A 57,671-nucleotide genomic window follows, 5' to 3' on the forward strand; every position below is an offset into this window, starting at 1 on the left:
AAAACCTCACCGACACTACCTTCACGATCAAAAATGTTGGCTATGGCCTTACCATAACGGGAAGTGTTATTGCGTTCGACAATCACAAGGCAGCTACGCCGGTTGCGTTCAACCTGGCAATTGGCGCTAATCCCTATGCCGATATTCCTGATGGGGCCTTCGAACAACGACTGATCGATCTGCGCTACGATGATGTGAAAGACGGAAAAATACTCCTGAGTAATGCTCAGAAAATAACCAGCCTGACGGTGGCCAGTCAGGGCATCAGCAATTTACAGGGTATTGATGCGTTTGTAAACCTAACCTATCTGGACTGTTCCAGCAACCAGCTTACCAGTCTGGATGTCAGCAAGAATACGGCATTGACTGAACTAAACTGCTCTACGAATAAGCTAACCAGTCTGGATATTACGAAGAATTCTGCCCTGGCTATTCTTACTTGTTCGAATAACAGCCTGAAGGGCCTGGACGTTGGTCAGACAATGAACCTGACCCAACTCAATTGTTCCAATAATCAGACACTAACCAGCCTGGATTTAACCAAAAATACGGGCTTAACCAGGCTGAGTTGTGGCAGTACGGGCCTAACGAGTCTGGATCTGAGCCAAAACAGGCTACTCACGTATCTGGATTATTCGTTTACCAAACTCATGGACCTGGATCTCAGCCGCAACTCCGCCTTAACTGAGCTAAACTGTTCGGCGGTTGGGCTGAAGAATCTGGACGTTTCGAAAAATACGGTGCTGTCTAAACTCCTGTGCTCGTACAATCAGCTTTCCAGTCTGAATCTAAGTCAAAACTCGGCCCTGGTCAGTCTGGATTGCGAAAGTAATCAGCTTAGCAGTCTGGACCTTGCGCAGAACACCGCCCTTACGACGCTGAATTGCCCGTATAACAAACTAGCTACGTTAGCCCTGAGTACCAACACGCTACTTTCCGAACTGACCTGTTTTAGCAATCAACTAACGAGCCTGGACATTTCGAAGAATACCGCTCTCAGTAATCTGGCTTGTTATGATAATCAGTTGACGAGCCTGAATTTGCGTAACAACACCGCCTTGAGCTATTTACGGTGCGATGGCAACAACATCAATACCATCTGTGTAGCCAGTCTGTCGCAGGTGAAACCGTTCTGGCAAAAAGATGCGTCGGCAACGTATCAGGTCTGCAACTAAACGACAACGACAGCTTTCCATATAAAGCAAGAGGTGTCGCTTACTCATAAGCGACACCTCTTGCCTTTTAAAGGCTCAACTCAGCTACCAGTTTCTTAAAAACCGCAAAAGCTGGTTTCGGCGAATAATCGTCGCGGAGCAGGCCGAATTGATAAAAAATATCGTTCTGCGAACTATCGGCATCACGTAGGTTGAAAAGTTCGTAGCGATGGATATTGACAACTTCCCGATATTCATGGACCGCCTGGATGATGGTTTCTATTGCCCCTGCCTGCCGCGTATACGAGCGTGTCGGACTTGTCGGCCAACCGTTTTCGCCAATATGAATCGGTACCGTTGCCGGAATACCAGCCTGTGGCATACTCACCTGCCGGAACTGCTGCAAAACGCCATGAACCGCTTCCCGGAGTATCAGGTGGGGCGGTAAGGGTCTGAATACATCGGGAAAAAAGTCGAGGGCGACGTAATCAAGTGCATTGATAAACAATTGCCCACCACGTTGACCAATGTCCGTCCAGAAATCGTTGGCCGGATCGAAGTTAATCGTTGCACTTCCTGGATAAATACCAAATGAGAACATGATGTTGTCGACTGATTCGACCGCGAAAGTAGTCGTCTGTATCTGCTCTATGACCACGCCAAACGGATTCCTAAGCCCGCGAAACGGATTAAATGCAGAAGCCCCGACCAGCATGGGTCGGGGCTTCTGTATAAACTCTGAAAACGTTCGCTACCTTACATTCCCTGCGTGCCGAACTGGACTTTGTCGAGGGCAAACAGGGCCTTCTGACCCGCTTCGGGATTGACAAATACCAGATAGAGTGTATGCATCCCCTGCACGGGCTGGCGGACAGGCAAATTTACGGGGCCAGCCGTTCCGGGCTTCACCTCTACCTCGCCCAACAGGGGGCCCGTTGGAGAGTTGATCCGCGCTTCGAGTTTACCACCTACAGTTTGCGTCGTCGAGGCAAATACCGTTGGTGAAATACTCTCAATACCCGTCATATCAATGTCCTTAAAAGCGACGTAACTTCCCGATTTGGTACCAACAGCGGCTGGGCCAACCTTCGGCATATCGAATTGGAAAATATCCCGTTTGGCGTCCGCCGTTACGGCCTTCACCGATGGCGAACGGAGTGCCACTGAAGTAGAGCCCGTCAGCGGGCCAATCACACCATTGCCCCGGTCGGTATACGTAGCGGTTAAAATATATGAGCCATCCTTTTTCTGGGCTACAGGCACATAATCACCAGCGATCGGCTTGCGGTTTGCCGCTTTTTCATCAGCCAGCGAAAGGATATACCCAACCATATCGGCCACTTCGCTTTCTTTCAGTTGTGGGTGGGCGCTCATAGCCTGTTCGCCCCATACACCACCGCCCCCGGTAATGATCTTACGAATCAGTTTGCTTTCCGAACCCGTTCCTTTGTACTTCTTGGCAACATCCATATAAGCCGGTCCAATCGACTTCTGATCGATGGTATGACACGCTTTGCAGTCGCTCAGTTCAATCAACCGTTTGCCGGTCGAAGAGCCTGTATTGGCCTGGTGGCCCTGCGCCAGTAATGTTTTGTCGAAGCCTTCGAGGTAGTCGATGGTCATGGTCACGTCGTCGGGGCTGATCCCTTTCTGTAGGGTACCATCTTCCTTGTCTACTACCTTCACCGCGTATTTTACCGGCTTGTTGGGGAAGTAGAAGGTTTTATTGCCCGCTACCTCAACCTCCACTTTGGGTTCATCGTTACCCACTTTAATGTCCATCGTTTGGGTCGACACATTCCCCATTGCATCCGTCACTTTAAGGGTTGCAGGGTATACGCCCGGCTTGCTGAAGGTAACGGTTGGCGAAGCGGTCGTTTGCTTGGGCATATTCTTTCCAAACGACCATTCGTATTTGAGGGCATCACCATCGTAATCCAGTGATTTACCACCGTCGAACTTGACAGTCAGCGGAGCAGCTCCAACCATTTTGTTCGCACTGGCTATGGCTACCGGCTTCCGGTTTCCGGCATTGTACGTAATGCGGGCCAGCCGTGCATCGGCATTGGCACCAAACCACTTCTGACCATACTCGATCGTGTACAGCGAACCATCGTTGGCGAACTGCATATCGATGATGTGCGAGAATTTCGTGCTGGGCATAAACGTTTCCATCTTCACGAAATCACCATTAGGCTTCATCGTAACCGGGTGAATCCAGTCACGAATCCAGTCGTAGGCAAAGAATTTACCGTCGTAATGCCGGGGGAATTTGACCGATGTTTCTGGATAATCGTCGTAGTAATACACTGGGCCACCCATAGCGTTCCGACCACCTTTGCCCACAATATCACCAAACTCCGGTGAATCGGCATAGGGGTAGTAGATGAAGGCTTTCTGGGCAGGTGGCAACTCTCTCAAACCCGTGTTGTTGGGCGAGTCGTTGATGGGATGTTGCGGATCGAACAGTGGCCCCGTTGTGCTATCGGCGAAGCTGCGGGAATGGTATGGACGGTTATCAGCCACAAACAGCGGCCAGCCAAAATACCCCGCCTGACGCGCCTGGTTCATTTCATCGTGGCCACGTGGGCCGTATTTCTCACTATTGTTACCGGCATCAGGCCCTACTTCGCCCCAGTACAGGTAGCCCGTCCGCTGATCGACCGAAATCCGGTAGGGGTTACGGTTACCCATTACATAAATTTCAGGACGAGCTTTGGGGTTGCCTTTCGGAAACAGATTGCCTTCGGGAATGGTGTAGGTTCCGTCGGGTTCGGGGTGTATACGGATGATTTTACCGCGCAGGTCGTTGGTATTGCTGGAGGTCAGTCGGGCATCCCAGCCTTTCCGGCCGGGCCGTTCGTCGATTGGGGCATACCCTTCGGAGTTGAACGGGTTGGTATCGTCGCCAGTCGAGAGGTACAGATTTCCTTTCCGATCCCAGGCAATCGACCCACCCGTATGGCAGCACCCATCCCGCTTGACCGGAATAGTCAACAATACTTTCTCGGTGTTCAGCAGAACCGTATCCCGAACGTCATCATAGACAAAGCGCGACAAATGCTGAGCAGTATCAGCAACTGTCGCGCCGTTCAGGGGCGAATAGTACACATAAATCCACTTGTTCTGCTTGAAGTTCGGGTCGATGTTCAAGCCCATCAGGCCATACTCGAACTTGCTGAAAACCGGAAAATTGGCAACTACCTTAGTCTTTTTTTTTTGCGGATCGTATACGGTCAGTTCGCCTTTACGCTGGGTATAGAGCACCTTCCCATTATCGAGTACAGCCAGTTCGGTTGGTTCGTCCATGTCCTGCACCAGCACATGCTGTTCAAATCGGTTTTCTTCGGGAAAAGGCATCGTTTTCGCCTGACCAAATTTAAGGCTGGATGCCATTACCGACTTGATGCCACCCAGAATGTGTTGCAGGAACATTGGGTCGCTATACGATTCGTCGGTATGTCCGCCACCCGTATAAAAAGCCTTACCCCCCTGAAAATCGTGGTGCCAGATGAACGGATGATTATCGCCGTTTTTACCGCCTTCGTACGTTTTCTCATCCAGTTTACCAAGCACTTTCAGGTCGCCCTGAATGCTCTTGTAGTTATACCACTCATCCCACCGCTTCCAGCGATCGGGCAGCATTTTCGTGGCCGGGTGATTTTTGTCAACAATTTCGATCTCCGCATTTTGCTGCTTGGGATGGCTCAGGAAATACGCACCTACCAGCTGATTATACCAGGGCCAGTCGTACTCAGTATCGGCGGCAGCATGAATACCGACAAAGCCACCACCGGCCTGAATATAGCGCTCAAAAGCAGCCTGTTGGGCATCATCGAGTACATTACCCGTGGTACTTAGCCAGATAACGGCACCGTATTTTTTCAGATTGGCTTCGGTAAACTTGGAAGCATCTTCGGTGGTATCGACGGCGAAGCCATTTTCCTGACCAAGTTTCATAATCGCCATTTTTCCCGCAGGGATCGACGAATGGCGGAACCCTTTCGTTTTCGAAAACACCAGCACCCGATTCAAGGCAATCGGAGCCTCAGCCGATGCGGCTACAGGCTTGGCCGCTACAGTCCGTTTGGCCATTGTTTGCGCCCAGGCATCCATAGGAAGCTGAGACACAGCGGTTGTCAACACGCCCGCCAGGAGTAGTGCGCGGGAGGGAAACCGTACGTTTTTCATAGGTTTTGATGATTTAAACAGGCTGATTGGAAACTCAGGCAATTTTGCTTAAAAAGTAACTTTTAAAGATTTGATTGACTTTTAAGCAGGAAACAAAAATAACAAAAAAGCGAATGCCAATTGCGTGGGCACTCGCTGATAATAAAGGTCAATTTGACACTAATCTACTTTTTTAAAGGTCATAATCGGTGACCCATTCTGCAACAGCGTCAGCCTTCCAGAGCCAACCTGATAAGCAAAAGGGGCATTGAATGCCGCTAAAAACGGACCTTCCAGGTCGCCTGCAGCACCTATGCAGGCCATTCGGGTAGTAATCAGTGGTCCAAATACGATCTGGCGGGTATCGGCCTTAACAGGCCCACTCAACCGATTGCAACCCGTTGTACCTGTTACACGGCCTTCGGTCAGGGAAATTTCCAGCCGGGGCAACTCCCGTTGGGATGCATCGGCTTTGATGGGTTTCCCCTGCAATTCCGTCAGTACCCAAATATCCTGCAACGTAGCCAGTTTCTGCAGCGACACGCCACACCCTACATACTGTTTACCGTGGCTATCAATCTGAACCCGGTAATCGTACGGTTGCCCCGTTTTAGCATCCACACAACTGTCGGGCCGAAAGAGGATATTGAGGCTGCCATTCTCTATAGGCGCCTTATACCGAAATACCCCATCCGAGTCATTCTGGCGCTCGGGTACAGAGGTGGTCAGGCTATCCTTACCCGATTTAAAAAAGAGCGTCCCTTTCGACGGATTGATGGTCAGCGACCAGGCCGGATCATGACCCAGCGCCACCAGTTCATCGCCCATTTTGAGATAACGGCTGTAATCGGCAGGAGGGCGGACGGGCGTGAGCATGGCTGCAAATTGCGTGGATGGCCGACGGCAGGCTGTAGCCAACAAGAGAATGCCAAACAGAAGATTACGCATGGCTTTGGGTGTATTAACTTTTCAGTAAGACCACGATGGCGTGCAAAAGTTTAGTCGGCAACCCAGCGGCCTTTATTTAGGGCTGATAGTATCTAATAACCGCGAGGACGCGACAGACGCGAGGGCTGTTTCTACCTCACGTCTATCGCGTCCTCGCGGTATTTATACGACTACGGATTATGCTCCCTCATAAGCTCGCTCCAGCGTTGGTATATCGAGCTTATTCATCTTCAACATGGCCTGCATAACGCGCTTCGCTTTCTCAGGGTCTTTATCCCCCAGGAACTGGCCTAACTTTGAGGGAACGATCTGCCACGACACACCAAATTTATCTTTCAGCCAACCGCAGGGGCCTTTTTCTCCACCTTCGGATAGCTTCTCCCAATACCTATCAACTTCCTCCTGCGTTTCGCAATTGACGAAGAGCGAAATGCCTTCAGCGAATTTAAAATAGGAGCCGCCATTCAAGGCCGAGAATTCCTGCCCATCAAGTTGGAACGTGACCGACATCACACTACCCGCCGGTGCGGGAGCGCCTTCGCCATAGTGCGAAATGCTCGTGATTTTTGAATTCTTAAACAGCGAGGTATACAGTTGTGCGGCTTCCTCGGCCTGATCGTTAAACGTCAGGAATGTGGTGATTTTCTGCATGTTGTTTACTGATTTGGTGAACTACAACGCAAAGATACAACCTGCATCAGCCAATACGAGAGGGGCAAAGCGACAGATAAAGGGGCAATTACGACAGGTAACTCAATAACAGAACCGTACGCTAAAAGTCGACGACTATCAGAAAATCGAGTGATTAACTTCAACTTTTCTGACTGCCAGATCGATTGCGTTTACAGATACCCCGATTGTTTTTCGGGCTGAGTCATTGTGTTTATCCAACTCCCTCTGATACAATGCAAAAACTACTGATTGTTGATAGCCATTGCCTGTTTGCCGACGGCGTCCGGTTTCTGATCGAGTATTCGACCGAGCATCATGTGGTGGGTGTGCTGCATACCGGAAAAGAGGTGATACCTTTTCTGATTCAGCACGAGGTTGATTTACTTCTGCTGGATATTGACCTGCCTGATATGACGGGTCTGGAACTGACGCGCACCGTTCGAACATTCTACCCAGCCACCCAAGTACTGGCCCTTACAACCTTTACAAATACTCAGTCAATCAACCTGACTATCGAAGCAGGTGCACTGGGCTATTGCCCCAAACAGGCAGGTCGTAATGAGTTGTTTGCCGCCATTCGATCCGTTGGGGCGGGGCATCTTTATTTACCCCCTTCTCTTATCCAGCAGCTTCGAAAACCCGCTACCGAAAAAGCGACTCAGGACCTAACCGACCGTGAAACTGAGGTAATTCAATTGATTGTGAATGGGCACACGACCAAAACCATTGCCGATAAGCTATTTCTTAGTACGCGGACCGTCGAAACACATCGTAAAAATATCTATCGAAAACTCCGCATTCACACCAACATTGAGCTAGCCCGATACGCCCAGGTCAACAAGATCATTTAAGGATATGCATCCCTTTTCACGTAGAAGTACGGGCCGATATACCAACATCTTGGTATTTACCCAGCTTTTCCTTTCGCCGACCTTTGACCTACAAACCATACTCCTACAGATGCCAGCTAACGCATCTAACACACCACGTATACAGCCTATTTCGGATGTAAAACTTAACAGGTATAATCATGAAGGCGTATCAAAACGACTATCTGAGTGAATTTGAGCAGGAGTTCGAGCTGGATAACGAGTCTCCTGACAGCTACAGCGAATTTGAGCTGGTCGACAACGAAGGCCGTTGGGAAACCGATAACGAGTTTGACAGCGAGGGCAACTACGATGTACAGGATGAAGTCGATTACCTGTCTGAATTTGAAACGGATGATGAGTTTGAGTCCGATAACGAATTTGATAGTACGCCCGATGGTCGTTATGAAGCCCGATTGTACGAAATCTTCTCCAACAATTACGAGAATGAGTTTGAGTTTGAGAACGATTTTAACGAAGTGATGCATGAAATCGAAAAAGACTACTTCTGGGGAACGCTCAAAAAATGGGGTAAAAAACTGGCTCCATTGGCCAAAGGGATTCTAAAAGCCATACCCGGTGGTGGTACACTCACAACGGCGATCCAGCAAATCACGAAAGATCCAAGAGGGCTACTCAAAAGTCTAGCGATGAAATTTGGCCCACAGGCTCTTAATGCCGTTGTCCCTGGGGCTGGAGCCATACTGGGAACGGTTCTGGGCAATCAGGAACTCGCGTCGCCTGCAACCGCCCGACAGGCCGCCCGCGATACGGTAGCCCTTGCCAAACAGGCCTACACCAATTTTGCCGATGGCATTAGCCGAACCAACTTTAGCCGAAGTTTCCCACAGGCCAGAACACAGATAAATCAACTGGCCCGCAGTGCCTTTAAGAAAGCCCACCACACGGTTCGGCTTGGTTCGGCCAACTCCCAATACCGACGGATAGGTCGAAAAGTACGCGACGAGCAAAATGGGCTGTACAAGGTTGTAACTATCACCTACAAACGCGTATAAGCGAACGAATTACCCCAACTGTCCCACTGCGCTTTGGAACCCCTGCAAAAAGCGATCAGCCTTGAACACTCGGAGCTATTGTTAAAAATAGACTCGATCAGAAACCGTGCCCGGCTCTTGACGGGTCTGCGGAAAATGCTGTCGCTCCCACCCGAGCAGGATATTTCGCCCGATCAGTGGGAAGCGCTGGAATCGCAGTTGGCCACGGTTTCAAACAGAATCAGGCAGCAGTTGCGCATCTATACCGACCGTTATTTTTCGGAACGCAACAACCTGGTAATCCGGCAAACGCTCATCAACCGACTGGGCGAACTGGAAATGGACCTGGCCAGCGCATATACGTTCTACGATACGTTCATGGACATTCTGACGCAGCGACTGAGCCCCGATATTGGCCCGTTGTTGAAAGGGTGCGACGCCATTGCGGCACATGCCCTTCAGCGTGGTAGTCTGGCCGAAATTACGGTACCGCCGTTGGTTTGCTGCGATCGTGGTTTTGGTGCTTTCACCGTTCGCGAAGGGGTGAGCATTATCCGGAATGCGCCCAATCCGATCCCGTTCATTGCCATACCCTACAGTCGAATCAGTGAGAAATACAACCTGATTTCCATTTTTCACGAAGTCGGCCATCAGGCATTGACCAAGCTGAACATGGTTTCGCTCTGGCAGCAGGTATTTTATGAATCCCTGAAAAAAACCGGAGCAACCCCTCTGATGCGTAGCCTGTTTGCCAACTGGTCGAAAGAGTTACTGCCGGATTTCTGGGCGTTTTGCCTGTCGGGCATGGCGCAAACGTCGAGCATTCGGGATGTTCTGATTCTGCCAGCCCCCATGATGTTCTCCATCTCAACCATTCAACCACACCCACCTTCATATCTGCGTTTTCTGATGTCGGTGGAATGGTGTCGTCAGCTTTGGGGGAAAGGCGACTGGGATACCTGGGAGGCCGAATGGCTGGACCTTTACCCCCTGAAATCCCTCGATGAAACCACCCGGCAACTTATCAATGAAGCCCGGCAATGTCTGCCAACAATTGGCCGATCCGCTTTACAGACGAAGTTCAAAAAACTGGGCAACAAGCCCTTACCCTCGCTCTTTGCGCTAAGTACACTAACTCCGCAGACACTGAAAGCGATGGCGACGGTCGAAGGGGTACAAACCGATGCTTTCCATAATCAACCCATCGGTGTGCAACTGGCGGTATTTCGGCTTTTGCGCGAGAAGCGGACGATCAAACAAGCGGTCATCGACACACTGATGGACAACTGGCTGAAAGGATTAGCGAAAAAATAGACACGTAACCATTTAAAATTCACAACAATGGCAAAGTTATTTCAAGAACCCAGAAATACGTTTTTCTGGGAAGACATACAGACCTGGGCAATCCGAAGTCAATATAACGAACTATTGAACCGTGTTTTAACGGCGTACGCCAATCAATACAGTTCGCCTTTGCCAACCTTCCTCAACAAAAATTACTGTCTTACGATCAGTGCCTGCAACGGTTCCGTCATTTACAAAGACGCCCTGCGCGAAGCCAACGATTTCAGTAAAACAAAAGCGATTACCGAAGCCGAACGGAATTTCATCGAAAAGCAGGATGCCGTCGGGAACGCCCGGCTCGATTTGCAGATGGCCGAAGCCAACCTGGTGTCGATCAGCAGTAGCAACAAAGCCAACAGCCGGGCCCGCGAAATTGCCGAGCAGGACTTAAAGCGGAAAGAAGATGCGGTTCAGGAAGCCGAAATCGCCCTGAAACGTGCCCGTTACGAAGGGTGCTACGACCCAGGTCCGACAGATTATTTCGTGAAACCCGTGTTTCTCTACGAGCGTGTCACGTCCATTCCAGCCGACCAGCTGCCCCTTACCCTCGACTTTTCGTACATCACCAATGGTCTGACAGTGGGCGCTTTGCTCTGGTTATACTACTATGAGCGCATGGGCATTTTTAAAATCCTGGGTGCGCTAATGGACGATTACAACTACCGGGGCAAGTACACCATATCGGGGTGCCGATTCGACGATAAGGGTATTGCTATCGCATATTCCAACCTGATGGATATGATCTGTACGTTGCATCGACTGGGCATTAGCTCGAATCTCCGCGACCGGGTCTGTACCTACCAGCGCGTACTGGGCGTAACCATCGAAAACAATCTCGGCATCGAAAGCGAACAAAACAGGGGCTTTATGCAGGCTTTTAACAAACTGATCGACTACATGCTGGAGTACTATAAAACCAAGCAACTGGCGCAGGCGATTCAGGCGCAGACTGGCAATATTCTGCCCCGCTCGTCGGTAGCGACACAGACCTCCATCCGGGATACCATGAATGTGCTGAAGCAACAGTTTGAACCTTTCCAGTACGGTCGGAATCAGATCAACACGTTCATTGGGCTAGCCACCGTCCATGCCACCATCTGCCTGGTTAATATGTTGAAAGCCGAAATCGGTATTCCGTCGCAATACGACAAACCCGAAGAGTTTATTCCGGCGGCCTATGATATACTGGTTGCCAAACGACCCATTACCCTCAACGAAAGCAACCGATTCATCGTCTACGACAACTGCGCATCGTACGGTTATCGGCTCCTGACCGACATTGAAACGTCTGACCTGACACAATTGACGACTATTGCAACGGGCTCAACACTAGACATCTGGCTCAACGATGTGGAAGGGCTTGTAGAAGGGTACCGCAATGCCTACAGCACCGTTCCTGAACGGGCAACGGCTATGGTTCAACCCTATTAGGTACCTCTGAAGTATGGAACGCAATTTATTAGTCAGGGAAGTTGGAGCGTTGTCGTCGCCCATGATCGGGTCAAGGTTTCGGCAGGCCGATGATGAGGTTTTTCTGAATCCCTCCGCTCCCTATGAAGTGCAAGTACGGAGTCCAAAACCAAATTCCGTTCGGCGGGATCTGGGTAGTGGTCGGTCGTTTCGGTTAAATGAAAATGATATGCCTACCCGCAACGGCTCGACCTCGGCATCAGCTTTCCTAACACAGATCGTCGACTGGATCGATGTAGGCAATACGAATCACAAACGGTATCTGGGCCCGAACTATAAGGGTAAACCCGCCACCTGGTGTAATATTTTTGCGAACGATTATGCTTACTTGGCGGGTGTCTATCTACCGCATTTCTTCTGGCGAAAACTCCCCTCGTCACCTGCTGAGGCCGCAACCCAGAAAGACACCAAATACCTGACCGAACTGGATGCCAACTCGTTGTATGAGTGGTTTGGCAAATACGGAGCCATCTTTGGCTGGCAGGAAATCACACCGCCTGGCAACGATTACACAGCGGTTCAGAATACAGCCAATCAGGGTAATGTCGTCTTTGTCAGCATAAAACGGCCGGCTATTGCGGGGCATATTGCGGCTATCGTTCCAGAAACGAGTAGCCAGAAAGCCCTTCGAAATTCATCCGGTCAGGTAACCAATCCGCTATTGAGCCAGGCTGGTTCGCACACGAAAAACAAAACCTATTCGACCGCAAAGTGGTGGGTCCCTAAAGGCGGTCAGTTTCGGATATGGGCACATGCGTTATCGACGGGTTCGGGCCCGATCAGTACGTTTCCCAACACGCAGGCCACCCCACAGCCGACACCATCGGCTCCTATTCCCTCGCTAAGCTCATCGCCTTCCAAACGGGTCAAAGCCAATCGGTATTACGGCCAGCAACTGGGCTGGGAAAATTATGTCGATCAGATCAACGACCTCTTATTGCCGTATTCCGGTCAATCGAATGTTAGCCTGGGCGAAGAAGCGTTTGCCGATGCGCTGGCGATCTGGCAACGCATTCATGGCCTTACGAACGACGGCATTTTGGGCCCCAATACCTGGGCGTTATTAAAAACCTCGCTAGGCGTTGCGACCGCTGTTCCGTCTACCACAGGCCAATCGGCCCCAACGGGAGCCAGCTCTACTTCCATGCCTACTCGTTTCCGTGTACTGGTGCCCGCCCTGGAAAAATACCGGGGGAACTGGCCACTCGATTTCCTGCTGGGCTGGATCAAAAAAGAATCGGACGGGAGTATTCAGAGTCATACAAGCCTTGATGAACGCGGTTACTTCCAATTGCATCCCGACGAATCCAAAACCCTGGGTGTCGATCATCTTCGCCTTACCACCGACAGCGATTACTCCATTCAGGCGGGTATTCAACTGGTGAACCATCGGGGAAAAAGCGCGGCCAAGTACGCTGCCCTGTTCGGTATCCCAGCCAGCGGAGAGGTCTATCTGGCACTTACCAAACTAATGCACTGGCTTCCGTATGGCGTTCAATGCATTGTTGAGGTAATGAAGAAGAAAAACTTTGTACCTACCAGTTGGGAGTCGTTTAAAGCGTTCTGCACTGCCAACCGTTCTGATATTCAGGCAGGTATTTCCCGGAAAGGAAAATGGTCTCTCGAAAGCGGCATTAAGAATACGGACGATGTATTGACCTACGCCCGAAGCTTTAAGCAACTTCTCTAGCCTTTTCTGGCCATCACTTTCTTTATTATTGCCATCAATATAGAGCAACAAGTAATGTATTGATAACCTCCATAACGACAGCGACGATGGAACGTGACTTTCTTTTTCGCGAAATAGTTGCTCTATCTGACCAGCTTCGACGGGTCGACTCGGAAGCTACCGTCGACTTCGAGTTCGACCGGGATGATATTGCCAAATTCGATAAGTACAAACCCATTCTATTACAGAAATCAAAAACGAATAAAGATGCCAGTTCGTTAACTAATTTCATTTTCTTCGACCTGCATCCCGACCTGGATGGCCGGAAACTAAAAGATACCGACCCTGAAAAGCTCAAAAATGAATGGAAGAATATTTATTATCAGATCGTGCTTCCGTTTTTGGGCAAATCGGCCAATCGAACAAAATTCTATTACTCGTCCAGCTTAATTCAGAACGTCACAGCACTGACCCAGCGGATCGATTATCAATATATGAAGTTGGTCGAGATTGGCTCAAACATCCTGTCAAATCTCACAAGAAAGCCTGATTTCACACCTTTTAGTGGCCGCTCAGAAGTTAAGCCCATTCTGGCAACGGTGCGGAACGTCTATGTGGACAACCTGATCCCTTTGCTTATTGAAGGGTTAAATCTTACTAATTCAGGTCAGATCTACGAAGCCATTACCAGTCTGGACAACGGAGCCGCTTTTGATAAAGTCGTCGATGTGTTTGCCTATGACCCTCTTATCATGGATGAAAGCCGTCGTCAGGAGAAATACAATCAGGCGAAAAATTTGCTGGTATCTGTAACCAAAGGAACCATCACAGCTTACCTGGAAAAACGAAAGCCGTCGGATATTCAACAGAGCGGGGAACCGGCCCACTCGATAGGCGAAAACAGAATAGCGAAACCTCTTTCGGATAATCCCACCTATAACCTGACCGGCAAATTTGAATACATTAATACGGTCGATCCATCGCAGCCAACACTAGGTTTTGTATTGACCCTTAATCAGGCGGGCCGATGGATTGAGGGGTTTTTATCAATTGTCTGGAATCGACCAAAAGTTAATTATTACCAACCTAAGCAGTATTATCGCTTCTATGCCGAGATTACCGACTGGAATCACCCCATTAATCTGATCTATATTCATGGGAATGATGCATTGTTGAAACTGAAACCGCAGTTACTCGCCACCAGCAATTCATCGGTCCAGCTCATTATTAACGGCTCGGGTAATCTTCCAATGAAACGAGTGGGATCGGCTCCCCTATGGATGGAACGGCATCTGGAACAATTTCCGGAAAAAGACCTGTTGAAAAGTCACCAATGGTATCCATTGCTATCTACTCAGGAGCAGAACATTCGTTCGTTCTTTTACGATTTCAATGGGTACAGAGCTATTCTGAACAATCCTGACTATACCAAACCTTTGTTTGCAGATCGTCGAAAAACGAACCTCAAGACCCAGCTTACCAAACGAATCAAAGGCGATTTACAAGCCTTTAAAGACCTGCATAATGCGACGTACCAGCTTATCGACGAAAATCTTCATGAATCTGACCGACTCCTGGCCTCCTTCTACATACGCTATTATCTAAATAAAAAAACGATTACAGATGAGAAAGATGGCTGGATACTGACAAATGCCAGTTGGCTGTATCGGTTCATTAAAATCGACTATAAAAAGAACAGCTCAGTACTGGATTATGTGTATGGCGATACAAGTGGCGATTCCATCACCTCGCCCAATCCCCAACTGTTCGAGTATAAAATCGACATCAAATTTACGGGTGTAGGAGCCGGTTTCTGGATCAAGGGTGGTTATTATTGGGGCGATATAACCATTAGTTGCCCGCAATGGCAGGCAAAGGGTATAACAGGCGACGCAACACTAGGCATCAGCTTACTCGAATTGGGCGGTGGGCTGGTCGAAGGTCTCAACTTTGGGCAATCGTTCAGTGGGGTAGCCCAAAGTGATATACTCTGGAAGCCAGGCGATTTTATTGGCAGTTATACCATCGGCAAAGCCGATGCCGGAGTGGGTGCCAACAACGCCGGACTATCGGGTACAGTGGGCACGATGGAAATCGATAGTGATGCGAAATTGCCTCCCCTCAAATTTGATGTCTACAGCCTGGGTGGGAGTATAGGGGGTATAGAACCTGAGCCGAATAAAGAATTTGAAGTAAAAGTTGGGTTCGAAATGACCGCTTCGGTAGGCATAGGCAGTATCTTGAAAAAAGGCACGCTGCCATCACCCGATAAGGTTATTCAGTATGGAAACGAACAAACGAAATTTGGCAAATTGTACCGGGGTGATGAAAAAACCCACTTCAAACACGATAGTGCACTACTAACCGTAGGCGCTGCCAACTTAATCCGGAAGATGGCCGCCAACGAACTAGTTCTGCTGATGCAACCTGGTTCGACGGTTGAGATCATTGGTCATACCGATCGCTCAGGCAATAAAGCCTACAACCAAACTCTCTCCGAAAATCGGGCGGCCAATGTAAAACAAAAACTCATCGACATTTGTGGCAACACCTTAAAAGCAACGGTCAAAACAGTGGGCAAAGGCGAAACGCTGGCTAAGCAAGATGGTATTAAAGATGGCACATTGAACCCTGAATACCGCCGAGTCGACATTTTACTCAATGGGATTATTGTGTTGACTCTTACCCAAGGCTAACTAATTAAAACTCTTTTTACAACTTTCAAGAAACACTACTAACGCATAACGGTTGATAGACGTACTGTTCGATAAAGCGACACGTTATGAAAAAGGGATGGATACTTGCGTTGGTGATTCTGCTGCTGCTGGTGGCAGGGGGGTATATTTGGTACAGCCGACTACGGCACGAAGCGGCCTCCGAAAAAGGGGCGTATGACAACACCCTCAAACCCCGGCTTGAACTTACCCGGTTCGATATTACCAATATCAGCGACGATGCCGTCGACTTAACCATGTACATGCTGATCGATAATCCGCTTCCGGTTGGTTTTAAAGCGAATCAGTTAGATTATACCGTCTTCATTGCCCATACGCCCGTTGTCAAAGACTCGTACCAAAAACCTATTGAGCTAAAGGCGGGTGATAGTACCCTGATCGAATTACCCGTCAAGCTACTGGCCAAAACGGCAACGAACGTTCTAAAAACGCTTGAAAACAAAGGCATTGACAGTACGACCTATACCGTCAATTCGTCCTTTTCGCTCGATATTCCCATCCTCGGTGAAAAGACATTTGCGACAACCATCGAACGACGATTACCCACGTTTTTTATCCCGAAGATCAAAATCGAGGATATTGATTTTGGGAAATTAGGCTTAAAACGAACAGATGTAGCTGCCAAGGTAGCCGTAACCAATAAGAACAAGTTCCCCATGAACATTACGGATGCGCATTATACGGTTACGATCAATGGCAAACAGATAGCAGAGGGCGATCAACCTGAGCCGATTCTGATTAAACCGCAGGCCACCACGCCCGTTATTTTTCCGGTAACGGCCCGGCCTGGTAAAACCTTGAGTGTACTGCCCAAAATGCTGTTCGATAAGAAAGATACACCCTATGAAGTTTTCTTCCGCTGCAAACTGATCGACCGCCGTAACGATCCGATGCTTCAGCACAGCAAATTTGCCTCAACCATCCGGGGAACGCTTGACGATTTTAAGAAGATTAAAAAGTAGATGGTTGTCGAATGTCGCATTTTTACAATCCCTCCCAATCACCTGTGTATAGGTTTGTGACTAAAATAACCTACACATCTCGTGAAAATCATCGCTGTATTAGGTATAGTATTTTTAGTGACTGCCTGTCAGAAAGCTGACAAACCTTCTGAATCGGAGACAGATCGGCAAAGCCAGTCTCCGATTGAGGGGGCCTGGGAACTGGTCGAAAATCGAGTAGATGGTAAGCTGGAAAAACCCATTCGGCCACAGCAGCTTAAGATTTTCCACGATGGCTTTTTCAGCTTCATCCATTACAACCCTGACGGCAGTTTTCACGGCGCGGGAGCAGGTACCTACACCCTGGAGGGCAATCAATACAAAGAAACCTTTCGTTACTACGACGACACCACCTGGGTAGGATATGCTGATCAGCAAACCTGGGAACTGCGTGGTGATACGCTGCTTTTTTCGGGCTTCAAAAAAGTGTTCGACCGGGCAGGTAAGGAAATGTCCGCCGATACCTGGGGTGGCGACAAATTCGTGGAAAAACGAGTGCGGGCCAAGCCCTGACTCCGATGAGTCGCAGGTGAACTCAGCGGCTATACGTTAGTCTTTACACGATGGAGCCAAACATCCAGTATTGGTGCATACCAGTATGCTTTTTCGTCGCCTGACAAAATCAATGGGCCAACGTTTTCAGGAATGAATACGCATCAAATTCTACAAAATCACTGGCCTTAAGAGCAACGCCTGAAACCGCATTCCCTTTGACGGTAAACTTCGCCGGAAAAATCCCATACGCCTGATTCGAGTAGGTGAGCCGGAAGGTATTATCGTCCATATAATCAAGTTTGGCCGTTAGGTTGGGGTGATGCTCAAAGGCAACCTTCAGACCGTCGCCCTCGGTCCGGATCGTTACAGTTCCATAGATTGGGTTCCGATAGGAGCCTGTATAAGCCGATAACGGTAAGGCAGGTTTGGTTTTTTTCGCTACCCGATCGGCCATTGCCTGTAATTCCTCGGCCTGTTTTTTCGCTTCAGCTTGCGCTCCGGGCAGGAAGAAACGACTTCGGTCTGTATACGGTACGCCCAGGTACGCATCCAGTATCTGGTAGCGAAGTGCTTCAAAAAAGTTCTGATTATCCTGATTGGTCAGAATCGTAATGGCCAGTTTTTCTTCCGGCACAAAACAGGTGTTGGTCACAAAGCCGAAAGCCCCGCCCGTATGCCAGTACACCTGCCGCCCTGCGTAGTCGGTCATGAGTACGCCCAGGCCGTAGGTTCGCACATGGGTTGGAAACAGGCCCGACTTGCGGGTAGTCAGGATGGTATTCCCGTCTCGGGTTTTCTGAACCACCGACCAGGGCAAAATACGTTTCCCCTCAAACCGACCACTATCCAGTTGCATCATAAGCCATTTGCTGAGGTCTTTCACGCAGGAAACCATACTACCCGCCGGGGCCAGATTGTCGATATAATCGTACGGTAACCGTTTCAGTGGCCCAAAGCTGGTTGTGTACGGCCGGGCCATATTTGGGCGATTCTCAGCGCCAGTCGTGAGCAGGTAGGTATTGGTCATACCCAGCGGCTTGATGATGTTGCTGTCAATATACTGTTCCCAGGTTTGCCCCGATACTTTCGACAGGACCTCCCCTGCTGTCACGAAGCCCGAGTTGCAATAGCCGTAATCCTGCCGAAACTGCCCTTCGGGTTTGAGCAATCGCATCTTTCTGACCACTTCGGCGCGACTAAGGTTGCTGTTCCAGAACGAAAAATCGCCCTGAAAGGTCTTGGTCCCCAGTCGATGAGAGAGTACGTCCCGGATCGTAACGAGTTGCGTAGCCGCTGGATCATAGAGCTTATAGTCGGGAAGAAACCTGGTTACCTTATCATTCAGCGATAATTTCTTTTCATCGTCCAGTTTCGCCAGAGCCGTACCGGTAAACAGTTTGGTGTTGGAGGCAATGAAAAAGAGCGTGTTCTCATCAACGGGTTCCGATTTGCCAGAGGTTGCCCCGGCTACTTCCCGAACCCCATATCCTTTCGACACAATCACCTTACCGTCTTTGACAATGGCAACAGCCAGCCCCGGAATCTGCCAGTCGGCCATTCCACGTTTGATGTAGGCATCGAGGCTATCAGTAACAAAGGCAGGCTGACTCTGAGAAAACCCTCTGGAAACCAGACAACTTATAAAGACAATCCCAAACAGGTAACGAAGCATATTCCAAGTCCGTTTCTATACGTATGTGCAGGCTGCAAGATAAGTGACCCGCTTCTATCTTGTTCGTCCACTCAGAAACTTAATTCACATGAGCCTGAACCTATCCGATTTCTTAGTAGTCTTTTGGGGGCTTTTTTCGCTGATAATCCCTGGCCTTGTCGTGCTAACGCTCGTCAAACTGCTGATCGTACTGGTCAAAGCCAATCGCTTTATGGATGAAGTACGAGACTATATCCGCCGTCAGGGGTAAAGGTCACCAAGATTAATTTATAGAAAGTAGTATATACGACAAATGGCAGAGAAAATCAAGCCGCTCGATTACCCAGTTGCAGATTAGCTTTCAACAAGCCATCCGCTTCAAGCAAGTACGTAAGCGTCGTTAAATTACGGGCGCGAAGTTCGATGTATTGCTGGATATAAACACTTTCATCATGGGCCTCATGGTGCCGACGAATAATCGCTGTATCCATTTCTATCAACGTAAGGAGCCGAGCTATAGCAGCTGCGCGTTGTTCAGTATTGTGTATGATCGTATCCAATGATTCCATGGCTTAAAAACTCAGTTGAACAATACCTTTTTTACGGTTAGCGAGGCTCGTACCAAAATCGTGAAGCCAGCGAATCTGGTCTGACTCAAACCAGTTCCGCCGACGATGTCCCTCAGGATAATGGATCACAAAGTAACCATCAATTCCGCTGTTTTCTAAAAAACGTCTTTGCCGAATTTGCTCAATGGCTTGCTCGAATTGATAGTATACTTGGTAATCGATAAAAACAACAAAGTCAATATCTTTTGGTTCCTGTTTGCGAGTTATAAAACTACCATCCACCCAAACAGAAACCTCTGTTTTGACAATCTGTTTCACATCGTTCATATAGCTAAGAAATACATCAAAAAGCCAACTTCGCTTAGTAGAAAAAGGGAATTGCTCGACGAATTGTTGGCGAAAGGTATCTACATCTATTTTTATAAGTGAGTAAGGGGTAAGGTTCCCATGTGCATCAAACTCCATAGTAAATCAAATTACTTCTGCTGCCCCAAGTTATGGAAAACGGATTATTGAAAACCGTGTATTTATTTGCCAATTTAGTCACTTAAATCCTAACCTGGAGAAAGTATAGGTACTTACCGGACAACCATTACTCGCTTTGACAAGGTACCCTGCGCCGTCTCAACCCGAAGCAAGTATTCGCCCATAGGCAGCTTGCTAACATCGAGCTGAAGCGATTTGGCCGTTGGCCGCGACGCATCGACCCCTATAAAACGCCCCTGCATGTTGGCCATCTGCAGCGATTTAATACCCTGATTTAGCCAGTCCGATTCCAGAATAACCACATCAGAAGCAGGATTCGGGTAGAGTTTGCCTACATCACTCAAAGGCTCATTTCCCGTAACGACGGCGGGCGCCCGAAACACCGTAGCCACCGGAAAATCCCGGAACAACGAAGCCGTTTCGGTCGAAGCATCGGTTCCAAACCAGTCGGTCAGGATGGCCGCATACACTTGCCGGAAATCGGTCTGCATTTTCAGGTTATTGTTATCCAGATCGCTTAAGTTCGGGTTCTTGCCTACCATAGGCGACTTAATGGCTGTACCAAACACAAACATCGGGGCCGATGTACCATGATCGGTGCCGTAACTGCTGTTGGAAATGGCCCGTCGGCCAAACTCCGAAAACGTCATACCCACTACCCGATCTTCCAGTTTTAACTGGGCTAAATCGGTCTGGAAGGCCAGTATAGCCTCCGATAGCGCTTTCAGCAAATTCGCGTGTGTACCCGTTGTGGTGTCGGTTGCCACCACCTGACCGGCATGATTATCGAAGCCCCCTAAAGTTACATAATACACTTTCGTCTGGAGTCCACCGTGAATAAGCCGGGCAATGATCTTCAGCTGGTCGGCCAGAGAATTGCTGGTGGGGTACGTTGCCAGATTTTTGCCTTTTCCGGCCGCCGTCTTTATTTGCCCGGCATAGCTCACCGAGCTGGCCTGTTGCTGCCGAATAAACTCGATTTGCTGACCTACATATCCGGTCAGGTTAGTAACGGGTGCATTGGGTTTATCGCCCACCAATCGGGCAAACGTATCGGGGTCCTGCAATACAATCGCCATGGAATCGGAAGCCCCCCGTAAGGTTGTAGCCGCCACATAACCAATCTGAATGGCTGGAGGATCGGGCATCTGAGCAGTAGGATAATTAGCGGGAAAACCCGGAAATCGCTTGTCCAGGTAGCGCCCCGCCCAACCCGAATCAGCCGTTTGAGTCGAATCAACAGCCGTCATCCAGATGTCGCTGGCCCGGAAATGGGAGAAATTGGGCGTTGGATACGATACACCCTGTACAATGCTCAGTTTGCCATCATTGAACAATTGTTGCAGCCCCGTCATGGACGGATGCAGCCCCGTACCGGGGTAATTTTTTAGCCGAAGGACTTTATCTTCGGGAATAGCAATATTCTTCCGAAAACTGGCCGAGGTGTAGACACTCATCTGATCGAGTGGGATTACCGTATTGAGGCCATCGTTGCCTCCCTGCAACTGAATGATGACCAGCACCCGATCGCTCGCGGCTGCCAGATTGACCAGTGAACTGATAAACGACGACGAACGGCCTAAGGCACGGGCCCCAAAGCCATCAATCACGACCGGCAGCAACGACGAAGCCGCATACTGAAGAAAATTACGACGCTTCATTTTATTAAGTGATTGAGTGATCGAATGATTGAATGGCCGACGCATGCACACCCTATTCAATCATTCAATCATTGAGGCATTCGATCATTGAATTTGGTACTCGGCCATGCGAAAGATGTATTGCAGAAACGTGGTTAGCTTTATCTGAACGGCCTGTTTTTTAGCGGCATCGTTTGGCGCTTTGATGTAATCGTTCCATTCGGCAGTCCATTCATAACGAGGTAGAGCATTGAGCAAAATGGTATCTGTCAGGAAGTCCTTCTGAGACTGGTCCAATGGAATCGCTATCAGTTGCGTTGTCATATCGCTCACCAGTTTGGCAGGATCAGTGGGGTCTGAAAGGGTTTTGGCGTAAGCCAGTACATCTATGACAGCCTTACCATTCAGTTTAAGCGCATTCGTGGTGAGGGCATCTCCCAGAAATCCGCGTAGTCCCAGTGTTGTTGAGTTGATCCATTGCTGGTAGTAGCCAGTCTGATAATAGGCCGTCCAGCCAAATACGGTAGGCGGATTCAACAGGTCCTGTTGCTGCTCCTTCAGCCGAGCGTAGATGTAACTGGCGATTTGGTAATAGCCCGTTATGTTTTGCGTCGGATCGGGAGCCTGTACCCCCCAGAACCGAAATGTACCAATTACCAGATCGGTCGGCGATTTGATCATGGCTCCCTGCAGGGCCGAATCAAAAAAATGCTGGCTCTGCAACAACGCCGACATAACAGGTTTCAACTCGAAATTCGATTTCCGGAACAGGTCGGCAAGGGGGATAATGACATTCGTTTCAACATCAGTGGTTATATCGAAATTGACGAACCAGCGATAAATCCGACGACAGATATAGCGGGCAGTTTCGGCATTTTTCAGGATCATATCGAGCAGATCGTTCAGTTCATCAATGCCGGCATTCGCTCCCGAACGCCCTTTGATCACCGTATTCTGGTAGGTAGCCGAAAAGGTCTTATCTGTGGTATCATGCCGATTGGCCCGAAATGTACTTCCAATCGTGGCGGTCGATGCATCCCGGTAATTCGTATCGGTCCATCCCGTCAAGGCCTTGGCAGCCGTCCGTACATCCTCTTCTGTATAACCCCCATTCCGACCAATGGTAAATAGCTCCTGAAGTTCGCGGGCATAGTTTTCATTGGGCGTACCTGCTACATTCTGGTTGCCATTCAGGAATCGCAGCATAGCCGGGTCCTGTGTAATGGCCATGGCAAACGCCTTAAAATTTCCCAGTGCGTACTGTCGAAGCAGGGTATTGTACCGATACATAAATCGGTAATCATTTACGGTCGAGTCGTTGGTTACGAAATGATTGGACCAGAACAGGGTCATTTTTTCCAGCAACGACACGGGCTGATTGAGCATCAGATTGGCCCACCAGAGTTTCACATAGCCTTCAAGCTTACCGGCATTTGTCTGGTCGAAGGGTTGATCGGTAAAGGTTTTACTGGTTGTGAGATCAAGCGGAGGAGCCGGGACGGGCTGATCGGCCAGAAGTTTGGCAACGATCTGTGCGGCTGTTTGACCCGTGAGTGTTTTGAGCTGATCAGGTGAAGGGCCAAAGGTAGCCCGTCGAAGCAGGTGAGCAACCTGATTAGCGGTTAGCGGTTTGGTATACGCATCAAGTAGAGCCACTAGACTATGCGATTAGCGTTTTTAGAATACGTTACGATTCACTGACAATTTTCTACCCTTCCTGGTTTAAAGGTAAGCCCAACATTAATGGCAATTTAACAAGTAGGAAAGTATACATTTTCGATCCTTTAAAATTAAGTAAATATACTATTCAGTTCGGTATAATTTTTGTGGCTTATTGGCCTTTCATTTTATAGGGGCAATTAAGTAACACAAATAGGATAAATAATACTTTAATTAATATAGTATACTACATATAGCCGTTTTCATTTATAGTTTCTTATTAAAAACTACAGTTAGGTATAGTTTTTGTTTCTATTAATCAATATTAGTTATATTAAATTTTTAGATGCAGCAAGTCCGCAATCCGTTTTACCCTATATCAGGGTAATGCGGTTTGGGCTAGCTGCTAAGTGATTTTGCTTATACTTATCCAACTACGCTTATCTATTTTCTAGTGCACAGAACTATTGTCAGGGCACTTGCCAGCTTCTGGTAAAAGCCGATTTACAATAGCCCTGCGACGCTCTATTTATTTGTTCATACAACCTCCATTACCCGCTTTACCCACAGTTTAGAATCAATCACAAAGGCTATGACACGGTCAATAGGCCTATAGCTGCTTTTTGGCCTGTTTTACCCAATCGGTCTGGTAAGCATTCCATATGGCAGTCATCAGTTGCTATCCCATTGTCTCTTTATATCTATTCGGAATAACGTTCTTATGCCAGCAACTCTACGTAATTTACTCAGACGTTTCTTTTCTTTTTGGTCGATCAGCCTCCTTTTGGCAGTTTCTACAACAGCCTGGAGCCAGACCGGTATCCGGTATTCGGTGAAGCTCCTGTCGGATGGGGTCACGTATCAGGTTTCGCTGTCCAGTACCGTAAGTTTTACAGGTGGCGACCAGCAGACGAACAGCGCTCAGATCACGATTGTGGCCCCCGCCAATAGCTTTACCATAACCTCGCTCTCGTCGGTCAATGGCATCTGGGCAAACAATACGACCGTTCGGGCGCCTTCGCAAAATAGTAGTAAAGACTATTTTATCTTTGGCCTGACCAACAATGGGGTCGCTATCCCGTATACGGCGAATACAGAAACCATTTTATTCACGTTTAAAAATACAGGCAGTTGTGCAGGTGCCATTGAGGTATGGGCCAGTACGGACCCTTTTAAACCCAACCCGCCTGTCCAGCCGATCAATGTAGGAAACGACCTGACCGCACAAGGATTCACCCTGGCAGGTGTTAGTAATGCCTGGCTCGGCAACTACGGAGTTGGCGGGGCCAACTGTTCGCTGTTGCCTGTTGTGGCGATCTTAAACCCATTGGCAAACAGTTTGACCAATCTCTCCCCTACGGTAAGTGGCACCGTTACGGCCAATTCCAGCGTAACCCTTACGGCTCCGGGTGGGCAGTCATGCGTAGTCAGCGATGGTGGTACGGGCAACTGGTCGTGCAATTCGCTAACGTTACTGGCCGGCCCGGTTACGCTGACGGCCACGGCCCGAAACAGCGTAGGCCCAGGCAATACAACCACCGTTAGTTTTACGGCTGTAGCTCCGCCTACCCTTGCCATTACCAGTCCCGCCCTAAACGCCCAGACTAACCAGTCGCCAGCTGTGAGTGGAACAGCGACCAGTGGCGCGAGTGTGACCGTAACCAGTCCCAACGGCTCATCCTGCGTAACTACGGCCGATGGCAGTGGCAACTGGTCCTGTAGCTCCATAACGGTACCAACTGGCCCAGTTACCCTTACCGCTGTAGCCGGAAACATAGGCGGAAGAACAACAACGACAACAACCTTTACGGCTAACGCCCCTCCTACCGTTGCAATCCAGAGTCCGGTTACGGGTACGCAGATCAGCAATTCCCCTACGGTAAGTGGTACAGCTACGCCAAGTGCCAGTGTAACCTTGCTTGGTCCTAATAGTCAGTCGTGCGTCACAACTGCCAATGCCAGCACGGGTACCTGGTCCTGTAGCTCATTTGCCTTACCGGCCGGTCCGGTTACGCTGACGGCCACGGCCAGCAACATCGGCGGAACCGCTACGGCTACAGCCAGCTATTCGGTGCTGACTACACTGGCCTCCTGCGGTCAGACCCTGAATTTTCTCTCTTCGTTTACCGCTACGGCTCCCCGAACGGTTGATGCATCGACCGTTCAGGTGCTTTCCCAACCTGCTACAGGCTATATCTACGTAAACAGCGACGGCACCATCCGATTCCAGCCCAACACATCAGCCACCGGAATCGCGACGTTTACCCTACAGGCAGCCTCCGTTACATCGACATCCTACATCACATCGTCGGCCGCTAATTCCGATAAAGACCTTACCTGTGCCCTTTGTACCGTATCAAGTCTGGGCAGTCTGACATCGGCCAGTACAAGCGATTTTGCCACCATCAACCAGACAGTCGCCGTAGCCGGAACAGTATCCGTTCGGGCCAAACTGAATGGTACGGGCCAAAAAGGGGATCTGGCCGGTTTTGTCATCGGCAACAGTGGCTTACTCTCGGTATCCACCTTTCCCACGCTGATTATTCGGACGTACCTGAACGGAGTCCAAAAAGATACATATACAGTGCCTGGTCTGGCCAATGTGCAGCTTCTGAGTGGATCGCGGTACGAAATCAGTTTCCCAACCACGTTATCCAATTTCGACGAAGTCGAGTTAAGCGTAAAAGCAGGCTTAGGCGTACTGGCTTCCACAGATGTGTATTACGGTTTTGCCAAACCAAAGCCCCAGTACCAATCGCTTACCTTCAATGTAGCCTTCCCGGCCAATCTGTGTACGGATGTGTTATCACAGACGGCCTGCCCTCAGTCGTTCAGTGTTTTATCGAACGATATTCCCAGTGGCTCAGGGATTATCGACCCCACTACCGTCAGCATCGTTTCGCAACCAGGCAATGGCACTGCCACTGCCAACGCCAATGGAACGATCAATTTCCGTCCCTCTGATCCCAGTTCTGGCACCGCTGCATTCACCTATCAGGTTTGCACGAAAGTAGATCCGACATCGGCTCCCAACAATACTACTGTAGGCGTTTCGTCGAGTGGCTTTGTCAGTGCGGCCTGTGTGGGTTGTGCCATCACGAATGTATCGGCTATGGGCGACGTCGATTTGACCAATAGTGCGAGTATCACGACTACCGTTGGCGTATCGGGCTACGGCTATGTGCGGGCAAAGCTAAGTCGGATGGCTTCGGCTGGCGATTACGCTGGCTTTGTCTTCGAAAACACATCACTGGTGCAGGCTACCCTCATCAACTCACTCACGGTGGTTACCTATAAAGGGACGCTTCTCCAGGAGTCGGTTACCACCAGTGCTTTGCTGGATGTATCGATCCTATCGACGGGCAAGTACAAAGTGCGATTCCAGACCACCAAAGAGTTTGACGAAGTGGAGATTCGTCTGGGGGCGCTGGGTACGATTGGGTCTTTGACAAATATCTACTATGGTTTTGCTGAGTTTGGGAAGACCTGCACGGTTTATAATGCCTCGGTCAGTTTCCCGGCGGGGATGGCTTATCAATGTCCGGGTGCTTTTAGCTTCGGCAACTGCGCTACCTCAACCATTAGTGGTACGCTCATCGTGGGCTATCCGTCTTCGGGTACACTGACCTTCCCCCTGACCGTCAATCTGGCGGGTACCACTTCCGTATCCGTAGCGGGCAGCGGCATTACAGGTGTGAGTACTCAAACCATCCTGAGCGGTCAAACGTCGTTTACCTTACCCTTCAGTTACGATGGCAGTAGTCCGCGCGGAGTCCGGTCATTGACCATCACCTCAGCCGAAGCAACGGGCAGTTGCTCAACAACCGTTCTGGTTCATGTGATGCCCACCGTTGCCATCAACTCTCCTGCTGCCAGTAGCCAGACCAATCTGACACCGACCGTAAGCGGGACCGTTACCACAGGAGCGAGTGTAACAATTTTAGCCCCCGGCGGGCAATCCTGCACGCCAACCGTCGATGGATCAGGAAACTGGTCCTGCAACTCTCTGGCCCTGACGGCAGGCCCGGTTACCTTGACGGCCATAGCTGTCAATGAAGTGGGCAGTAGTACCGCCACAACGACCTTTCTGGCCGTTGCTCCGCCCACCATTGCCATTCAGGTACCGGCCCCTAATAGCCTAACCAGCCTGACGCCACTGGTAAGCGGCACCGTTACGGCTGGGGCTTCTGTTACGCTGCTGGCCCCCGGTGGGCAATCCTGTCTGCCAACGGTGGTGGGTACCAGTTGGTCGTGCAGTTCGCTGGTATTAACGGCTGGCCCGGTTACCTTAACCGCTATCGCCAGCAACATTGGCGGTACAACCACCACAACGACATCGTTTACGGCCATCAATCCGCCCACCATTGCCATTCAGATACCAGCTCCCAACAGCCTGACCAGCCTGACGCCACTGGTAAGTGGCACCGTTACGGCCGGGGCCTCCGTCACGCTGCTGGCTCCCGGTGGGTCATTCTGCCTGCCAACCCTAGTGGGTACCAGTTGGTCGTGTAGTTCGCTGGTATTAACGGCTGGCCCGGTTACTTTAACCGCCATCGCCAGCAATGCTGGTGGCATAGCGACCACAACCACCTCGTTTACGGCAGTTGCTCCACCAACCATTGCGATCAGCACCCCAGCCGCCAATTCAATCACGTACTTTTATCCGGTAGTTAGCGGTACGGCTACGCCCAATAGCAGTGTGACGGTATTAGCACCCGGCAATGTCCCTTGTGTAGTCGCCGTATCAGGAGCCGGAAGCTGGTCGTGTACCTCCCTCACATTAACTACTGGCTCGGTAAGTGTAACTGCCCTGGTCACCACAATCGGCGGATCAGCGTCGGCGGTTACGAGTTTCACTGTAGTAGCACCACCTTGTACAACGCCCTCTGCCCTTACATTGACCCCTTCGTCGGTATCGCTCAATATCGGCGAGAGCATCACCATCGCGGCACAGGGAGGGTCGCCTGGTGTATTGAGCTGGTCAGTCAGCCCGATTTCGGGAATTAGTCCGGCCACTAATGGCACAGGCACTCCAACAACGTCGCTGACATTCGCCACGGCTGGCTCGTATACGATTTCCTATACCGCCACCAATGGCAGCCTCCCCATCAACTGCGACAGCCCGGTAAGCGTCACGGCAAGTACAACCCTCATAGTAACCGATCCGCTGGTCGTTGTCCGGCCTAAGATTCTGCTGGGTGGAGCTTACGACGCTACTACGGGCTTGATGCGGGATAATCTGCGCGAGCGAAATTTATTACCCCTCATTCAGCCCTACTCTTCCGCTTTGCTGGTTGGCTCTGGCTTCACCCATGTGGGCGGGGGAGGCAATGAATCGACAACCTCTGCCGTACTTAGCACAACCGGAGCCAACGCCATCGTCGACTGGGTATTTGTCGAACTACGAAGCCCATCCAGTGCTTCGACGGTCATTGCTACACAGGCAGCCCTGGTTCAGCGCGACGGTGATGTGGTTGACGCGGATGGTACGTCTCCTGTATCATTCAGCATCGGCGCGGGAGATTATTACGTTGCCATTCGCCATCGCAATCACCTGGGGTGGCCACCCTGAATACGCTGGCGTTAAGCAGTACGGCGGTTACGGTCGACTTCACGGCTCTATCGACAACCACATACGGTACCAATGCACAGCGGATCATCAACAGTAAGCAAGTACTATGGCCGGGTAATACCAACGGAGTCGACGGGTCGTCCAAACGCCGGGTCATTTATCAGGGCAATGGTAACGATCTCACCAATGTATTTAGCCAGGTACTTCTGGAAAGTGGAAATACCCTCTCTTTACCCACTTACATAGTACAACGCTACCAGACAGGCGATGTAAATCTGGATGGTGAAATTAGGTATCAGGGCCCAGACAACGATTTACAGACGATTTTCTCGACCGTGATTCTATACTCGTCGCTGGATGTCACGTATGATATAACCTATATCGTTCAGGAGCAGATTCCATAACGTATGTTATGCCCTGGATGGTAACACGCAGGCTGTTGTCCGGGGCGAGCCCATTTTCAATAACTAACACAGAAACAGCCTGGTGTACCCTGTTTGTCAACTGGATACACCAGCTACAATACCGACCCCAAACTTCTTATGACTAGTTCTATACGTTTAAAGCAGTACCCAAAGCTTCTCCTCCTTCTGCTGATTGGAACGGGAGGCATGCCGGTTTGTCTGGCTCAGGATGGTATTTATTACTCCGTGAAGCTCCTACCCGACAAAGTCACTTATCAGGTTTCATTGACTAGTACGGTGAGCCTTTCGGGAGTCAATCGCATGACCAACAGCGGCCAGGTTACTATAGTAGCGCCGACCAACAGTTTTACGGTAACCAATTTGCAAAGCAGCAACGGAATCTGGAGCAATAACACGACGGTTCGACACCCCCTCGAAAATCCGGGCTATGATTATTTCATTTTTGGACTTACCCCGAGTGCGCCCATGATTCCTTACAGCAGCACGCAGGAGGTTATCCTGTTTACCTTTGCCAATAATGGTGCCTGTGCCGGACCTCTTGAGCTGTGGACGAGCAACGACCCGTTTCAACCCAATCCCCCTACTCAGCCGATCAACGTCGGCAATGACCTGACGGCCCTCGGTTTTGCTTCGAATGGGGCGTTATACAATGCCTGGAAGGGGAACTACAATGTGGGCAGTGCAACGTGTGCCCCTTTACCCACCCTTGCTATTTTAAGCCCGGTTGCGAACGCCACCATCGCCACGACCACCGTAACCGTCAGTGGTACAGCCACAGCAGGTGCTAGTGTAACCCTTTATGAAGGAGGTTACCAACTCTGCTCAACCAACGCGGCTCAGGATGGAAGCTGGTCCTGTACGATCCCGTTCAATGCTGGCCTACATTCACTTACCGGGCGAGCCAGTACAACAGCGGGGCTGAGTAGTCCCGCATCCATAACCTTCACTGTAAGCAACAATTGCCAGCCGAAGTGCGTCCCTATCGTTATTACGGTACTCCACCGACGACGCTAAGCCTGTACAATGTAAAAACAACCAGCCCTTGCTTCTCAGAAATGGAGAGAAGCAAGGGCTGGTTGTTTGTTTTATCAAGAATCGGCCAACGAATCGACTGGCCAATCAATCGACTATAACTGAGGCTGTTCAGCTACGAGTTTTTCATCGACATGGCCGGGTTTGCGATTACGCATCCAGAACCAAAGTACGACAAAGGCTACCACCAGAAAAATTGGGAACATGGTCATTTTAGCTAGGGTTGCCTGACCCGCAGCCAGTTCTAATGCATCTCCGGTCGCTCCAGTAGTCGCTTTTTCAACTTTGGCTGAATCAATCCAGCCACCAATAATGGGTTGCCAGATGGATGTCGAGAACATACCTACACCACCAATGATCGACATACCCAGAGCACCACTAGCTGGGATATTTTCGGCAACGAACCCAATCATGGTTGGCCAGAAATAACAAACACCGATGGCGAAGAAAATAGCAGCTACGTAGGCCATAGAACCCGTTTGTGTGCTGAATAAGTAAATACCGATGGTGGCAAAAACAGCACCGCCAAGCAGTACACCCGTTTGGTTGAGTCGGTGAATGATTGGCCCACCAAAATAGCGACCAATGGCCATAAGACCTGTGGTGAGGGCCAGAATATACATCGGCGTAGCACCACTCTTACTCATGATCAGGCCAACCCACTGCTGTGGTCCAAACTCCGAAATAGCCGTGAAGGCCATACAAACGAACATGAACAGGAAAAGCGGGGTAAGCATAGCCTGAAAATTACTGCTCAGTGAGGTAGCCTTCACTTCCTTAGAGGTTGGGAACGCCTGGCCAAAGAACAGGAACGCATAAATCACGGTAGGGATCATGATTACCCATACCTGCGTTTGCCACGACAGGCCAGCATCCGTCATAAACTTAGACAGCAGGCTACCAATCACAATACCACCGGGAAACCACATGTGGAAGCGATTCAGCATCTTGTTCATCTGAGCGCCCGTAAACATATCGGCAATCATCGGATTACAAGCCGCTTCTGTACAGCCATTCCCAATACCGATCAGCAACGTCGAAATCAGCAGCGTAGAATAGCTTCCCGCGTAGATCGTCAACAGAATTCCCAGCGTATGGCACAAGAAAGCAACATTCATAATGAGCTTAGGCCCTACTGAGTAATAAACCAGCCCACCAACAATCATAGCAATCGGAAAGCCGAAGAACCACATGGAGTTGATGAAACCTAACTGCTCGGCCGATAGCCCGAGTTCGGTACCTAACTGCGGCAGAATACCAGCCCGAATACTAAAGGAGAAGGCGGTTGTGATCAGTGCGAAGCAACTGGCCAGAAACAGTCGCGATGGATTGACGGTTTGATTCATTTTCTACAAGAGAGGATTTAGTGAGTTTAAGTTAATTAACGAATAAAAGGCGAATGAACAGATAAACTCCCCGCTCTTCGGCCGTTTTTGTGCAAAATTTCCGAAAAATAAGAGAAAACCGCTAATTTCCAGCCGCGAAAAAAGGGGTGCCTGAAAAGACGTTGAACGGTTTTAGGTTGCAAGTTGCAGGTTTACTGAGCGAAACGCCGAACCTGAAACCCGAAACTTGCCATAAATTATAGTAAACAGCCCCCTGTAAACCGCTTTTCACCCTGTTTACTCTCAACTTCATTACCAATGCACAGAAAATTGCGAATGGGTATGGTTGGCGGAGGGCTCGATGCCTTCATTGGCGCTGTTCACCGCCGGGCCGCCAGCCTGGACAACGAAATTGAACTGGTTTGTGGCTGCTTCAGTTCATCGCCCGACAAATCAAAAGCGACTGGTCATGCGTTGTACCTGCCCGAAGATCGGGTTTATTCCTCCTACGAGGAAATGATCCAGAAAGAGAAGGCCCTACCGGAAGGGGAGCGGATGGATTTTATTTCCATCGTAACGCCCAACCACATGCACTTCCCTCCTGCCAAAATGGCGCTCGAAAATGGCTTCCATGTGATGTGCGACAAACCTATGACCCTCAACCTGGAAGAAGCCAGAGAACTGGCCGAAATCGTTGAAAAATCGGGATTGGTATTTGGACTGACGCACAATTATACAGGCTACCCGATGGTGAAAGAAGCCCGCGACATGGTACGAAACGGGAAACTGGGTAAGATTCGGAAAGTGGTGGTCGAGTACCCGCAGGGCTGGCTATCGAAAAAAGAAGAAGACAACAACTACAAGCAGGCCATCTGGCGTACCGACCCATCGAAATCAGGGGCTGCCGGTTGTATGGGCGATATTGGTACCCATGCCGAAAACCTGGCCGAGTATGTTACCGGCCTGCAAATTGCCGAGCTCTGTGCTGATCTGAGCACCTTCGTTCCGGGCCGTCTGCTCGACGACGATGGTAACGTGCTGTTGCGTTTCGAGGGGGGGGCCAAAGGGGTTCTGCATGCCAGCCAGATTGCCAATGGCGAAGAAAACGCGCTGAAAATTTTTGTATATGGCGAACTGGGTGGTCTGGAATGGCATCAGATGGAACCTAATACGCTCAAATACAAAACCCAGGAAGGTCAGCGAATTATCCGTCCGAACGTTGGCGACCTGTCGGCGGCTGCTAAAGCCCACTGGCGGTTACCATCGGGCCATCCCGAAGGGTTTTTCGAAGCGTTTGCCAACCTATATCGCAACTTCGCCTTCGCCGTAAAAGCTCATATGGAAGGCCGGGAACCTGACCCTATATACGATTTCCCCTCGGTAGCGGATGGCGTCCGTGGCCTGGCCTTCATCGACACGGTGATTGCCTCCAGCCAGGACGACTCCACGAAGTGGACGAAGTTTAAAGAGTGAAAGAGCGGATGAGTGAAAGAGGGATATACGACAGCCAGACTATACCAGATCTGGAAAACATTGTTCAGGAAGCTTGGGTGGACTACTCGGGTCAATCGAAAAGTCAGTTTCTGGATGATCTTGAAAAACGACTGAAGCAATTTATGCTTCGTTGTATAAAAGTGTATCGCACCTTGTCGAAAGACTATGATGCCCAACATTTTGGCCATCAGCTTATTCGCTCATCTTCCTCGGCGGCAGCTAACTTTCGGGCTGTTCGTAGGGGGCGAAGTCAGAAGGAGTATTATGCCAAACTCAGTGTCACCATTGAAGAGTTACACGAATCACTCTTCTGGCTCGAAACCCTTATTTTCACTGAACTAGTACCTGAGCCTCGCCTGGCCGACTTAATAGATGAAGGATATCAACTGTTAAAAATTTTTTCTAAATCCCGTAAATCAGTGAGCGACTGAAAAAAGAGAGAAAGAGTGAAAGAGTGAACGTGTGATAATGGCGGAAGACGCTCTTTCACTCTTTCACTCTTTCACTCTTTGAAACCGCTCTTTCGCTCTTTAAGCCCCTCATGCAAAAAATCAATATTGGTGTCGTTGGCACCGGATTCATCGGCCCCGCGCACATCGAAGCCCTGCGTCGCCTGCCGAACACGAATGTTCTTGCCCTTTGCGAAGTAACCCCCGAACTGGCCCGTCAGAAAGCTGATCAGCTGGGTATCGAACGTTCCTGTACGTTTGATGAACTGCTAGCAATGGACGACATTAAGGTCGTTCATATATGCACGCCCAACTTCCTGCACTACTCGCAGTCGAAAGCGGCTTTGCTGGCAGGCAAGCACGTGGTCTGCGAAAAACCATTGGCCAAAGACCTGCACGAAGCCGAAGAACTGGTTGCGCTGGCTAAAGAAACCGGCCTGGTCAATGCAGTTCACTTCAACCTGCGCTATTACCCGCTCGTTCGGCAGATGAAAGTGATGCGCGAGCAGAACGATCTGGGCGATGTATATTCGGTGATCGGCTCGTACCTACAGGACTGGCTTTTCTACGATACAGACTACAACTGGCGGCTCGAACCCGACAAATCGGGCGATTCGCGGGCCATTGCCGACATTGGATCGCACCTGATGGACAGCCTGGAATACATTACAGGACTGAAAACGGTAGCTGTTATGGCCGATTTCAATACCATCCATAAAGTGCGTAAGAAGCCATTGAAACCCGTTGAAACATATTCGGGTAAGATGCTGAAGCCGGAAGATTATGCCGACGTACCCATCAATACCGAAGATCATGCCAACGTATTGCTTCGTTTCGACAACGGCAACAAAGGCAGCATCACGGTATCGCAGGTATCGGCGGGGCGCAAAAACCAGATGAAACTCGAAATTGCGGGCTCGAAGAAAACCTACGCCTGGAATTCCGAAGCCCCCAACGAGATGTGGATCGGTAACCGCGACGGGGCCAACGAAGCCTTCATGCGCGACCCATCGCTGGCTCACCCCGAAGCTCGTTCGGTGATTTCGTTCCCCGGTGGCCACAACGAAGGCTTCCCCGATACGTCGAAGCAGCTATTCAAAGAGGTATACGAGGCCGTTGCTGCTGGTAAGATGCCCGAAAACCCCAGCTTCCCGACCTTCGCCGACGGTTACCGCGAATTACTCATCTGCGAGAAAATTCTGGAATCCAACCGGAAGCAGGCGTGGGTGGAAATTTAAAGAGTGAATGAGCGAATGAGTGAAAGAGCGATATATAACAGCGAGAATCTACAAGAACTGGAAAACATTGTTCAGGAAGCTTGGGTGGACTACTCGGGTCAATCGAAAAGTCAGTTTCTGGATGATCTTGAAAAACGACTGAAGCAATTTATGCTTCGTTGTATAAAAGTGTATCGCACCTTGTCGAAAGACTACGACGCCCAACATTTTGGCCATCAGCTTATTCGCTCGTCCTCTTCTTCAGCCGCTAACTTTCGAGCCGTTCGACGAGGCCGAAGCCAAAAAGAGTATTATGCCAAACTCAGTGTCACCATTGAAGAGTTAGACGAATCACTTTTTTGGTTAGAAACGCTCATTTTTACTGAACTAGTACCTGAACACCGATTATTAGATTTAATTGACGAGGGCTACCAAATTTTAAAAATTCTCTCAAAATCCCGTAAAACAGTGAGCGACTGATTTAAAGAGCGAAAGAGTGAAAGAGCGAAAAATCTGACGTAAGCCATTTTTCACTCTTTCACTCTTTCGCTCTTTCGCTCTTTAAACAGCATGAAAACAATGAAAGGTCCGGGCATATTCCTTGCCCAATTTTTAGGTGATACAGAACCCTTCAACTCGCTCGATTCCATCGCCAGATATATGGCCGATCTGGGTTACAAAGGTATCCAGATCCCAACCTGGGATGCACGTTTGATCGACCTGAAACAGGCGTCGGAAAGCCAGACGTATTGCGATGAACTGAAAGGCAAGCTGGCCGACATGGGCCTTGAAATCACCGAACTGGCTACGCACCTGCAAGGGCAATTGGTGGCTACCCATCCGGCCTATGGTCCCATGTTTGATGGGTTCGGCCCCGCCGAACTGGCAGGAAAACCCAAAGAACAACAAGCCTGGGCTACCGACCAGTTGATTATGACGGCCAAAGCCAGCAAAAATCTCGGCCTTAAAGCCAGCCCTACCTTCTCGGGTGCTCTGCTATGGCCGTTCGTTTACCCCTGGCCACAGCGTCCGGCTGGTCTGGTCGAAACGGGTTTTACCGAACTGGCTACCCGCTGGAAGCCGATTCTGGATGCTTATGAAGACGCTGGTGTCGACCTGGCTTATGAACTACACCCCGGCGAAGACCTACACGATGGAATCACGTTCGAGATGTTCCTCGAAAAAACGGGCAATCATCCACGCGTCGGTATCAACTACGACCCCAGCCACTTTGTGCTGCAACAACTCGATTACCTGCAATTCATTGATTTCTACCACGAGCGGATTTTCGCCTATCACGTAAAAGATGCCGAGTTCAACCCAACGGGCAAGCAGGGCGTGTATGGCGGCTATCAGGGTTGGGTAGAACGGGCTGGCCGTTTCCGCTCACTGGGCGACGGACAGGTTGACTTCTCGGGTATCTTCTCAAAACTGGCACAGTACGACTACGATCGCTGGGCAGTACTCGAATGGGAATGTGCCCTGAAACACCCCGAACAGGGAGCTGCCGAAGGAGCACCGTTCATCGAAAGTCACATCATTCGCGTCACCGAACGTGCCTTCGACGATTTCGCTGGAACAGGTGCCGACGAAGCCTTTAACAAGAAGGTATTGGGACTATAAGCTCAAACTGCGAATTCCTATCAAATGGGTGCCATTCTTGTATGTTGGCACCCATATTTTTTATTATTCCTATGCCTATCCCTGACTATCAAAGTATCATGTTACCACTGCTCAAACTTGTAGCAGATGGAGGTGAATATAAACTTACCAATCTCGTTGATACACTAGGTAACCAATTTGGTTTGACTGATGAAGAACGAGCTGAATTATTACCAAGCGGGCAGACATTTCTTTTTGGCAATCGGGTAGGTTGGGCTAGGACATACCTTAAGAAAGCAGGTATTCTCGATTCCCCTAAACGAGGAATCATTATAATTACCCAACGAGGTAAAAACGTACTGCGCCAAAAGCCGCAGCAACTAAACGTAGCCTTTTTACGCCAATTTCCAGAATTCCTTGAATTTCAAAATACCAAAAAGCAGGATAACGACGATTTAGAACCCGTAGCTGTTCTTACGCAAACGCCTGAGGAAACACTGGAAGCCTCGTACTTAAGTATTCGAAAAGCCCTTGCCCAGGATTTACTTGACAAGGTGATTAGTCTTCCACCTGCATTCTTTGAAAAGTTAGTTGTAGAATTACTTGTTCGTATGGGTTATGGAGGATCGATAAAAGATGCAGGTAAAGCTGTTGGTAAAAGTGGTGATGAAGGTATTGATGGAACGATTAAAGAAGATAAGCTTGGCCTAGACATCATTTACATCCAGGCCAAACGCTGGAAGCCGGGTAACATAGTTGGCCGTCCAGAGATACACAAATTTATCGGAGCTTTAGCAGGGCAGGGGGCTAAAAAAGGCATTTTTATAACAACCTCATCGTTTACTCGTGAAGCACTTGAGTATGTCCCACGCAATGAGACCAAAATAGTGTTAATTGATGGTGAACAATTGGCTCAGTTAATGATTGATTATAATCTCGGAGTCGCTTTACAGCAGACTTTTGAAGTAAAGCGTATCGATAACGATTACTTCAGTAGCGAATAACCTAAATCTAAACACCATGTCAGGACAAGGTTCGGGTGGAAATGTATTGGCGGCCCTTTGTAGTTTCTTCATTCCGGGATTAGGGCAGTTGTTATAGGGACACTTACCGATCGTCATTATCGCATACCAGAGCTTGGTGGTTTTAGATGCCTTGAACCCACACGAAACCCGTATTATTCATGACAAAAAAGCGCATATTTTTTACTGGAGGCTCTGGAAAAGCCGGAAAGCACGTTATTCCTTACCTACTCGATCAGGGTCATACGGTCATGAATGTAGACCTTACCCCCTTGAATCATCCAGGGGTGTATAATCTGATAGCCGATATTACGGATTCCGGGCAAATGTTTAATGCCATGAGTTCGTACGCCGGTCTGGATGAACTGGAGCCCGGTACGGGCGTACCCCGGTTTGATGCGGTTGTTCATTTTGCCGCCGTTCCCCGAATTTTAATTAAGCCGGACAATGAAACGTTTCGTGTCAATACCATTGGCACTTATAATGTGATTGAAGCGGCCGTTAAACTAGGTATCCCAAAGATCATTATTGCTTCGTCAGAAACTACCTACGGGATCTGTTTTTCCGATGGCCAGACAGACCCCACGTCTCTGCCGCTGGAAGAGGATTATGATGTCGATCCCATGGACAGCTACGGGTTATCGAAGGTGGTCAATGAAAAAACAGCCCGTGCCTTCCAGCGACGATCAGGAATTGATATTTATGCACTTCGTATCGGTAATGTGATTGAACCCCACGAATACGCCGACCTCTTTCCCTATTATTTTCAGCACCCCGAAGTACGGCGTCGAAACGCCTTCTGCTACATCGACGCCCGTGATCTGGGCCAAATCGTGAATTTGTGCTTACAAAAAGACAACCTTGGTTTTCAGATTTTCAATGCCGGAAACGATCACAACGGGGCTGTCATGCCAAGCAGAGAACTGGCTGAAAAATTCTTCCCCGGTGTGCCTATCACGCGCGAACTGGGCGAATATGAAGCCTTATTCTCGAACCGTAAAATCCGGGAAGTACTGGGATTCAGCGAACAACACAACTGGCGAAACTACGTCAACTGGGCGTCGTAATATACACCAACATACTTGGGGCTGTACGTACAAAAACCGTAGCGATAAATTACATTACAATCTAAGTTCTCTGTCATTCCGACGAAGGAGGAATCTTCGGACAAGTCTGACTTTCCTTACTCACTTGAAGCTTCCTCCTTCGTCGGAATGCCTGAAAACACTCAGATACTTACATTACAGTGTCCTAGATAGATAATGACCACTTTTAAATACAAACACGATGGCAGGACAAGGATCGGGTGGAAATGTATTGGCCGCCCTTTGTAGTTTCTTTATTCCGGGATTAGGTCAGCTATTACAGGGGCGCTTGCTGATTGCCATCATTCAGTTTGTGCTGGCGGGTATTCTCTGATTTTTTATGCTTGGCTGGATCATTCACCTCTGGTCTATTCTGGATGCGGCCCGATTTAAAGGGTAGTAACGCACCGATGCTTTATTGGCTCTGGAAAAGCGCTTTGCCTGGGCTACCTTTGTCCCATGCAATCCTTTCCTGTTTCCTCCTCTATCCTCTCTCCGGCTCATCTCGCCCAGTTTTTACAGAAACCCTACTCATTTAGCTCAGATACTACCTGCCAATTGCTAAAAGCAGGAATTAACCATTCGTATCTGGTTAGCGACGGAGCAAACAAAGCCGTTTTCCGAGTCTACAGCCTGAACTGGCGTACCCAAACCGACATTCTGGAAGAAATCAGGCTCCTGAATCTGGTTAAGGATGCCCAAATTTCGGTATCCTATCCCATGCCAGATGCCACGGGCAATTACATCCAGGTGCTAAATGCGCCCGAGGGGCCCCGTTTTGGCGTGCTTTTCTCCTTTGCAAAGGGCGAAAAATTACTGACCTTCCCAGGGGACATCCATTACAAAATTGGCCAGATCATGGCTCGGTTCCACCAACTGACGCTGACGCTGGATCGAGTAACGTACACTGCAAAGACTCTGCTGGTGGATTCGATGGAGAAGTTCAGACCATTTCTGCCCGCCGATACGTCCGAAATGCAATTTATGCTCTCGACGCAACAGTATCTGCTGAACCAATTTGCCAGCATCGACTACTCCCAAACCCGGCAGGGCGTTGTGCATCTGGACATCTGGTTCGATAATCTGAACATTGCGAAAGACGGCACCGTCACCCTGTTCGACTTTGACTTCTGTGGCAATGGTCTACTTTGTCTCGACATTGCCTACTACATCCTGCAAATTCACAGCACCGAAACCGACGTGACCGAGTTCCACAAAAAGAAAGAAGCTTTCCTACGTGGTTACGAAGCCATCACACCCATTAGCGACGAAGAAAAACGACTTTTGCCTATGCTTGGTGAAAGCATTTACTTTTTTTACATCGGTGTACAGTGTGATCGCTTCGAAAACTGGTCGAACAGTTTCCTGAACGAGATGTACCTGAAGCGATTTATTAACTTGCGAATCAAACGCTGGTTCGACTTCAACCAATTGCAGCTGTAATACAGACATGGGCAAATTTCACGACTCGATTAAGCCTGCTCACAAGAAATTCATAGAGGAGCAGCATATTTTTTTCGTTGCCACGGCCCCGCTTAGTCCGGATGGGCATGTCAACCTGTCTCCTAAAGGTCTCGATTGTTTTCGGGTATTGTCTGAACATAAAGTAGCCTATATGGACCTGATTAGTAGCGGTAACGAAACCTCAGCCCATACGCTCGAAAACGGCCGGATTACGTTCATGTTCTGTTCATTCGCGGGAGCCCCCAATATTCTCCGCCTGTATGGCAAAGGCACTACCATCCTGCCCGACACACCGGAGTGGGCCGAATACGCTCCCCACTTTACCATCTACCCAAGTACCCGCCAGCTCATCGTGGCCGATATTCATCTGGTACAAACCTCCTGCGGTTTTGGTGTGCCCCTGTTCGATTATGCGGGCGAGCGCGACATTCATTTCGACTGGGCCGAGAAAAAAGGCAAGGATGGCCTTATCGATTATATGCAGGAAAAGAATCTGGTTAGCCTCGATGGGTTGCCAACTACACTCGGATTGACTCAATGACCCCCACCTTCTTTCCGACTCAGGCCGATTTTCGGGAATGGCTGACCAACAACCACAACAAGCAGCAGGAATTGCTGGTTGGTTTTTATAAAGTCGGTTCGGGGAAGCCCAGCATGACCTGGTCGGAGTCTGTCGATCAGGCGCTTTGTTTCGGATGGATCGACGGTGTCCGCAGATCCTACGACGAACACAGCTACACCATCCGGTTCACGCCCCGAAAGCCTACCAGCATCTGGAGTGCGGTCAATATTCAGAAAGTTGATGCTTTAACGCGCCAGGGATTGATGCAACCGGCCGGGTTAGCCGCTTACGAAAAACGCCAGGAGCACAAGTCGAAAATCTATGCTTATGAACAGGACGACGTTCGCTTCTCTACTGAATTCGAGCAGACGTTCAGGGCGCAGGATAAGGCGTGGGCATTCTTTGAAAAACAGGCTCCCTGGTATCGTAAAGTGATGATGAACTGGGTTATGAGTGCCAAACAGGCAGCAACCCGCCAAAGCCGACTCGACAAGCTTATTGCCTATAGTGCCGAAGGGAAACGAATCTAACAACAAGGCATTTAGCATCAGGCAACCTTTCCGGGTCCGCAATCGTATTGGCCGAAAAAACCGTATATTCGATACCCGTTTTCCTAACCTGACCAGCGTATTCTAAAGCTATGTTGAGCGGATCATTCCGAACCCTTCTCTGGCTTGTTTTTTACTTGCCGGGTATAGCTATTGCCCAGAATCTGGTTCGGAATGGCAGTTTCGAAACCTTCCGGGACTGCCCTCATCATGACAACCAACTGGAGGAGGCTATTCCCTGGTATAATCCCAACAAAGCCACTCCCGATTTTTACCACCACTGCTTCGATTTTGGCCAGTTGATTCTGCCCCCGCACTCGGGCAATGGGGTAGCACATTTGTTTTTCGATGTCGATTGGGCCGAATATCTGGGTATTGAACTGACAGAGCCGCTTACGGCCAATCAATGCTACTATTTTGAGATGTACATCGCGACCAATACTCCAGGCAAGGTCATCCCCGAAACCGTTGGCGCGTATGTATCCAGTCAGCCCATCAGCGGAACCACAACAGGTCTATTAAAAGCCCGCCCGCAAGTGCTCGATCATATTCCCAGAAACAGTATGGGGAATCTGCAATGGCAGCGCGTTTCGGGTATAATCAATGCCGAAGGGGGCGAACGATACCTCACCATTGGCAGTTTTGTGACTCTGCCTGGTTTTCTGGGCTATTATTACCTGTTTGTCGACGATGTATCGCTGGTACAGGTAAAGCTCGACCTGGGCCAGGATAGTACCCTGTGCAGCCGGAAAGATACCTATCAGCTCGACGCTACCACACCGGGCGCTATTGACTATCGCTGGCAGGATGGCAGCACCAAGCCTACCTTTCTGGTCACAAAGCCGGGTAAGTACGCTGTTACAGCCGTTACGGCCTGCCGAATTCTGAAGGACTCCATCACCATCAAGTACGCTCTCGACTTCGACCTGGGCAATGACACGACGCTCTGTAACGCTCAAACCCTAAACCTGAAAGTGCCTTACGATTCGGCCTCAACCTATCGCTGGCAGGATGGCACCACCCAAACAACCTATACCGTCAAACAGGAGGGCGCGTACAGTATTCGGGTAACGCAAGCTCAGTGCGTGGCAACCGATACCATTCAGGTGCGCTTCATTCGTCCGCCCACACTTGATTTAGGGCCCGACACAGAACTATGTGGTGCTCAGGTATTTACTATCAAGCCTACCGTAACGGAAGGGACTTTTAGCTGGATCGACGGTTTTGCGAGTACCAACCGCACAGTGTCTAGCTCAGGGGTGTATTGGGGACGCGTGAAAAACGACTGCGCTACCGTGACCGACTCCATCGAGATCGACTACGGAGCCTGTGACTGTTTGCTATACGCTCCCAACAGTTTTTCACCGAATGGAGATGGCCAGAACGATGTATTTCTGGCCTATGGTTGCGGTGATATTACCATTACCTCATTGGCGATCTATAATCGCTGGGGCGAAGTTATATTTAAAACGAATAAGGCTCCTTTTCAGTGGGACGGATACTACCATGGCGAAATCTGTGAACTTGGTGTTTACGCCTGGAAGATCATTTATGAATTGAAACATGGCCAAAAAGTTAAATATTTGCAGGAACATGGCCCGCTGAGTCTGATTCGGTGAGCCGTTATTCCATGAGTAAAGAAGATCTACACCACTACGAAGAGTTTATTCGCCGTAAGGGCCGTCGCCCTTTAGTAGATGCCTACAGCGCATTTCAACCGTTCAATGAAGCGACAAAGGCCTTTTTCCCGTTTATTCAGCTGGTACAGAATCGCCTAAAACCGGGCGATACCATTCTGAATCTTTGGGATCGATCGGGGTGGTTTACATCCCTGCTGGCTGGGTTATTTCCAGACCAGAACATCCTGACCATCTGGGAAGGTGACCGCGACGTGCTGGGATACAAAGGGTATGCATTCTGGTTTTCAGGGCCAGAAGCTCCCACTAATGTGGAGGTTCTGTTCCAGGATTTACAGAAACCTATTCCCTTATCCGATCATAGCGTTGCCCTGGTTATCGGAATGGATGTACTCCACCGGCATGAGTTATCAAGCTTTCTCGGCGAATTAACGCGTATTCTGGAAGCTGATGGTGCCATGATTTTTCCGCATGTCCATTTAGCCAATGCGGAACCCGTACCGTATTTCAAACGCGGTGGGTATTTACGAACCGGGCTCACCTATGCAGACCAGATCGCACAAGTCAGCCAGATTGGCGACCGACGGGCTTTCATTTTTTCGGAGCCTGATCTGTTTACGTTCAATCGGATAGCCCCGGCCGGTACTTGCCTACCCTTGCAAAGTACACCTGATACAACCGCTTACAATGCCCTGATTGCTATTTTGCCAGCGACCTGGAGCAGTCTTTGCCTATCCCCCTTTCGATTCCATGAAGAGCCCAACTGGACTACCGCCCGGGTTTTGGTGAATCCTATGGTTCACATTGATTATCCATCCGGCCTTGTTCAATGTCGGCCCGATCATCTTTCCGGAATTGTCGGTCATTTACTGGAACGCCACCCGGTTTATAGCGAACTGATTCGGGCATCCGATGGCTACATCCTTTCTGAACGTGCCTTACAGTTTGTGTACTGGGCATCCCGACAATTGACCGTTCTGGACATAGCTATCCGGCTGGGAGAATCCGTTGATCAACTTCGACCGCTGATTGGGGAACTGGCGCAACGGGATTTAATTCAATTGGTCCCGGTCGGCGGTTCGGGGGCACGGCTGCAACATTACCTAAGCTTTCAGACCTACGAAATACCCTATTCCGAACAAACCCTTTCCAGGCTCTGGCAACGGTCAGTCAGCCTGTACGGCGACCAGCCTGCTTTTTGTAACCTGGACGATGATAGTACATTTAGCTATGCCGAAGCGGATCAGATCATTGGCCAGATTCGAGATCGACTCCACAGCGACGGCCTGAAACCCGGCGACCGGGTGCTGATTGTAGCCTCATTGCATGTCGAAAGCATTCTGCTGAGCTGGGCCTGCTGGCAATTGGGTTTAATCATAGTTCCGGTTAGTCAGGAAATTCCAGAAAAGGTCCTAACTGACCTAATCGATTCGGTTCAGCCTTCACTTGTGATTACTACGGCCGATGTCCCATTTTTCGGCAGTAGCACACAACCCGTCATCTGGCTGGACACCGATTCACCTGGCGAACCGCCCACAAATGCCCAATGGTTTGCTGACTGGATCGCTCAGGCCAATGAAAACACTGAGCCGATTACCTGTACATCGGAGACGATAGCTGCCATCCTGTTTACGTCGGGCTCGACGGGTAAGCCTAAAGGCGTTCCACTGACCCATGGGCAGCTTTACCGGAGTGGCCGACTCATTACCGAAACGTTCGGATGGGATAAAACGGACCGATTTATAGCAACGGGCAACCTTGATGCGATGAGCGGTCTTCGGAATGTAACCAGTTCACCTGCCGAAGTCGGGGCCGCTGTCGTTATTCCGAAGGCGGCTCATCGGCAATCGGGCCTGGGCCTAGCTGAAGCCATTGCAGCCGGTCAGGCCACTCTACTGGCTACCAATCCCTCCTTATTACGGCACTGGTTACAGTACAATAGGCGAGTCGCTTTACATGTGCAATCGCTACGGCTCGTAATGAGTACAGGCAGCGCCCTCACCACAGAGCTACGTCAATCGTTTAGCCAGGTCTTTCGTCGGCCTATCGCTAATTATTATGGTTTGACCGAAACGGCGGGCATCTGTCTGGCCGAACGGCCTGATCTGCTACGGGCTGATCAGGATACTATTGGCTGGCCTGTGGGTTGCCTGGCGCAGATCGTCGATGAACAACATCGGCCAGTGGGTACAGGCCAGGTCGGAGAGTTACGGATTTACGGAGAAAACAACATGACCGGCCCTTACGTGGGAGTGCCTACCGAATCGCCTATCGTGGCTGGTTGGCTGTATACGGGCGATCTGGCCGTTGTGAATCCATCGGGAAGCTTCACCCTGTGTGGCCGACGCAGTGAACGCATCAAAAACGCCCATAGCGAAATTGTGTACCTGTCGGAAATTGAAGCGCAATTGCTCACGCATCCATCGGTTAGTGATGCCACAGTATGCGCATTCATACGCCATGACACAGAATCAATGGCGGCTTTTTTAACCGTCAACTCGACTGACAAAACCGACGACAACCTGATCTCGGATGTATCGGCCTACCTGCGAGAACGTGTTGGCCCTCGTAAACTACCCACTGTTTTCAAAATTCTGGATACCCTGCCGCGAACGGCTGGCGGAAAAGTAGCCAAACAATCTTTACTTACCTTACTCCTCTCGAATGACTGAACCTACCTCTTACCTGGATGCCGGAACCTTGTTCAAACGATTGGCGACTCCTGCCTATGCAACTGCTTCATTTGTCGAAACTTCCGGCCAGCGAATCACCTATGCTCAGCTGAGCGAACGCATCCGAAAAGCCTCTGCCTTATTCGGTCAGTATGGGTTGACAGAAGGGGATCGGATTGTTGTTTCGATTGCCGATGAAAAGGAAACCATTCTAACCTTTCTATCCCTGCTGGCCAACGGCCTGACCGCCATTCTGCTTGACCCTGATACCAAAACCAGCCGTGCCGAATCGATTCTACAGATGGCTGAGCCTAAAGGTGTGATTGCCGATGGCGTTTTTTTCGAACAGGTTCCGGCCGCAAAAGCCTATTCGATGGCCCTATCGGTTAAACCTGAACAGCCTCAGAAAGGACAACTCTTTCGAAAACTATTAGGCAAAACGGCGTCCGCCACCGATACAACCACGTATCCTGCTCTCCTACAGTCGCTGTCTGCGGGCACACTACCTAATCAGATTGCTCCGGAAACCGTAGCCTACATTCTGTTTACATCGGGCACAACGTCCGACATGAAGGGCGTACAGATTACCCATCAGGGTTTGTTCAGTCATTTGCAGACGCTCAGCCAGGTGTATGGCCTGACTAGCGAGTCAAGGCTATTGAACAATCTGCTCCTGTACCATGCCGACGGAATTATTCAGGGACCAGTGCTGGCGGCTTATCAGGCATCGGTATGTGTGCGTCCATTCGCCTTCGAAATCAACCGGATCGGGGAGTTGCTGGATGCCATTTATAAATATCGGATCACCCATTTCATAGCCGTTCCGACGATGCTGGCGCTGATTCAGCGGTTTGCCGATGGCTACGAAGATAGTTTCCAGACCAGCGATTTCCAGTTTATCATCTCCGTGTCGTCCCATCTGGAAGAGCCGCTTTGGCGGGCTTTCTCCGAGCGGTATGGCGTCCGGATTGTCAATGTATACGGCCTGACCGAAACTGTAGCCGGAGGCCTCTTTAGTGGGCCATCCGACGATAGTTATCGCATCGGAACCGTAGGTAAGCCCGTTGATATGGTCGCCCGGATTGTGGATGAAACGGGGCAGGAAGTGCCAGATGGTGAAGCCGGTGAACTGCTTCTCTGCGGAGCCAATGTCATGAAAGGCTATCTGCACAACGAATCCGCTACAACAGCCGTATTGCAGCAAAGCTGGTTGCATACAGGCGATATAGCCATTCGTAGTACCGATGGCTTTTACCGAATAACGGGTCGCCTGAAAAATATCATTGTATCGGGGGGCGTCAATATTCACCCTGAAGAAGTCACCGAAATTCTCAACACGCATCCCGACGTTGTGGAAAGCGTGAGTTTTGGTATTTCGGACGATGTTTTTGGCGAACGCCTGATTAGTTGTGTCGTGCCTAAACCGGGCAGCCATCTCAGCGAATTGGCCTTAACTGCCTTTTGCCGGGAGTACCTCGAAGAGCGAAAAATCCCTACCGCCATTTTCCTGTTCGATGATTTGCCGAAAGGGCTATCGGGAAAAGTGCAGCTCAATCTGATCCGCGACCGAGTTCGCCAGCTCGATAATTCGACAACTTCAACCAGTCTGGATTATACCAAACTGGTGATGGAAGCAGCATCGCAGGCATTTAAAGTACCTGTATCAGACTTAAAGCCAACCGATACGTCCCGCACAATTGCCGGTTGGGATTCGATGGCGCACCTCGACTTTGTTATCCGGCTTGAAAAAGCATTGGGTTTAGAATTCGAAACGGCCGAAATCATGGTGATGAATAGTTTACAAAATGCCGAATCCATCGCCCGTCAGAAAACCAGTTCACGCTAATCGCCAATCGGTTTTCGCAGCTCCGCCCTTATGGGTTTGGGGGCTTACCGGCCTTGGTGTTCTGCTTGGGTTTGGCTTATTGTTCAGTATGGCCGTTCGGTCAGAAAAGGCATTAAGCCAACAATTTACAACCGATGCCGAAACGGTATTACGCCGGGAATGGCGTATGCGTTCCGACTCCGTCACTCGTGTGGTAGTTCTTGGTACTTCACTGGTAGAGAATGGCGTAGCGGACACCGATTTTTTCGAAGGTCGTTGTGGCAAACGAATACGGGTGATAAAGCTGTACCGGGAAGCTGTAAACATCGACGCCTTTACCGAAACCGCCCCTATCTTCAAACTTCTGGAACGGTACCCGCCTGATATTCTGTGCATTGAAGAGAACTTATTGTTATTCCGGCTCCCCTACTTTCTGAGCCCCGGCCAGGCAGAAAACGTATTTGATGCGGTTAATCGCCATTTGACAATACAAGTGAAATCCCTCAAAATTCAGCTTGGTCTGCGCCCCCCCGATCCTGAGCGCGTATTGTTCCAAGGCTTTCCGCGTGAGCAGCATGTGCAGAATCAGGTAGATACGACTGCCTTATCAACAACCCTTGCCGAAATCAGGCACCGTCAAGTCCGCACCCCAGCCGAACTACCCGCTTTATATCGATCCCTACAACAGCTTCATCAATCGGGCACCCGGCTTATCTTATTACATCTGCCACGACCTGCTGTTTTGGAATCGGTTATTTATGGCGAAGGTCGCGACCCCTTATTGCGTGATTTAATCAAGCAGTATCATCGGCTTTACCATCTTGAACACTGGCAATTCGATCGGCCGATGCCCTTCCGGTATTTTGTGGATCAAGCTCATCTGAATCACATCGGTAATCCCATTTATTCGGGTTGGTTAGCTGATAAAATCTGCCCAGTAGCTACCCTTCCTCAACGATGAACGAACTAAACTGGATTATAGCCTTCTCGGTGGTCGGCCTCACTCCGATGGCCTGGTTACTTCCTGGTCGCTGGCAATTACCGACCGTATCGGTGCTTACGGCTGGTTTTATGCTGGTAGCTTCCCCCCTATCGGCCCTTAGTCTGCTCCTCACGGCTAGTTTGAGTTATGGGTTATTTCGTCTGAAATCCCTGACACCGGCCTGGCGCGTAGTATTGTCGATCAGTCAGTCGGTACTTGTCTGGATAATCTTTAAATCTGAATGGCCGATGCACCAGGGATGGCAAACCACGGTTGGAGTTCCGCTGGGATTGTCATACTATACCTTCCGACAGATTCACTACGCCATTGAGCGCTACAAGCAAACCTTACCCGTTCACGACTTCGCCGATTATTTAACCTATCTGTTTTTCCTGCCTACACTCTTAATAGGCCCAATAAATCGCTTCCCCGATTTTTATCGGGATAGCCGTCGCCGACGTTGGGATGCGGTCCTGTTTTCGACAGGTCTGGAGCGAATACTGTACGGCTATGCTAAGATTGTACTGATCGGAAATATGCTGCTGACGAATAAGCTGGCCCATATTATCTATACTTTACAGCCTAATCACCCATCCTTGGCTTCGTATCTTTCCCTGATTCGGTTCGCCACAAATGCCTATATCCAGTTTGCAGGTTTTTCGGATGTAGCCATTGGCCTTTCGCTGCTGATCGGCATACGAGTTCCCGAAAATTTCGAGTCACCCTTTCTCGCTTCTAACCTGAACGAGTTCTGGAAGCGATACCATATTTCATTGTCGAGCTGGTGCCGGGACTACGTATTTACACCGTTACTAAGCCTAACCCGACAACCTGTGCTGGCTACCCTGGGGGCTATGCTGGTACTGGGGTTATGGCACGAATGGTCGAGCCAGTACCTGGTATGGGGTGCTTTGCAGGGGCTGGGGGTTTTGATCTGGCACCGTTTCAAACGCCCCTCAGGCGAAGCCAAAACCGCACAACCCGCATGGCATTCGAACGTCATGCATGGGTTGGGTGTGCTGATAACCTTCCATTATTTCTGTCTGACCTGCCTCGTCATTCAAAAAAACAACTGGCAGGCAGTTGGACAAACCCTGACCCAGCTATTCGCTCGTTAACGCTATGTACCAGTTTTTGCAAAAATACGTTGGTTCGAAGACAGCCGGAATCTTGACAGCCTTCTGGTATTTGCTGCTCCTGTTTCTGATTTTCTATTACTATTTTCTCCCGTCAGGTCAGTTTCGCTATGCCGACTGGTAATAGCGGATCAACTAACCCAGCAACGGTAGGTTACGCGATTCCCTATCTTTTACAGGCAAATTCCCTGATCGAGTAGAACCACCACTCATGTTTAGTTGCCAGCTACGCCAAACCATCGTTTACACCTGCTTACTTAGTCTACTTATTGGGGTTAACGTCTCCGCAGTCGGCCAAAGCGCAAATCCCCGATTCCGGGTAGTAGCCATTGCCGAAAAAGATGGGGGTGTTCATGCACCGTTTGTAGCCGAAGCCAAAAAGTGGCTTGCTCAGCTAGCTACAGAAGGCCATTTTACGATTGATTACATCGAAAATACGAAACCGATCAACGAAGTTTTTCTGGCAAAATATCAGCTCTTTCTCCAGTTGAATTATCCACCGTACATGTGGACCGATACGGCTAAAGAAGCTTTCCGGAAGTACATCACGGAAGGCAAACACGGAGGTTGGGTTGGCCTTCATCATGCGTCGCTGCTGGGCGAATTCGACGGGTACGCCATGTGGCCCTGGTTTTCCGAATTTATGGGCGGCATTCGCTACAAGAATTACATTCCCGGTTTTGCCAGAGCCACTGTCCATGTCGAAGCGAAAGGCCACCCCTGCCTGAAGGGGCTACCCGCCACATTTGAGATTGAGAAAGAAGAGTGGTACACCTATAACAAAAATCCACGGCCGAATGTGAAGGTGCTGGCAACGGTCGACGAATCGACCTACGTTCCGAATTCAACTATTAAAATGGGGGGCGACCATCCGGTAATCTGGTCGAACGAGCACATGAAAGCGCGGAATGTCTATATTTTTATGGGTCACCACCCCGACCTGTTCAAAAACGGGGCCTTCGTTAAACTTCTTCGCAATGCTATCTTTTGGGGATCAGGCTATGAGCAACCCTGATCTCAATTCGTTAAAACTGGATATCTTCTTCGGTTAACAGCGCAGCCAGATTCAGCACTACGTCATCCAGAACCGGCACATTAGCATCCCAGTTTTGCGTGAGCCAGGGCGAACTACGGGTAGCTACAAAAATCTTCTGGGGGTAGGTTGTAATCCAGATTACAGTTTCAACGCCAAACTCCAGCAGTCGTTCGGTCTTTGCGTATACATACCCCGACTCTCCCCTTTCAAACTCTTCCGGTTCAATACGAACATCGATTTCAATGGCAACCTTTGGCGGTACACTGAAGTACTTATCGGTTAGTACCAGTCCCGTTGCTTTATCGAAAATGGCTATATCATTAGAGAGATTATTGCCTTTATCCAGATAAATACCCGATTCGTTTGTCGCTAACAAGTACCGTTTGCGGTCGATATGCATGAATAGAAATCCATGTATCACTGAAACAAGCATGGCTTGTAATGAACTACTTCCCATAATTTCGGCGGGTTTTTTCTTACCAGACAATACTTCCCGGTAGCCCCGTCGATAGAGCGGACGTCCGTTGAGCGTTTCATAGATCAGGTAGTCGGGCACACCTGATTTTCTTCGCTTAGTAGGCATGGTGGAAACAGCAACAGTCATAACTTTCGTTGGCTAGTCTGGATAACAATACTACGCATTTTATGCCTTAAGAACGAGCCGTTGAACGAACTGTTTCTTAGAAAAGTACGCTCCCAATGGGGCCAAAGGTTTATAGCGCTGGTTATTTTCTTTAAACGTTCTACCCCATCGGAGGCATACCCAAAGCTGGTTTCATAAAACGAGAGTCCTGTACATCATCAAATAGAACAGGCTCGCGCATCCACTCAGCATTTTCAGAATAATTTCACGATACGTGAAAGCCCCGCCGAAATAAGTAGGATAACAGCTACTAAACCCAACCCATAATACAAACCAAATGATTCGGCCACGAAGCCAATAACGGGAGGACCAGCCAGGAAGCCGATGAAACTAAACGTTGCAAAAGTTGCCAGACCAGCCGCTGGTGGAATACCCGGCACCCGCATGGAAGCGCTGTAAAGAATTGGTGCCCCTAACGAACAACCAACACCCAGCAGAGCAAAACCGATTAAGGCTGTTGCCGGATAGGGCAGAGCAATGGCAATGATTAATCCTAATGCGCCCAGAAAACCACCTACCTGAAGCCAGCGCTTAGCGCCTATCCGGGGAATGATTCCATCGCCCAAAAATCGAAAACTGGTCATGGTTAGCGAAAATGCGCCAAATCCTAAGGCAGCAATCTGACTACTGGCCCCCAGCGTTTCGTGCAGGTACACCGCACTCCAGTCCAGCGCTACGCCTTCACCCATGGCTACGGCCAGCCCAATAAAGATCATCAGCGACAAATCCAGATTAGGGATCACAAACGAAGCTCCGGCTTTCTCGCCTGATTCATTCCGACTACTCGACGGTATCGTGTGCAATATGGGCTGAAACAAAAAGGTAGCAACCAGAATAATCCCAGCCATGATGGCCATATGCACCGACGGGGATACATTAAGGGCAATTACGGTACCGGCAATGCCTGACCCCAGCAAACCACCCAGGCTCCACATCCCATGGCAGGAGGACATAATCGAAATTCCCTGCGAGCGCTCTACATTCGTTGCCGACGTATTCATGGCTACGTTAAGCAGAGCACTGGTCAGACCCAGTAAAAACAAACCCAGCGCCATAATTCCCATATTGGGGGCGTTGATGGGAATACAGACGGCCAGTGTTAATCCGATCGCTGACCAGAAACAGGCTTTTGCTTCACCTAGTCGGGATATGATCAGCCCCGTCAGCGGATTCATGAGTATGAGCCCTATCGGCATGGCGAAAAGCGTCAGACCCAGTTCGGCATCAGAAAGATGCAGCCTTTCTTTAACGTGCGGAATATGAGCCACCCAACTCCCAAACAGCAGACTGTCTGATGCGAATACCAAACCCACAATCAGCGCCTGCCGGTTTAGAAAAAACGTTTGCAGGTTCTGAACGAAAAGATTACGTTGAAGTCGATTGAATGTAACAGTTGTATTCATAATGCAAAAATAGCCGGCGCCTGCCGACTATTTTAACGATCCATTACCCGCAATTAATGCTGTATTACCCTTTTATTGACAATACTTAGTCAATCATTGTCAACGACGTACTATTTTTAAGGTGCCCTGCCATTGCTTTACGCAGTTTCTCAACTTTCGGAAGCGAAACGGCACGGATATAGGGCTGGTCGGGGTGCAGCGCAAAATAGTTCTGGTGATAGGTTTCGGCGGGGTAGAAAACCGAAAACGGTACGACCTCTGTTACCACTGGATTTGCGTAATGCTTCGACTCGTTGGTCCGTTTGATGGCCGCCAGAATTTCGGCTTTTTCTTCGGGTGTCCGGTAGAAAGCGATCGACCGATAATCCCGCCCGACATCGGGGCCTTGCCGATTCAGCGTTGTAGGATCATGTCCGGCAAAAAAAGCATCGAGCAATTGGGAATAGCTGATAACTTTAGGATCATAATACACCTGTACCGTTTCGGCATGCCCGGTTTGGTCAGAACAAACCTGTTCGTAGGTTGGATTTTTGACCGATCCACCCGCATAGCCCGAAATAACTTCCCGAACGCCTTTGAGCTGATTCATGCCTTCTTCCATGGCCCAGAAGCAGCCACCCGCAAAATTCGCGACGGCTTCGCCGGGTTTGAGGGCAGGAAGTTTAGCAGGGGTATAGTCTTTCGACTGACCTAACGCGCAGCCTGCCAGCAACAGACTCAACGCATAGACAACGATTGATTTCATAGGGTTTTCTGATAGCAGTATGTTGGTATATAAACGTTTAAAACGGATCTCCGGTTTCTTTTCAAGAGGAGAAAAGGACGAGAGGGAAGAAGGGGAAGAAAGGCAGGGTGTTTATAGCTACTTTCCGTCCCTCTCCTCCCCCTATTCCCTTTTCTCCACTACCAATGAAACTTCAGTTTGAAAAAATCGAGCCCGAAGCGGGTAGTTCGTTCCGGGTCATTCATAGCACCGAGCCAGAAACCTGCCGGGTTTACTGGCATTACCACCCCGAATACGAGATTGTATACATTCCGTTCGGCGATGGACAACGTCGAATCGGAACAAACGTATCGTGCTACGAATCAGGCGAATTAGTATTTATTGGCCCCGATTTGCCGCATCTGAATTTCAGCTACGGGAAGGAAGGGCTTTATGAAGAAATTGTGGTGCAGTTGCGGGAAGATTTCATGGGCGAACCGTTTCTGCAAAAGCCCGAACTGGCATCCGTTAGACGGCTATTCGAACGGGCCCATCTGGGTCTGACATTTGGCACCCAGACGAAGAAACAGATAGGTCCCTGGCTTAAAGAACTTCCCAGCCTCCCCCCATTTGAGCGGTTTCTAATGCTGTTACGGATTCTGCAACACCTGGCCGACACGACGGATGTAGAGCCCTTATATGCCAACGGCGTCCGTTTTGACCTGAATCCGAAAGAGCAGGAGCGTATCAATCGAATCTGCCACTATGTAGAACAGCACTACGCCGAGCCGATCGATATACGCACGGTAGCTGATTTGGCTAACCTGACTATCCCCGCTTTTAGTCGCTATTTCAAGCGTATGACGCACCTGACCTTCACCGATTTTGTCAATGAGTACCGCGTGAATCAGGCCCGACGGCTCCTACACTCCGCCCGCTCCATTGCCGATGTTGGGTTTGCTGTAGGCTTCAATAACCTCTCCCACTTCAACAAAACATTCCGAACCGTAACAGGCCAGACACCTAGTACCTACCGGAAAGCATTTACGGGCTAAACAAAACTCCCCGGCTAAGACTAGCCGGGGAGTTTATACTCTGCTAACTCATTTTAAAACCTATGCAAATTTGTATTGACTACCGGGGCTAATGCCCCGATCGTCAATACTATAGGGCTAAACGCCTGGGTAACCTGGGTTTTGTGGCCGCAGGTTCGGATTGTTCAGCATTTCCTGCTTCGGCAGTGGGAGCAGTAAATGCTTCTCCTGCAAAGGCTGGTTCGAACTCAGGTTAACGTGTCCAACGAAGTTGTCGAAACCATTGGTTTTCTCGTTGTAAACTTTCCGCAGCCGAACCATATCGAACCAGGTGATTTGCTCATAGGCCAGTTCGTGCCAACGTTCCCGCCAAACCGCTTCCCGGAAGGTTGCCTGGGTATAGGTACCCAGAGCAGGCGTGGTCAGTTGGGCCCGATCCCGAATTCGTTTGAAGGCATCATACGCTGCCTGCGTAGGTCCACCTACTTCGTTTTGCGCTTCGGCATACAACAACAGGGTTTCAGCGTAACGAATCTGTGGTACGTTCAGGTTATTTTGCCGAGTGCCAGCTACACCAGCCGTACCATTGGCCGTCCGGTTGAAGTGCTTAAACACATAGGGAGCGCCCAGGCTGAATTGAGCCCCGTTACCATTGGTATAGTAGGTCGTGTAGAAATACCCGTCCTGATCTTTAGCCCGTAGATCGCCTTTTTCGTACGAGTTGTAGAACGTAGACGTTGGTACTGAGCTTCCCGTTCCGCCCGGTCCGTTGTAGGTTACTGGCTTAAAGTTCGGGTAGAAGTTATCCATCGGGTTACCAGCCACCACCGTATTGTACTGAATCATAAACAGGTGCTCCAGCTGATTTTTCTTCGACTCGCTGTGTACATCGTTATAAGTCGTAAACAGGTTGATCGTGCTGGGATTGGCGTTGGCGTAGGTGATTACCTCAAAGGCTTTATCGGCAGCTAGTTTATAGTAAGCTGCGCCTTTGTTGAGTGGGAAACCAGCCATCGTCAGATATACCTTCGACAATTGCGTTTTGATAGCCGCCTGATTGACCCGACCATTCGTTACATCCATCCAGGGTAACCCGGCAGCTTCAGCAGCAATCAGATCTTCAACGATCAGCTTGTATACATCCTCCACTTTAGCACGGGTCGGCAGGAAATCGGCCGAAGCAGCGGTCTGCGGCTTGGTGATCAGCGGAATATCGCCCCAAAGCTGAACCGTCGTAAAGTAAGCTGAAGCCCGCAGGAACCGTGCCTCCCCAAGAATACGGGCTTTCTGAGCTGCATCCATGGGCGTAATACCCGGTACTTTATCGAGCACCTGATTCGCCTGCGCAATTACTTTATACAGACCGTTCCAATAGTTAACAACGTGCCCCGTGTTACCATCGTGTACGAGCCCATAGAGGTTATTCAGATCGGAGTTCTGAGCCGTTTCTGTAGTCGATGTACCCGTGAGCGCTTCCAGCAACTGCCAGTTGCTGGAGAAAATCCCAGCACCACCACCCATAAACCGAAGGTTATCGTATACAGACGCAATGGCCGCTTCGGCATGGTCAGGTATCGTATAAAAGCTAGTGGGAGTGAGGTTCGAAGGCGCCTGTTCTTTCAGGAAATCCGTACAACCGACGGGCCCCATCAGCACTATACCGCCTAACAGAACTTTACTTATATTTTTTACGAGTGTATGTCTCATAACTTAATGAGGTATCAATGAATTTGAAAAGATTTAGATCATTTGCTTCACGCCATGTATGGCTCTGACTATACTCGACGCGAAGCAAATGACTACAAATGACCGTCTCTATTACAACCCAATCTGCAGACCTAACAGGTACGTGGTTGGTTTTGGATAGTTATGCCAGATTTGCCCCTGTGAGAAGGCGCTGCTGGTCGTTCCCTGGTTGGTCGGCGTCACTTCTGGATCACCAACAATTGGATCTTCCAGCAACAGGAAGAAGTTTTGCGCCGACGCATACAGACGGAGTCGGTTCACTTTAATCTTGTTGGTAATCGCCGATGGGAAGGTGTAGCCTACCAGCAAGTTTTTACCGCGTAGGAACGAACCATTCTTGATCCAGTGGCTATCTACGTTGGTCACATAGCCCGCCCGTGTATCCCGAATTTCAGCGATCATGGTGTTCTGATTTTGTGGCGTCCAGGCGTTCAGTACCGACTTGTAGCTGTTAGCCAGTGCCTGACGGTCTTCGCTGGGGTGCAGGTTCATCAGCATTACATCGTTACCATACATGTACTGTAATTCAAGCGTAGCATCGAAATTACCAAGACGGAAGTTGTTGGTCAGAGCACCCCATCCTTTTGGACTACCGTTACCAATAATACTCCGGTCAGCATCGGTAATGGCTTTATCACCATTCACATCCAGGTACTTGATGTCACCAGGCAACATGGTTAGCCCATTCCGATAGCTGGTAAACTGAGCTGCCTGATCCCGTTCTGCTTCGCTCCACACACCGACGCGGGTTAAGCCCCAGAATGCACCAACTGGCTCACCAATGCGAATGATGTTGGTCTGGTTGGTAAAGTTAGGTCCACCCACCCCGAAAATATCCGATGGGGTAGCCAGCGACAGTACTTTGTTGCGGTTCAGCGAAATGTTGAATGTCGTATTCCAGGTGAAATTGCCTTTATTGACGTTCACCGTATTCACGCTGAATTCAAACCCTTTGTTTTCCATCGAGCCTACGTTACGCCGGATGGTTGCATAGCCACTCGTTTGGGGCACAGGCGCATCAAGCAGCATGTCAGTTGTCAGACGGTAGTAGTAATCCATTTCAACATTTACCCGTCCTTTGAACAAGCCAATTTCTACCCCTACATCCGTCTGAGCCGTTTTTTCCCATTTCAGATCCGGGTTAGCCAATCGGTTGATACCGGTTCCACCCACTTTCGTATTGCCATACACCGCAGCATAGTTCGAGTTTAACGTCGAAAGCGATTGATAAGGTGGAATCTCCGAGTTACCGGTCAAACCATAGCTGGTACGGACTTTCAGGTTAGAGATAATTGGATTGCCTTTCAGGAAGTCCTCTTCCGACACACGCCAGGCTAAAGCAGCCGATGGGAAGAACGCGAATTTGTTATTTTCCCCGAATTTCGACGAACCATCGGCCCGACCCGTAGCGGTGAACAGGTACTTGTTTTTGTAGCCGTAGTTGATCCGACCGAAGTACGAGTTAAACGCAAAACGTGATGCTCCCGATGAAACCGAAGGGTTCGTAGCGCCAGCACCTAAGTTGTTGAA

At 49.7% G+C, this 57,671-nt stretch carries 47 protein-coding genes (2 of these 47 cut by a window edge); 32 read left to right on the forward strand and 15 right to left on the reverse strand.

Translation table 11 applies throughout. From position 1 onward, the window contains the following. Positions 1–1,175 carry the 3' portion of a leucine-rich repeat domain-containing protein gene (locus B153_RS37000; protein ID WP_020600387.1) on the forward strand. 226 nt of this gene lie to the left of the window's left edge, so 1,175 of the gene's 1,401 nt are visible here — the last part of the coding sequence; its start codon lies beyond the left edge, outside the window; the stop codon is at positions 1,173–1,175. A 67-nt stretch (positions 1,176–1,242) separates the two neighbouring features. On the opposite strand, the gene B153_RS36165 is transcribed toward B153_RS37000, so the two are convergent. From B153_RS36165 to B153_RS0129695, 4 genes are all read right to left on the reverse strand, one after another. Further along, positions 1,243–1,755: a hypothetical protein gene (locus tag B153_RS36165; protein ID WP_020600388.1), complete on the reverse strand. Its 513-nt coding sequence runs from the start codon at positions 1,753–1,755 to the stop codon at positions 1,243–1,245. A gap of 155 nt (positions 1,756–1,910) precedes the next feature. Beyond that, positions 1,911–5,345: a ThuA domain-containing protein gene (locus B153_RS0129685; RefSeq protein WP_020600389.1), complete on the reverse strand. Its 3,435-nt coding sequence runs from the start codon at positions 5,343–5,345 to the stop codon at positions 1,911–1,913. 159 nt (positions 5,346–5,504) lie between these two features. Continuing rightward, complete coding sequence (locus B153_RS0129690) at positions 5,505–6,272, reverse strand: META domain-containing protein (protein WP_020600390.1); 768 nt, start codon at positions 6,270–6,272, stop codon at positions 5,505–5,507. Between the two features lie 177 nt (positions 6,273–6,449). Continuing rightward, complete coding sequence (locus B153_RS0129695) at positions 6,450–6,923, reverse strand: VOC family protein (protein WP_020600391.1); 474 nt, start codon at positions 6,921–6,923, stop codon at positions 6,450–6,452. Positions 6,924–7,177: 254 nt separating this feature from the next. Here B153_RS0129695 and B153_RS0129700 point away from each other — a divergent pair, with 254 nt between their 5' ends. From B153_RS0129700 to B153_RS0129735, 8 genes are all read left to right on the forward strand, one after another. Then, complete coding sequence (locus B153_RS0129700; RefSeq protein ID WP_020600392.1) at positions 7,178–7,795, forward strand: response regulator; 618 nt, start codon at positions 7,178–7,180, stop codon at positions 7,793–7,795. Between the two features lie 179 nt (positions 7,796–7,974). Then, positions 7,975–8,829 carry a hypothetical protein gene (locus B153_RS0129705; RefSeq protein WP_020600393.1) on the forward strand — a complete coding sequence of 285 codons (855 nt, stop codon included), beginning with the start codon at positions 7,975–7,977 and terminating at the stop codon, positions 8,827–8,829. Positions 8,830–8,862: 33 nt separating this feature from the next. Further along, entirely contained in the window at positions 8,863–10,122 is a 1,260-nt protein-coding gene (locus B153_RS0129710; protein WP_157634969.1) for a hypothetical protein, read from the forward strand. 27 nt (positions 10,123–10,149) lie between these two features. Continuing rightward, positions 10,150–11,583: a hypothetical protein gene (locus tag B153_RS0129715; RefSeq protein WP_020600395.1), complete on the forward strand. Its 1,434-nt coding sequence runs from the start codon at positions 10,150–10,152 to the stop codon at positions 11,581–11,583. A gap of 13 nt (positions 11,584–11,596) precedes the next feature. Beyond that, a complete protein-coding gene (locus tag B153_RS37005) occupies positions 11,597–13,312 on the forward strand; it encodes a peptidoglycan-binding domain-containing protein (RefSeq protein ID WP_020600396.1) in 1,716 nt (571 codons plus the stop codon). 86 nt (positions 13,313–13,398) lie between these two features. Next, a complete protein-coding gene (locus tag B153_RS37010; protein ID WP_020600397.1) occupies positions 13,399–15,987 on the forward strand; it encodes an OmpA family protein in 2,589 nt (862 codons plus the stop codon). An 86-nt stretch (positions 15,988–16,073) separates the two neighbouring features. After that, entirely contained in the window at positions 16,074–16,988 is a 915-nt protein-coding gene (locus B153_RS0129730) for an LEA/WHy family protein (protein WP_020600398.1), read from the forward strand. A gap of 81 nt (positions 16,989–17,069) precedes the next feature. After that, a complete protein-coding gene (locus B153_RS0129735) occupies positions 17,070–17,540 on the forward strand; it encodes a hypothetical protein (protein ID WP_040762341.1) in 471 nt (156 codons plus the stop codon). A 109-nt stretch (positions 17,541–17,649) separates the two neighbouring features. On the opposite strand, the gene B153_RS0129740 is transcribed toward B153_RS0129735, so the two are convergent. Beyond that, positions 17,650–19,194: a serine hydrolase gene (locus tag B153_RS0129740; RefSeq protein ID WP_020600400.1), complete on the reverse strand. Its 1,545-nt coding sequence runs from the start codon at positions 19,192–19,194 to the stop codon at positions 17,650–17,652. A gap of 88 nt (positions 19,195–19,282) precedes the next feature. On the opposite strand from B153_RS0129740, the gene B153_RS37920 reads away from it, so the two are divergent. Then, on the forward strand, positions 19,283–19,444 hold the full coding sequence (locus tag B153_RS37920; protein ID WP_020600401.1) for a hypothetical protein: 162 nt from the start codon (positions 19,283–19,285) through the stop codon (positions 19,442–19,444). A 55-nt stretch (positions 19,445–19,499) separates the two neighbouring features. On the opposite strand, the gene B153_RS0129750 is transcribed toward B153_RS37920, so the two are convergent. The 4 genes from B153_RS0129750 to B153_RS0129765 form a co-directional block, all read right to left on the reverse strand. Continuing rightward, positions 19,500–19,664 carry a hypothetical protein gene (locus tag B153_RS0129750; RefSeq protein ID WP_157634971.1) on the reverse strand — a complete coding sequence of 55 codons (165 nt, stop codon included), beginning with the start codon at positions 19,662–19,664 and terminating at the stop codon, positions 19,500–19,502. A gap of 81 nt (positions 19,665–19,745) precedes the next feature. After that, complete coding sequence (locus tag B153_RS0129755; RefSeq protein ID WP_157634973.1) at positions 19,746–20,207, reverse strand: DUF6932 family protein; 462 nt, start codon at positions 20,205–20,207, stop codon at positions 19,746–19,748. Between the two features lie 113 nt (positions 20,208–20,320). Then, positions 20,321–21,889, reverse strand: coding sequence for a DUF1501 domain-containing protein (locus tag B153_RS0129760; RefSeq protein WP_020600404.1), 1,569 nt, complete (start codon positions 21,887–21,889; stop codon positions 20,321–20,323). Between the two features lie 84 nt (positions 21,890–21,973). After that, complete coding sequence (locus B153_RS0129765) at positions 21,974–23,524, reverse strand: DUF1800 domain-containing protein (protein WP_020600405.1); 1,551 nt, start codon at positions 23,522–23,524, stop codon at positions 21,974–21,976. A gap of 787 nt (positions 23,525–24,311) precedes the next feature. Here B153_RS0129765 and B153_RS0129770 point away from each other — a divergent pair. From B153_RS0129770 to B153_RS0129780, 3 genes are all read left to right on the forward strand, one after another. Further along, positions 24,312–29,099, forward strand: a complete 4,788-nt coding sequence (locus B153_RS0129770) for a beta strand repeat-containing protein (protein WP_020600406.1) — start codon at positions 24,312–24,314, stop codon at positions 29,097–29,099. Then, on the forward strand, positions 29,087–29,503 hold the full coding sequence (locus B153_RS0129775) for a hypothetical protein (protein WP_020600407.1): 417 nt from the start codon (positions 29,087–29,089) through the stop codon (positions 29,501–29,503). The genes B153_RS0129770 and B153_RS0129775 overlap by 13 nt, the downstream gene beginning before the upstream one ends. A gap of 138 nt (positions 29,504–29,641) precedes the next feature. Beyond that, complete coding sequence (locus tag B153_RS0129780) at positions 29,642–30,538, forward strand: Ig-like domain-containing protein (protein WP_026262554.1); 897 nt, start codon at positions 29,642–29,644, stop codon at positions 30,536–30,538. Positions 30,539–30,651: 113 nt separating this feature from the next. Here B153_RS0129780 and B153_RS0129785 read toward each other — a convergent pair whose 3' ends face one another. Continuing rightward, on the reverse strand, positions 30,652–31,902 hold the full coding sequence (locus B153_RS0129785; RefSeq protein ID WP_020600409.1) for an MFS transporter: 1,251 nt from the start codon (positions 31,900–31,902) through the stop codon (positions 30,652–30,654). 315 nt (positions 31,903–32,217) lie between these two features. Between B153_RS0129785 and B153_RS0129790 the strand changes: the two genes are divergently transcribed. From B153_RS0129790 to B153_RS0129875, 18 genes are all read left to right on the forward strand, one after another. Next, positions 32,218–33,354, forward strand: coding sequence for a Gfo/Idh/MocA family protein (locus B153_RS0129790; RefSeq protein ID WP_020600410.1), 1,137 nt, complete (start codon positions 32,218–32,220; stop codon positions 33,352–33,354). An 8-nt stretch (positions 33,355–33,362) separates the two neighbouring features. Beyond that, a complete protein-coding gene (locus B153_RS36180) occupies positions 33,363–33,806 on the forward strand; it encodes a four helix bundle protein (RefSeq protein ID WP_020600411.1) in 444 nt (147 codons plus the stop codon). 110 nt (positions 33,807–33,916) lie between these two features. Next, positions 33,917–35,062 carry a Gfo/Idh/MocA family protein gene (locus tag B153_RS0129800; RefSeq protein WP_020600412.1) on the forward strand — a complete coding sequence of 382 codons (1,146 nt, stop codon included), beginning with the start codon at positions 33,917–33,919 and terminating at the stop codon, positions 35,060–35,062. Between the two features lie 15 nt (positions 35,063–35,077). Then, positions 35,078–35,521, forward strand: coding sequence for a four helix bundle protein (locus B153_RS36185; RefSeq protein WP_020600413.1), 444 nt, complete (start codon positions 35,078–35,080; stop codon positions 35,519–35,521). A gap of 90 nt (positions 35,522–35,611) precedes the next feature. After that, positions 35,612–36,664 (forward strand): sugar phosphate isomerase/epimerase family protein, encoded by a 1,053-nt coding sequence (locus tag B153_RS0129810; RefSeq protein ID WP_020600414.1) that lies wholly within the window; start codon positions 35,612–35,614, stop codon positions 36,662–36,664. A gap of 71 nt (positions 36,665–36,735) precedes the next feature. Continuing rightward, on the forward strand, positions 36,736–37,647 hold the full coding sequence (locus B153_RS0129815) for a restriction endonuclease (protein ID WP_026262555.1): 912 nt from the start codon (positions 36,736–36,738) through the stop codon (positions 37,645–37,647). 179 nt (positions 37,648–37,826) lie between these two features. Beyond that, entirely contained in the window at positions 37,827–38,732 is a 906-nt protein-coding gene (locus B153_RS0129820) for an NAD-dependent epimerase/dehydratase family protein (RefSeq protein ID WP_020600416.1), read from the forward strand. A gap of 220 nt (positions 38,733–38,952) precedes the next feature. Continuing rightward, complete coding sequence (locus B153_RS38760) at positions 38,953–39,084, forward strand: hypothetical protein (RefSeq protein ID WP_020600417.1); 132 nt, start codon at positions 38,953–38,955, stop codon at positions 39,082–39,084. Between the two features lie 125 nt (positions 39,085–39,209). After that, positions 39,210–40,193 carry a phosphotransferase gene (locus B153_RS0129830; RefSeq protein WP_026262556.1) on the forward strand — a complete coding sequence of 328 codons (984 nt, stop codon included), beginning with the start codon at positions 39,210–39,212 and terminating at the stop codon, positions 40,191–40,193. 7 nt (positions 40,194–40,200) lie between these two features. Further along, a complete protein-coding gene (locus B153_RS0129835) occupies positions 40,201–40,755 on the forward strand; it encodes a pyridoxamine 5'-phosphate oxidase family protein (RefSeq protein ID WP_020600419.1) in 555 nt (184 codons plus the stop codon). Beyond that, a complete protein-coding gene (locus B153_RS0129840) occupies positions 40,752–41,306 on the forward strand; it encodes a YdeI/OmpD-associated family protein (RefSeq protein WP_020600420.1) in 555 nt (184 codons plus the stop codon). Before B153_RS0129835 ends, B153_RS0129840 begins: the two co-directional genes overlap by 4 nt. 110 nt (positions 41,307–41,416) lie before the next feature. Next, positions 41,417–42,943 (forward strand): T9SS C-terminal target domain-containing protein, encoded by a 1,527-nt coding sequence (locus tag B153_RS0129845; protein ID WP_020600421.1) that lies wholly within the window; start codon positions 41,417–41,419, stop codon positions 42,941–42,943. An 11-nt stretch (positions 42,944–42,954) separates the two neighbouring features. Then, a complete protein-coding gene (locus B153_RS0129850) occupies positions 42,955–45,633 on the forward strand; it encodes a class I adenylate-forming enzyme family protein (RefSeq protein ID WP_020600422.1) in 2,679 nt (892 codons plus the stop codon). Further along, positions 45,626–47,479 (forward strand): AMP-binding protein, encoded by a 1,854-nt coding sequence (locus B153_RS0129855; protein ID WP_020600423.1) that lies wholly within the window; start codon positions 45,626–45,628, stop codon positions 47,477–47,479. Before B153_RS0129850 ends, B153_RS0129855 begins: the two co-directional genes overlap by 8 nt. Continuing rightward, on the forward strand, positions 47,439–48,419 hold the full coding sequence (locus B153_RS0129860) for a hypothetical protein (protein ID WP_020600424.1): 981 nt from the start codon (positions 47,439–47,441) through the stop codon (positions 48,417–48,419). The genes B153_RS0129855 and B153_RS0129860 overlap by 41 nt, the downstream gene beginning before the upstream one ends. Beyond that, on the forward strand, positions 48,416–49,558 hold the full coding sequence (locus B153_RS0129865) for an MBOAT family O-acyltransferase (RefSeq protein ID WP_020600425.1): 1,143 nt from the start codon (positions 48,416–48,418) through the stop codon (positions 49,556–49,558). Before B153_RS0129860 ends, B153_RS0129865 begins: the two co-directional genes overlap by 4 nt. 4 nt (positions 49,559–49,562) lie before the next feature. Next, positions 49,563–49,700, forward strand: a complete 138-nt coding sequence (locus B153_RS37925) for a hypothetical protein (RefSeq protein ID WP_020600426.1) — start codon at positions 49,563–49,565, stop codon at positions 49,698–49,700. Between the two features lie 87 nt (positions 49,701–49,787). Beyond that, entirely contained in the window at positions 49,788–50,591 is an 804-nt protein-coding gene (locus B153_RS0129875) for a ThuA domain-containing protein (RefSeq protein WP_020600427.1), read from the forward strand. Positions 50,592–50,601: 10 nt separating this feature from the next. On the opposite strand, the gene B153_RS0129880 is transcribed toward B153_RS0129875, so the two are convergent. From B153_RS0129880 to msrA, 3 genes are all read right to left on the reverse strand, one after another. After that, the gene (locus tag B153_RS0129880) at positions 50,602–51,216 is read right to left on the reverse strand and encodes a hypothetical protein (RefSeq protein WP_051097371.1); all 615 of its coding nucleotides are present in this window, start codon (positions 51,214–51,216) and stop codon (positions 50,602–50,604) included. A 233-nt stretch (positions 51,217–51,449) separates the two neighbouring features. Further along, positions 51,450–52,658, reverse strand: coding sequence for an MFS transporter (locus B153_RS0129885; RefSeq protein ID WP_020600429.1), 1,209 nt, complete (start codon positions 52,656–52,658; stop codon positions 51,450–51,452). Between the two features lie 85 nt (positions 52,659–52,743). Continuing rightward, positions 52,744–53,403 carry a peptide-methionine (S)-S-oxide reductase MsrA gene (gene msrA, locus B153_RS0129890; protein WP_020600430.1) on the reverse strand — a complete coding sequence of 220 codons (660 nt, stop codon included), beginning with the start codon at positions 53,401–53,403 and terminating at the stop codon, positions 52,744–52,746. A gap of 164 nt (positions 53,404–53,567) precedes the next feature. Between msrA and B153_RS0129895 the strand changes: the two genes are divergently transcribed. Further along, positions 53,568–54,416, forward strand: a complete 849-nt coding sequence (locus tag B153_RS0129895; protein WP_020600431.1) for a helix-turn-helix domain-containing protein — start codon at positions 53,568–53,570, stop codon at positions 54,414–54,416. Positions 54,417–54,533: 117 nt separating this feature from the next. On the opposite strand, the gene B153_RS0129900 is transcribed toward B153_RS0129895, so the two are convergent. After that, positions 54,534–56,102: a RagB/SusD family nutrient uptake outer membrane protein gene (locus B153_RS0129900; protein WP_026262558.1), complete on the reverse strand. Its 1,569-nt coding sequence runs from the start codon at positions 56,100–56,102 to the stop codon at positions 54,534–54,536. A gap of 111 nt (positions 56,103–56,213) precedes the next feature. Beyond that, positions 56,214–57,671 carry the 3' end of a SusC/RagA family TonB-linked outer membrane protein gene (locus B153_RS0129905; RefSeq protein ID WP_020600433.1) on the reverse strand. Its footprint extends 1,773 nt past the window's final position, so only the last 1,458 of its 3,231 coding nucleotides appear in the window; its start codon lies off the right edge, out of view — the gene reads right to left on this strand; its stop codon occupies positions 56,214–56,216.

This window comes from Spirosoma panaciterrae DSM 21099, assembly GCF_000374025.1.
Lineage (GTDB): Bacteria > Bacteroidota > Bacteroidia > Cytophagales > Spirosomataceae > Spirosoma > Spirosoma panaciterrae.

Excerpts from the sequence above, each read along its gene's own strand:
- B153_RS36165 (WP_020600388.1), bottom strand. The coding sequence starts at position 1,755 with ATGTTCTCATTTGGTATTTATCCAGGAAGTGCAACGATTAACTTCGAT.
- B153_RS0129685 (WP_020600389.1), bottom strand. The coding sequence starts at position 5,345 with ATGAAAAACGTACGGTTTCCCTCCCGCGCACTACTCCTGGCGGGCGTG.
- B153_RS0129690 (WP_020600390.1), bottom strand. The coding sequence starts at position 6,272 with ATGCGTAATCTTCTGTTTGGCATTCTCTTGTTGGCTACAGCCTGCCGT.
- B153_RS0129695 (WP_020600391.1), bottom strand. The coding sequence starts at position 6,923 with ATGCAGAAAATCACCACATTCCTGACGTTTAACGATCAGGCCGAGGAA.
- B153_RS0129700 (WP_020600392.1), top strand. The coding sequence starts at position 7,178 with ATGCAAAAACTACTGATTGTTGATAGCCATTGCCTGTTTGCCGACGGC.
- B153_RS0129705 (WP_020600393.1), top strand. The coding sequence starts at position 7,975 with ATGAAGGCGTATCAAAACGACTATCTGAGTGAATTTGAGCAGGAGTTC.
- B153_RS0129715 (WP_020600395.1), top strand. The coding sequence starts at position 10,150 with ATGGCAAAGTTATTTCAAGAACCCAGAAATACGTTTTTCTGGGAAGAC.
- B153_RS37005 (WP_020600396.1), top strand. The coding sequence starts at position 11,597 with ATGGAACGCAATTTATTAGTCAGGGAAGTTGGAGCGTTGTCGTCGCCC.
- B153_RS37010 (WP_020600397.1), top strand. The coding sequence starts at position 13,399 with ATGGAACGTGACTTTCTTTTTCGCGAAATAGTTGCTCTATCTGACCAG.
- B153_RS0129730 (WP_020600398.1), top strand. The coding sequence starts at position 16,074 with ATGAAAAAGGGATGGATACTTGCGTTGGTGATTCTGCTGCTGCTGGTG.
- B153_RS0129740 (WP_020600400.1), bottom strand. The coding sequence starts at position 19,194 with ATGCTTCGTTACCTGTTTGGGATTGTCTTTATAAGTTGTCTGGTTTCC.
- B153_RS37920 (WP_020600401.1), top strand. The coding sequence starts at position 19,283 with ATGAGCCTGAACCTATCCGATTTCTTAGTAGTCTTTTGGGGGCTTTTT.
- B153_RS0129750 (WP_157634971.1), bottom strand. The coding sequence starts at position 19,664 with ATGGATACAGCGATTATTCGTCGGCACCATGAGGCCCATGATGAAAGT.
- B153_RS0129755 (WP_157634973.1), bottom strand. The coding sequence starts at position 20,207 with ATGGAGTTTGATGCACATGGGAACCTTACCCCTTACTCACTTATAAAA.
- B153_RS0129760 (WP_020600404.1), bottom strand. The coding sequence starts at position 21,889 with ATGAAGCGTCGTAATTTTCTTCAGTATGCGGCTTCGTCGTTGCTGCCG.
- B153_RS0129780 (WP_026262554.1), top strand. The coding sequence starts at position 29,642 with ATGACTAGTTCTATACGTTTAAAGCAGTACCCAAAGCTTCTCCTCCTT.
- B153_RS0129785 (WP_020600409.1), bottom strand. The coding sequence starts at position 31,902 with ATGAATCAAACCGTCAATCCATCGCGACTGTTTCTGGCCAGTTGCTTC.
- B153_RS0129790 (WP_020600410.1), top strand. The coding sequence starts at position 32,218 with ATGGGTATGGTTGGCGGAGGGCTCGATGCCTTCATTGGCGCTGTTCAC.
- B153_RS36180 (WP_020600411.1), top strand. The coding sequence starts at position 33,363 with ATGAGTGAAAGAGGGATATACGACAGCCAGACTATACCAGATCTGGAA.
- B153_RS0129800 (WP_020600412.1), top strand. The coding sequence starts at position 33,917 with ATGCAAAAAATCAATATTGGTGTCGTTGGCACCGGATTCATCGGCCCC.
- B153_RS36185 (WP_020600413.1), top strand. The coding sequence starts at position 35,078 with ATGAGTGAAAGAGCGATATATAACAGCGAGAATCTACAAGAACTGGAA.
- B153_RS0129810 (WP_020600414.1), top strand. The coding sequence starts at position 35,612 with ATGAAAACAATGAAAGGTCCGGGCATATTCCTTGCCCAATTTTTAGGT.
- B153_RS0129815 (WP_026262555.1), top strand. The coding sequence starts at position 36,736 with ATGCCTATCCCTGACTATCAAAGTATCATGTTACCACTGCTCAAACTT.
- B153_RS0129820 (WP_020600416.1), top strand. The coding sequence starts at position 37,827 with ATGACAAAAAAGCGCATATTTTTTACTGGAGGCTCTGGAAAAGCCGGA.
- B153_RS38760 (WP_020600417.1), top strand. The coding sequence starts at position 38,953 with ATGGCAGGACAAGGATCGGGTGGAAATGTATTGGCCGCCCTTTGTAGT.
- B153_RS0129830 (WP_026262556.1), top strand. The coding sequence starts at position 39,210 with ATGCAATCCTTTCCTGTTTCCTCCTCTATCCTCTCTCCGGCTCATCTC.
- B153_RS0129835 (WP_020600419.1), top strand. The coding sequence starts at position 40,201 with ATGGGCAAATTTCACGACTCGATTAAGCCTGCTCACAAGAAATTCATA.
- B153_RS0129840 (WP_020600420.1), top strand. The coding sequence starts at position 40,752 with ATGACCCCCACCTTCTTTCCGACTCAGGCCGATTTTCGGGAATGGCTG.
- B153_RS0129845 (WP_020600421.1), top strand. The coding sequence starts at position 41,417 with ATGTTGAGCGGATCATTCCGAACCCTTCTCTGGCTTGTTTTTTACTTG.
- B153_RS0129850 (WP_020600422.1), top strand. The coding sequence starts at position 42,955 with ATGAGTAAAGAAGATCTACACCACTACGAAGAGTTTATTCGCCGTAAG.
- B153_RS0129855 (WP_020600423.1), top strand. The coding sequence starts at position 45,626 with ATGACTGAACCTACCTCTTACCTGGATGCCGGAACCTTGTTCAAACGA.
- B153_RS0129860 (WP_020600424.1), top strand. The coding sequence starts at position 47,439 with ATGCCGAATCCATCGCCCGTCAGAAAACCAGTTCACGCTAATCGCCAA.
- B153_RS0129865 (WP_020600425.1), top strand. The coding sequence starts at position 48,416 with ATGAACGAACTAAACTGGATTATAGCCTTCTCGGTGGTCGGCCTCACT.
- B153_RS37925 (WP_020600426.1), top strand. The coding sequence starts at position 49,563 with ATGTACCAGTTTTTGCAAAAATACGTTGGTTCGAAGACAGCCGGAATC.
- B153_RS0129875 (WP_020600427.1), top strand. The coding sequence starts at position 49,788 with ATGTTTAGTTGCCAGCTACGCCAAACCATCGTTTACACCTGCTTACTT.
- B153_RS0129880 (WP_051097371.1), bottom strand. The coding sequence starts at position 51,216 with ATGACTGTTGCTGTTTCCACCATGCCTACTAAGCGAAGAAAATCAGGT.
- B153_RS0129885 (WP_020600429.1), bottom strand. The coding sequence starts at position 52,658 with ATGAATACAACTGTTACATTCAATCGACTTCAACGTAATCTTTTCGTT.
- msrA (WP_020600430.1), bottom strand. The coding sequence starts at position 53,403 with ATGAAATCAATCGTTGTCTATGCGTTGAGTCTGTTGCTGGCAGGCTGC.
- B153_RS0129895 (WP_020600431.1), top strand. The coding sequence starts at position 53,568 with ATGAAACTTCAGTTTGAAAAAATCGAGCCCGAAGCGGGTAGTTCGTTC.
- B153_RS0129900 (WP_026262558.1), bottom strand. The coding sequence starts at position 56,102 with ATGAGACATACACTCGTAAAAAATATAAGTAAAGTTCTGTTAGGCGGT.